This window comes from Rhodococcus sp. NPDC080181 (assembly GCF_040702225.1).
GTDB lineage: Bacteria > Actinomycetota > Actinomycetes > Mycobacteriales > Mycobacteriaceae > Rhodococcoides > Rhodococcoides fascians.
Window position 1 is genome coordinate 169,948 of sequence record NZ_JBFBKN010000008.1, and the last position, 43,980, is coordinate 213,927.

At 64.5% G+C, this 43,980-nt stretch carries 39 protein-coding genes (1 of these 39 only partly in view); 6 read left to right on the plus strand and 33 right to left on the minus strand.

The window, feature by feature from the left end; all coding sequences use genetic code 11:
- The 12 genes from AB0O58_RS12360 to mftE form a co-directional block, all read right to left on the minus strand.
- Window positions 1–1,240: the 5' portion of an AMP-binding protein gene (locus tag AB0O58_RS12360; protein WP_196251001.1), read on the minus strand. The gene continues 377 nt to the left of window position 1, outside the view; 1,240 of the gene's 1,617 nt are visible here — the first part of the coding sequence; the start codon lies at window positions 1,238–1,240; its stop codon lies off the left edge, out of view.
- A 52-nt stretch (window positions 1,241–1,292) separates the two neighbouring features.
- On the minus strand, window positions 1,293–2,069 hold the full coding sequence (gene eutC / locus AB0O58_RS12365; RefSeq protein ID WP_032400150.1) for an ethanolamine ammonia-lyase subunit EutC: 777 nt from the start codon (window positions 2,067–2,069) through the stop codon (window positions 1,293–1,295).
- Window positions 2,066–3,478: an ethanolamine ammonia-lyase subunit EutB gene (locus AB0O58_RS12370; RefSeq protein ID WP_366238233.1), complete on the minus strand. Its 1,413-nt coding sequence runs from the start codon at window positions 3,476–3,478 to the stop codon at window positions 2,066–2,068. Before AB0O58_RS12370 ends, eutC begins: the two co-directional genes overlap by 4 nt.
- Entirely contained in the window at window positions 3,475–4,929 is a 1,455-nt protein-coding gene (eat, locus tag AB0O58_RS12375) for an ethanolamine permease (RefSeq protein WP_032383547.1), read from the minus strand. Before eat ends, AB0O58_RS12370 begins: the two co-directional genes overlap by 4 nt.
- A gap of 121 nt (window positions 4,930–5,050) precedes the next feature.
- On the minus strand, window positions 5,051–6,034 hold the full coding sequence (locus AB0O58_RS12380; protein ID WP_032400152.1) for a cation diffusion facilitator family transporter: 984 nt from the start codon (window positions 6,032–6,034) through the stop codon (window positions 5,051–5,053).
- A 113-nt stretch (window positions 6,035–6,147) separates the two neighbouring features.
- Window positions 6,148–6,687 (minus strand): DUF779 domain-containing protein, encoded by a 540-nt coding sequence (locus AB0O58_RS12385; protein ID WP_052057186.1) that lies wholly within the window; start codon window positions 6,685–6,687, stop codon window positions 6,148–6,150.
- Entirely contained in the window at window positions 6,687–8,210 is a 1,524-nt protein-coding gene (locus tag AB0O58_RS12390; protein ID WP_032400153.1) for an aldehyde dehydrogenase family protein, read from the minus strand. The genes AB0O58_RS12385 and AB0O58_RS12390 overlap by 1 nt, the downstream gene beginning before the upstream one ends.
- 121 nt (window positions 8,211–8,331) lie before the next feature.
- A complete protein-coding gene (locus AB0O58_RS12395) occupies window positions 8,332–9,627 on the minus strand; it encodes a transcriptional regulator (protein WP_287452099.1) in 1,296 nt (431 codons plus the stop codon).
- A 109-nt stretch (window positions 9,628–9,736) separates the two neighbouring features.
- Entirely contained in the window at window positions 9,737–9,874 is a 138-nt protein-coding gene (locus AB0O58_RS12400; protein WP_167326762.1) for a hypothetical protein, read from the minus strand.
- Between the two features lie 57 nt (window positions 9,875–9,931).
- Window positions 9,932–11,479 carry a mycofactocin system GMC family oxidoreductase MftG gene (gene mftG / locus AB0O58_RS12405; RefSeq protein WP_287452102.1) on the minus strand — a complete coding sequence of 516 codons (1,548 nt, stop codon included), beginning with the start codon at window positions 11,477–11,479 and terminating at the stop codon, window positions 9,932–9,934.
- Between the two features lie 3 nt (window positions 11,480–11,482).
- On the minus strand, window positions 11,483–12,880 hold the full coding sequence (mftF, locus tag AB0O58_RS12410; protein WP_027496281.1) for a mycofactocin biosynthesis glycosyltransferase MftF: 1,398 nt from the start codon (window positions 12,878–12,880) through the stop codon (window positions 11,483–11,485).
- Between the two features lie 126 nt (window positions 12,881–13,006).
- Window positions 13,007–13,693 carry a mycofactocin biosynthesis peptidyl-dipeptidase MftE gene (mftE, locus tag AB0O58_RS12415; protein ID WP_204857395.1) on the minus strand — a complete coding sequence of 229 codons (687 nt, stop codon included), beginning with the start codon at window positions 13,691–13,693 and terminating at the stop codon, window positions 13,007–13,009.
- Window positions 13,694–13,763: 70 nt separating this feature from the next.
- Between mftE and AB0O58_RS12420 the strand changes: the two genes are divergently transcribed.
- From AB0O58_RS12420 to AB0O58_RS12430, 3 genes are all read left to right on the plus strand, one after another.
- The gene (locus AB0O58_RS12420) at window positions 13,764–14,489 is read left to right on the plus strand and encodes a GntR family transcriptional regulator (protein ID WP_032371147.1); all 726 of its coding nucleotides are present in this window, start codon (window positions 13,764–13,766) and stop codon (window positions 14,487–14,489) included.
- Window positions 14,490–14,583: 94 nt separating this feature from the next.
- The gene (locus AB0O58_RS12425) at window positions 14,584–16,137 is read left to right on the plus strand and encodes an NCS1 family nucleobase:cation symporter-1 (protein ID WP_094717861.1); all 1,554 of its coding nucleotides are present in this window, start codon (window positions 14,584–14,586) and stop codon (window positions 16,135–16,137) included.
- Window positions 16,138–16,147: 10 nt separating this feature from the next.
- The gene (locus tag AB0O58_RS12430) at window positions 16,148–16,879 is read left to right on the plus strand and encodes an aspartate/glutamate racemase family protein (protein ID WP_366238234.1); all 732 of its coding nucleotides are present in this window, start codon (window positions 16,148–16,150) and stop codon (window positions 16,877–16,879) included.
- Here the strand turns inward: AB0O58_RS12430 and mftD (AB0O58_RS12435) are convergent.
- The 6 genes from mftD (AB0O58_RS12435) to AB0O58_RS12460 are packed head-to-tail and all read right to left on the minus strand — an operon-like array spanning window position 16,866 to window position 21,227.
- Window positions 16,866–18,134: a pre-mycofactocin synthase MftD gene (gene mftD, locus AB0O58_RS12435; protein WP_283542249.1), complete on the minus strand. Its 1,269-nt coding sequence runs from the start codon at window positions 18,132–18,134 to the stop codon at window positions 16,866–16,868. The two genes, AB0O58_RS12430 and mftD (AB0O58_RS12435), sit on opposite strands and share 14 nt — an antisense overlap.
- A gap of 9 nt (window positions 18,135–18,143) precedes the next feature.
- Window positions 18,144–19,322 carry a pre-mycofactocin synthase MftD gene (mftD, locus tag AB0O58_RS12440; protein WP_283542250.1) on the minus strand — a complete coding sequence of 393 codons (1,179 nt, stop codon included), beginning with the start codon at window positions 19,320–19,322 and terminating at the stop codon, window positions 18,144–18,146.
- Between the two features lie 12 nt (window positions 19,323–19,334).
- The gene (mftC, locus tag AB0O58_RS12445) at window positions 19,335–20,558 is read right to left on the minus strand and encodes a mycofactocin radical SAM maturase (protein WP_283542251.1); all 1,224 of its coding nucleotides are present in this window, start codon (window positions 20,556–20,558) and stop codon (window positions 19,335–19,337) included.
- Window positions 20,559–20,591: 33 nt separating this feature from the next.
- Window positions 20,592–20,876 carry a mycofactocin biosynthesis chaperone MftB gene (gene mftB, locus AB0O58_RS12450; RefSeq protein ID WP_032400159.1) on the minus strand — a complete coding sequence of 95 codons (285 nt, stop codon included), beginning with the start codon at window positions 20,874–20,876 and terminating at the stop codon, window positions 20,592–20,594.
- Window positions 20,877–20,878: 2 nt separating this feature from the next.
- Window positions 20,879–20,992 carry a mycofactocin precursor MftA gene (mftA, locus tag AB0O58_RS12455; RefSeq protein ID WP_069973092.1) on the minus strand — a complete coding sequence of 38 codons (114 nt, stop codon included), beginning with the start codon at window positions 20,990–20,992 and terminating at the stop codon, window positions 20,879–20,881.
- A 10-nt stretch (window positions 20,993–21,002) separates the two neighbouring features.
- Entirely contained in the window at window positions 21,003–21,227 is a 225-nt protein-coding gene (locus AB0O58_RS12460) for a hypothetical protein (protein WP_032400160.1), read from the minus strand.
- A 42-nt stretch (window positions 21,228–21,269) separates the two neighbouring features.
- Between AB0O58_RS12460 and mftM the strand changes: the two genes are divergently transcribed.
- Window positions 21,270–22,097, plus strand: a complete 828-nt coding sequence (mftM, locus tag AB0O58_RS12465; RefSeq protein ID WP_032400161.1) for a mycofactocin oligosaccharide methyltransferase MftM — start codon at window positions 21,270–21,272, stop codon at window positions 22,095–22,097.
- 38 nt (window positions 22,098–22,135) lie between these two features.
- Here mftM and AB0O58_RS12470 read toward each other — a convergent pair whose 3' ends face one another.
- The 3 genes from AB0O58_RS12470 to moaA form a co-directional block, all read right to left on the minus strand.
- Window positions 22,136–24,346, minus strand: coding sequence for a DUF222 domain-containing protein (locus AB0O58_RS12470; RefSeq protein ID WP_366238235.1), 2,211 nt, complete (start codon window positions 24,344–24,346; stop codon window positions 22,136–22,138).
- 288 nt (window positions 24,347–24,634) lie between these two features.
- Window positions 24,635–25,885, minus strand: coding sequence for a gephyrin-like molybdotransferase Glp (glp, locus tag AB0O58_RS12475; protein ID WP_283542252.1), 1,251 nt, complete (start codon window positions 25,883–25,885; stop codon window positions 24,635–24,637).
- Window positions 25,882–26,940, minus strand: coding sequence for a GTP 3',8-cyclase MoaA (gene moaA, locus AB0O58_RS12480; protein ID WP_032400162.1), 1,059 nt, complete (start codon window positions 26,938–26,940; stop codon window positions 25,882–25,884). Before moaA ends, glp begins: the two co-directional genes overlap by 4 nt.
- A gap of 217 nt (window positions 26,941–27,157) precedes the next feature.
- Here moaA and AB0O58_RS12485 point away from each other — a divergent pair, with 217 nt between their 5' ends.
- Window positions 27,158–28,216 (plus strand): helix-turn-helix domain-containing protein, encoded by a 1,059-nt coding sequence (locus AB0O58_RS12485; RefSeq protein ID WP_080736458.1) that lies wholly within the window; start codon window positions 27,158–27,160, stop codon window positions 28,214–28,216.
- Window positions 28,217–28,234: 18 nt separating this feature from the next.
- Here AB0O58_RS12485 and AB0O58_RS12490 read toward each other — a convergent pair whose 3' ends face one another.
- The 12 genes from AB0O58_RS12490 to AB0O58_RS12545 form a co-directional block, all read right to left on the minus strand.
- A complete protein-coding gene (locus tag AB0O58_RS12490) occupies window positions 28,235–29,224 on the minus strand; it encodes an NAD(P)/FAD-dependent oxidoreductase (RefSeq protein WP_072692113.1) in 990 nt (329 codons plus the stop codon).
- Window positions 29,221–29,535: a ferredoxin gene (fdxA, locus tag AB0O58_RS12495; RefSeq protein WP_032400163.1), complete on the minus strand. Its 315-nt coding sequence runs from the start codon at window positions 29,533–29,535 to the stop codon at window positions 29,221–29,223. The genes AB0O58_RS12490 and fdxA overlap by 4 nt, the downstream gene beginning before the upstream one ends.
- A 37-nt stretch (window positions 29,536–29,572) precedes the next feature.
- The gene (locus AB0O58_RS12500) at window positions 29,573–31,753 is read right to left on the minus strand and encodes a molybdopterin-dependent oxidoreductase (protein ID WP_032408041.1); all 2,181 of its coding nucleotides are present in this window, start codon (window positions 31,751–31,753) and stop codon (window positions 29,573–29,575) included.
- A gap of 119 nt (window positions 31,754–31,872) precedes the next feature.
- Window positions 31,873–32,553: a response regulator transcription factor gene (locus tag AB0O58_RS12505; RefSeq protein WP_032371078.1), complete on the minus strand. Its 681-nt coding sequence runs from the start codon at window positions 32,551–32,553 to the stop codon at window positions 31,873–31,875.
- Window positions 32,550–33,902 (minus strand): histidine kinase, encoded by a 1,353-nt coding sequence (locus AB0O58_RS12510; protein WP_027496265.1) that lies wholly within the window; start codon window positions 33,900–33,902, stop codon window positions 32,550–32,552. Before AB0O58_RS12510 ends, AB0O58_RS12505 begins: the two co-directional genes overlap by 4 nt.
- A complete protein-coding gene (locus AB0O58_RS12515) occupies window positions 33,899–35,086 on the minus strand; it encodes an iron-containing alcohol dehydrogenase (RefSeq protein WP_027496264.1) in 1,188 nt (395 codons plus the stop codon). Before AB0O58_RS12515 ends, AB0O58_RS12510 begins: the two co-directional genes overlap by 4 nt.
- Before the next feature lie 186 nt (window positions 35,087–35,272).
- Window positions 35,273–36,790: a VWA domain-containing protein gene (locus AB0O58_RS12520; protein WP_048319846.1), complete on the minus strand. Its 1,518-nt coding sequence runs from the start codon at window positions 36,788–36,790 to the stop codon at window positions 35,273–35,275.
- Entirely contained in the window at window positions 36,787–37,824 is a 1,038-nt protein-coding gene (locus AB0O58_RS12525) for a MoxR family ATPase (protein ID WP_206498980.1), read from the minus strand. The genes AB0O58_RS12520 and AB0O58_RS12525 overlap by 4 nt, the downstream gene beginning before the upstream one ends.
- Before the next feature lie 83 nt (window positions 37,825–37,907).
- Complete coding sequence (mdo, locus tag AB0O58_RS12530; protein WP_027496261.1) at window positions 37,908–39,179, minus strand: NDMA-dependent methanol dehydrogenase; 1,272 nt, start codon at window positions 39,177–39,179, stop codon at window positions 37,908–37,910.
- Between the two features lie 198 nt (window positions 39,180–39,377).
- A complete protein-coding gene (locus AB0O58_RS12535; RefSeq protein ID WP_032365665.1) occupies window positions 39,378–40,610 on the minus strand; it encodes an MFS transporter in 1,233 nt (410 codons plus the stop codon).
- A gap of 84 nt (window positions 40,611–40,694) precedes the next feature.
- Complete coding sequence (locus tag AB0O58_RS12540) at window positions 40,695–41,465, minus strand: aspartate/glutamate racemase family protein (RefSeq protein WP_032400167.1); 771 nt, start codon at window positions 41,463–41,465, stop codon at window positions 40,695–40,697.
- Complete coding sequence (locus tag AB0O58_RS12545; protein ID WP_032365667.1) at window positions 41,462–42,634, minus strand: cystathionine gamma-synthase; 1,173 nt, start codon at window positions 42,632–42,634, stop codon at window positions 41,462–41,464. Before AB0O58_RS12545 ends, AB0O58_RS12540 begins: the two co-directional genes overlap by 4 nt.
- Window positions 42,635–42,715: 81 nt before the next feature.
- On the opposite strand from AB0O58_RS12545, the gene AB0O58_RS12550 reads away from it, so the two are divergent.
- Window positions 42,716–43,888 carry an acyl-CoA dehydrogenase family protein gene (locus AB0O58_RS12550; protein WP_032388183.1) on the plus strand — a complete coding sequence of 391 codons (1,173 nt, stop codon included), beginning with the start codon at window positions 42,716–42,718 and terminating at the stop codon, window positions 43,886–43,888.
- Window positions 43,889–43,980: the final 92 nt, after the last annotated feature.

Consider the following 43,980-nt stretch of genomic DNA (forward strand, 5'->3'; position numbering starts at 1 on the left):
GCATCCACCCGTCGCTGTCGATGGCCTCTGCGGTCTTGTCGGGCTGCTCCCAGTAACCGATCATCACCGAGTAGCCACGGGTGCACAGTTCACCCGCCTCGCCTCGCGGCAGTGTCTCACCGAGAACGGGGTCGACGATCTTCACTTCCAGATGCGGACCCACACGACCGACAGTGGACACTCGCTGCTCGATCGAGTCGTCGCTGCGAGTCTGCAGCGATACCGGCGACGTCTCGGTCATGCCGTAGCAGATGGACACCTCTGCCATTCCCATGCGTTCGATGACCTGCTTCATCACCTCTGTGGGACAGGGTGATCCGGCCATGATTCCGGTACGCAGGCTGCTCAGATCGAATGCGCCGATGTTCTCCAGTGCCAACTCGGCGATGAACATGGTCGGTACGCCGTAGAGCGAGGTGCACTTCTCATCGGCCACGGCCGTCAACGTCGCCACCGGGTCGAACGCGGGACCGGGGATGACCATCGTTGCTCCGTGCGACGTGCACGCGAGATTGCCCATCACCATGCCGAAGCAATGGTAGAACGGCACCGGAATGCAGACCCTGTCGTTCTCGGTGTAATGGCAGAGCTCGCCGACGAAGAAGCCGTTGTTCAGTATGTTGCGGTGACTGAGCGTCGCACCCTTCGGGAAACCCGTTGTACCCGAAGTGTATTGGATGTTGATCGCGTCGTCCGGGCGAAGTGTGCTCGACACGTCGGCGACCATCTGCGGAGTCTTCGCCAACGCTCGGTGCCCTCGATCGGTCATCGCTTCCCACTGAATGCTTCCGATGAAGAGGACCTCGCGCAGAGTTGCCACTTCCGGTCGCACGTCGTCGATCATGGCCGTGTAGTCGGACCCTTTGAACTCGGTGGCCGACAACAGCACCGACACACCCGCCTGTCTCAGCACGAACTGCAGCTCGTGCGAGCGGTACGCCGGATTGATGTTGACCAGAATTGCCCCGATCTCCGCCGTCGCATATTGCGCCAGCGTCCATTCGGGGCAGTTCGGTGCCCAGATCCCTACTCGATCGCCTACTTGTACTCCGGCCACGAGCAGCCCCGCCGCCAACAACTCGACGTCCGCCGCGAACTCCGAGTAGGTCCACCGCCTACCCGATGCGACATCGACGAGGGCATCGCGTTCGGCGTGCCGCTCGACGGTGCGATGCAGGTTTCGGCCGATCGTGTCGTCGAGTATCGCTGTGTCCGAATCTCCGCGGGCGTAACTGTCCATGAGCCTCACGGTAGTGACGCCGGTCACGGCCGGCCACCCCCGAATGGGGGTCCTACTCCAGTGTGATGACGTCCGCAGCCTCGAGCACCTCGGCGCGCGACGTGTCCTTGAGCGCGACGCCGGACCGTCCGAGCTTCCTGGCTCCGGCCAGCAGACCTGCCACGATGCGGGCCGACTGCGCGTACCCCTGCCCCTCGGGCGGGTGGATGTTGGAGATGCAGTTGCGATCGGCGTCGGTACGGCCGGGCTCGGGAAGGTGCGTCAAGTAGATGCCGAGACTGTCCGCGACGGACAGGCCGGGTCGCTCCCCGATGAGAACCAGTACCGTCCGCACGCCCATCGCCGCCGCGATGTGATCACCGAGCGCCACTCGGGCCTCGGTCGCAATGACCGGTGCAGCAATCGAATACCGTTCGGCAAGTTCGGTTTTCAGTGCTTCCACCATGGCGACACCGTGATCCGCCAGGGCCCGGGGAGACAATCCGTCGCTCAGCACGATGCCTATCTCGTCCTCCGAATGTGCAATCGCCGACAAATCCTTCGGCTGACGACCCAGGTCCGGACGACGCAGATACTCGGCCCGGCTCGTCGCCAACGACGTCACCACCGAGGGTGTACCGAGCCCCACCTGCTCAACCCGACGCACGAACTCGTCGACCTCGAGTGGCATGTGCACCGCATCCCGGGCCGCGGCGTGCGCCGAGCGAAACTCGAGCACCCGCGTCGTCGGCAACGAATCGCCGATGCGCCCCAGACCGATCCGAGCTTGGGTACTCGCCCGCAACTCACCCCAGAACTCTGCCTCGGGTCGTTCCGCAGGCGTGCTCATCGCGCACTCATCAAGGCCCGCAGCGGCGATCCCGCGGCATCGACGTCGAGGACTCGGCCGTCGGCGTCCGCCATCCCCAGCCGCGAGAGCCAGGACTCGAATTCCGGTGCGGGCCGCAGACCGAGGACCTGTCGCACGTAGAGCACATCGTGGAAGCTCAGGGACTGGTAGCCGAGCATGACGTCATCGGCCCCCGGCACTGCGATGACGAACGCGACGCCGGCCGCACCGAGCAACGTCAGCAACGTGTCCATGTCGTCCTGATCGGCCTCGGCGTGATTGGTGTAGCAGACGTCCACTCCCATCGGCAGTCCGAGGAGCTTGCCGCAGAAGTGGTCTTCGAGGCCTGCCCTGATGATCTGCTTGCCGTCGTACAGGTACTCCGGCCCGATGAATCCGACGACGGTGTTGATCAGCAGCGGCTCGAGATCGCGGGCCACGGCGTACGCACGCGTCTCGAGGGTCTGCTGATCGACGGGCCGGCCGCCGGTGCCGATGTGCGCTCCCGCCGACAGCGCCGAACCCTGCCCCGTTTCGAGATACATGACGTTGTTCCCGACGGTTCCGCGGTGCAGCGATCTACCCGCCTCGTTGGCCTCACGGAGCAACGGAATGTTCACGCCGAAGCTGGAATTGGCACCCTCGGTACCCGCGATGGACTGGAACACCAGATCGACCGGAACTCCTTTGTCGATCAATTCCATCGTCGTCGTCACGTGCGAGAGCACACAGGACTGCGTCGGGATCTCGAATCGCTGCCGAATCTCGTCGAGCAGATGCAGCAGGTCGGCGGTGGCCTGAGGTGAGTCGGTCGCGGGATTGATTCCGATGACCGCGTCACCCGACCCGAGGAGCAACCCGTCGAGTGTGGCCGCGGCGATGCCACGCGGATCGTCCGTCGGGTGGTTGGGTTGCAGACGCGTGGTGAGAGTCCCGGGTAGGCCGATCGTCGTCCGGAACGCCGACGTCACCTGCGCGGCCCGAGACACCGCGATCAGATCCTGGTTTCGCATGATCTTGCTGACCGCCGCGACCATCTCGGGTGTCAATCCGGCCGCGACCGATCGCAGTGTCGCGGCCGCATCGGGCCCCGCGGTCACCTGCAGCAGCCAATCCCGAAGACCTCCCACGGTCAGGTGTGAGATGGCCCCGAACGCGATGCGGTCGTGCGAATCGATGATGAGCCTGGTGACCTCGTCGGTTTCGTACGGAACGAGCAGATCGTGCAGGAAGACATCGAGGGAGACCTCGGACAACGTCCACTGCGCGGCAGCCCGTTCGGCATCGGATTCGGCCGCGCAGCCGGCCAATTCGTCACCCGATCGCAGCGGTGTCGCTTTGGCCATCAGGTCGACCAGACCGTCGAACGTGTAGGTGGTCCCGGATACCTGCTGGGTGTAGATCGTCATTCCAGTTCGGCCTCGGCCTCGGCCAGTGCGGCGAACTCCTCGTCGGGCGAGTTGGCGACCAGATGATGTCTGCTGTAGATGCCGAAGTAGGCCATGAACGCGACGAACACTGCCAGACACCACAGTGCCGCAGTGGAATCGACGACGAAGGTGGCGACGACGGCGAGTGCCGCGATGATCAACGCGAATCCGGTGGTCACAACGCCCCCGGGGGTTCGGTACGGCCGTTCCATGTTCGGCTCGTTGCGGCGAAGCACGATGTGGCTGACCATCATCAGAACGTAGCTCAGTGCCGCACCGAACACGGCCATGTTCAGCAACATTCCGCCCTGACCGGTCAGCGAGAGCAGGAATCCGATGACACCGGGCACGATCAGCGCGAGCGTAGGGGCTTTGCGAGAGTTGGTGATGGACAGCGTCTTCGGCAGGTAGCCGGCACGGGACAGCGCGAAGAGCTGACGCGAGTACGCGTACATGATCGAGAAGAAGGACGCGACCAGTCCGGCCAGGCCGATGTAGTTGACGATCTTGCTCGCAGTTCCGTCACCGAGCGCCTCCACCAACGGGTTTCCCGATTCCTTGACGGCGTCGGCCCCGCCCGCTCCGGTCACCAGGAACAGGACGACGGCACCGGTGACGAGCAGTACGCCCATGGCGGCGATGATGCCGCGCGGGACGTTCTTGGTCGGATCCTTGGCCTCCTCGGCGGCCAGCGGCACGCCCTCGATGGCGAGGAAGAACCAGATGGCGAACGGCACAGCCGCCCAGATGCCGAGGTAGCCGAACGGCAGGAATCCCGAGGCTCCGGCTGCGTCGGTCGGCGCGATGTCGGTCAGGTTGCTCGCATCGAATTGTCCGAGGGCAGCGATCGCGAACACGATGAGTCCGACCAAGGCGACAGCGGTGATGACGAACATGATCTTGAGGGCTTCTCCTGCGCCGGAGAGGTGGATTCCGATGAACACGGCATAGACCACCAGGTACACCCACCACCCGTCGGTGATCCCGAACAGTCCGAGCGATTCGACGTACGCGCCGATGAACGTGGCGATGGCGGCGGGAGCGATGGCGTACTCGATGAGAATGGCTGTGCCGGTGGCGAATCCGCCCCACGGTCCGAGAGCACGGCGGGCGAAGGTGTAGCCGCCGCCCGCAGCGGGCAGTGCCGAGGACATCTCGGCCATTCCGAGGACCATGGCCAGATACATGCCCGCGATGATGATCGCTGCGATGAGCAGACCGCCGAAGCCGCCTTCGGCGAGACCGAGGTTCCAGCCCGAGTAGTCACCGGAGATGACGTAGCTGACACCGAGGCCCGCGAGAAGTACCCACCCGGCGGTTCCCTTCTTCAGGGTTCTCTTGGCCAGGTAGTCACCGCCCTCGACGTGCGACTGTGTGCCCTCGTAGGAGCCGGATTTCGGGTGAGGCGACTGGGGATCTTTCACGGACATTGCAAGCCTCTCGTACCAGGTCCCTCGCGAGGGGACGCCCATTCGGGTGTGTGGGGCGCGCGAACCGGTTCACGATAGGTCCGTGATGTAAGCGGGGTGTCATCGGTGAATGACGGGCGAATTACGGCTGCTGTGCAACCGCATTCACGTCACCGATATCTCCCTCGTCCGGTTCTGCGACTGTCAGTACTGCGTCCACCACAGCTCTGTTGGTTTCCAGCTCACGCTCCAGCCGCCGGAGCGTGTGCGCGATGCGTGACTCTGCGAAGTCACCGACGAGATCGACACTCGCCACCACGTAGATCTGTTTGGGACCGACGAACTCGATGCGAACGAACCGGACCGACGCCACCTCGGGGAGTAGCTCGATTCGCTGCACTACCGCGTTCCATAATGCTCTCGATCCTGGTTCGCCGGTGAGGAATCGGCGGTTTCGATCGATCAGCACGAACGCCACGATCCCGAGTAGAACGCCCACCAGAATCGAGCCGATGGCGTCGAACGCCGCCGATCCGGTGAGCTGGTGCAAACCGATTCCCGCACCGGCGATCACGATGCCGATCAGAGCCGCGCTGTCCTCCGCGAACACTGCCCGCAGCGTCGGATCCGAGGTCTCCAACGCGTAATCGAGAAAGTCCTTGTCGTATTGCGCTGCCTCGCCGCGTATTTGCCGTACCGACTGCAGGAAGGACACGCCCTCGAGCAGAAAGGCGATGGCGAGCACGACGTAGGCGACGAGGTAGTTCTCACTGCTCGACTCGCCCGCAAGCAACGAGGTGATGCCGTGCCATACCGAGACCGCCGCACCGGCGACGAACAAGCCGATGGCCGCGAGCGTCGACCAGAAGTACGTCTCCCGGCCGTACCCGAGCGGACGCCGATCGTCGGGGCCGCGCGCCCCGCGGCGATTGGCGACGAGCAGGAAGATCTCGTTACCGGTATCGGCCCAGGAGTGAGCGGCCTCGGCGACCATCGACGCGGACCCGGTGAACACCGCCGCGAACGTCTTGGCGATGGCCACACCGAGGTTGGCGACGAACGCGATCACCACGGTGCGCAGGCTGTCGCCGCCGTCGGCCGCGCCGGTTTTCGATGAGCTCTTCATCGTTCGCACTGTATGCGCTGCGCGCAGTGGTGCGGTTATGTGCCGCCTGGGGCACACGGGAGTGGAGCCCGCGGAACGACCCGGAAGCGGAGCCGCGCCACTGCCATAGGCACTCAGCCCTGGAGCATCCCCGGCACGGGACAAGCGTCGACGGCCTCGGCGACCACGAGTGGGTCGTCGGGTACCGGCGGTCGTCGGCCCTCTTCCCAGTCGACGCCGACGAGGGGTGGATGCGCGGCGAGAAGTTCGTTCTCTTCCGCGGTGTAGGCGCGCCCACGGCTCAGGAACCGCACGCCTTCGGGCGATTCGAGCGAGAATCCGCCGCCGCGGCCCGGCACCACGTCGAGTACGAGTTGGGTGTGTTTCCACGCCTGGAACTGCGAACCCGAGATCCATACCGGTACGCCGTCGACACCCTCGGGGAGGTCCTGGGCGATCTCGCCCACTCCGAGTCTGAGGTCGATGTACCCGAGCAGAACGTCGCGATCGCCGACGATGAATTCGCCTGCGGGATAACACATCGGCGACGAGCCGTCACAGCATCCGCCGGACTGATGCATCATCAGTTCGCCGTGGATACCGCCGAGGCGACGGAGAAGATCCATCGCCTCGGCGGTTGTCTTCAGCCGCGCGGGCGGCCGAGCGTTCTCCATCAGAAGAAGCCCTGCGCCTTCTGGGCGTAGCTCACGAGCAGGTTCTTGGTCTGCTGGTAGTGATCGAGCATCATCTTGTGGTTCTCGCGGCCGATACCCGACTGCTTGTAGCCACCGAACGCGGCGTGCGCGGGGTACTGGTGGTACGTGTTGGTCCACACGCGACCGGCCTGAATATCGCGGCCGGCGCGGTAGGCGATACCGCCGTCCCGCGACCAGACGCCTGCGCCGAGCCCGTACAAGGTGTCGTTGGCGATCTCGATGGCGTTGTCGTAGTCGGTGAACGACGTGACCGAGACGACCGGCCCGAAGATCTCTTCCTGGAAGATGCGCATGTCGTTCTTGCCGGTGAAGATGGTGGGCTGCATGTAGTAGCCGCCGTTGAGGTCGCCGCCGAGCTGTGCGCGCTCGCCGCCGGTGACGATCTGTGCGCCCTCACCCTTGCCGATCTCGATGTACGAGAGGATCTTCTGGAGCTGATCGTTCGAGGCCTGCGCACCGATCATCGTCTCGGTGTCGAGCGGATCTCCCTGTCGCACAGCCTTGGTGCGGATCGCGGCGAGGGCCAGGAACTCGTCGAAGATGTCCGCCTGAATCAGCGAGCGCGACGGGCAGGTGCACACTTCACCCTGATTGAGGGCGAACATCGTGAAGCCCTCGAGTGCCTTGTCCTGGTAGTCGTCGTTGGCCTGCAGCACGTCGGAGAAGAAGACGTTGGGGCTCTTGCCACCGAGCTCCAGTGTCACCGGGATCAGATTCTGCGACGCGTACTGCATGATCAGGCGTCCGGTCGTGGTCTCGCCGGTGAACGCGATCTTGGAGATACGCGGGCTCGATGCCAGCGGCTTGCCTGCCTCGACGCCGAATCCGTTGACGATGTTGAGCACGCCTGCGGGCAGCAGATCGCCGATGATCGAGATCAGGTGCAGGATCGACGCGGGGGTCTGCTCGGCGGGCTTGAGCACCACTGCGTTACCCGCAGCGAGCGCGGGCGCGAGCTTCCACACGGCCATGAGGATCGGGAAGTTCCACGGGATGATCTGCCCGACGACGCCGAGCGGCTCGTGGAAGTGGTAAGCGACGGTGTCGCTGTCGATTTCGGAGAGCGATCCTTCCTGCGCGCGGATGCAGCCGGCGAAGTATCGGAAGTGATCGATGGCGAGCGGGATATCGGCGTTGAGGGTCTCGCGAATCGGCTTGCCGTTGTCCCAGGACTCGGCCAGAGCGATCGACTCGAGGTTCTCGGCGATCCGGTCGGCGATCTTGTTCAGGATCACGGCGCGTTCGGCCGCAGACGTCTTGCCCCAGGCGGGAGCGGCGGCGTGCGCAGCATCGAGGGCGAGTTCGATGTCCTCGGACGTGGAACGGGCAACCTCGCAGAAGTTCTCACCGGTGACCGGAGTCGGGTTCTCGAAGTACTGGCCCTTGACCGGTGGCACCCATTCGCCGCCGATCCAGTTGTCGTAGCGCGACTGGAACGACATGACGGAATCGGCGGTACCTGGACGGGCATAGACGGACATTGAAAATCCTCCTGATCGACACGTGCTGCACTGCTGATGCGGTGTGTGATTCAGGACACTAGGGGGTGCAACGTTGCAACTACGTTGCCGTCGTGCGGACGGCGCCGCAGCAACGGGTGCGTCAGATCCCCAGATCTCGGTCGAGGAGATCGATACGTGCGCTGACCTGGCCGTAGAGCGCGGAATCGCGACTCAGCGTGGCGCGATAGGCCTCCCACGCGATCACGTCGGATCGACCGTGGATGGAGGAGGTCCACTGGGCGAGCAACACCGGATCCCCCAGCCGCAACAGCGCCGCCTGCATACGAGACCGCAGTTCTTCGCGAATCTCCTCGATGCCGGGGGCGGACGAGCCGGGCAACACCGGTCCGGTGTAGATCCGTAGAGCCGCCTCGACGTCGCCGCGGTCCAGGGCTCGTCGGATGTCGCCGACATCGGAGGACAATTCGCCGACCAATCGGTACGGCCGGGATGCGAGGCCTGCGGTACCGAAAGACTTACGCAGCCGCGACATCTCTGCGCGGATGGTCACCGAGTCGAGTTCCTGCTCGTCGAGCAGGACGGCGAGATGGTCCGAACTGAGCCCCTCCGGATGATCGCCGAGCAACAGGAGGATCTCGGCATGCCGCTGGGAGAGAGGTGTTCGGCCCGAGCCGCGCACCACTCCGGGCCGGCCGGATCCGAGAACTTCGAGACGAGGAGCCGTGTCGCCCAACGATTTCGGCGAGTTCAACAGGTGCAGGCGTAACTCGGACTCGGCGGCTGCGACGGTGGCCCGCACCAGCGAGAGCACCTCGGGTACGGCCACCCGCGGCCCGCCGGTGATGTCGATGGCTCCCAGGATGTGGCCGCCGGTGGGGTGATGGACCGGTGCTGCCGAGCAACTCCATTCGTGGACCGATCGCGAGAAGTGCTCGGACGCGAAGATCTGCACGCTGTGATCGACGGCGAGTGCCGTTCCCGGAGCGTTGGTCCCCTTGCTCTCCTCGCTCCAATCGACGCCCTCGGCGAAATCCATCGTCAGCGCGCGGTCCTTGGCCGAGGAATCGCCCTCGACCCACAGCAGGCGGCCCTCCGCGTCGGAGATCGCGACGAGCAGACCGGTGTCGGAGGCGTCTTCGACGAGCAGTTTGCGGATCACCGGGCGGATGAGTGCCATCGGATGCCCGTTGCGATAGCGGTCGAGGTCCGGTCCGCTCAGGGCCGGTGCCTGACTACCGCCGTCCGGGTCGACGCCCTTGGTTCGACTTCGCATCCACGAGTCGAGTACGACGGACCGCACCGCCGAGCCGTGAGTACGGATGTCGTCGACGAAAGATTGATGGGCACTGGACATTTGGCGCGCCAGCACAGTGACATCCTCACCGGGACGCACTGCGACCCAGGGGTTGCCGCCACTGTCCGATCGGCTTGCCATTCGACGCTTCCTCCGTGACCTGTCCACATCGTTGTAACCCAGCTCACAGGCAAGGATACAGCCGCTGTCGACGGGTGCGACCGGGGCCGGTCCCGTCGACGACGACCGGCTACTTCTTCTTGACGGCGGAGGTGATGATGTCGTTGCTGGTGTCGCCACTCGACTTCGCTCGCTTGTCGGCGCGCTTGTCCTTGAGCGATTTGCCGGATTTCTTGGTCATCGTGTTGCGGGGCGATTTGTCCGACATGGCAGAAACCCATCTGTTGGGGAACCTGAACGGTCCCCAGACCACGAACGCTACGCCTCATGCGCCGCGATCGTGCCGATCGATCAGCGCCGCGGCCCGTTCGGCGAACATGACGGCCGTTGCGTGGGGCCCTCTGCTGGGTACTACCGGGAACGCCGAGGTGTCGACGACGTACACGCCGTCGATCCCACGCACCCGACAATGGTCGTCCAGAACCGACCCCGGATCAGATTCGGGCCCCATTCGAGCGCTTCCCGACAGGTGCAGCGACGTACCGAGTGGCGCGAGCGGATCTGCGATGGCGGGAACGTCCACGACCGACGCCATGGCCGGGGATCGGAGCAGGTCGACGGCGAGTTCGACCCCGTCTCGCATCGCCCGACGGTCCCGTTCCGATTCGAGGTAGTGGTAGTTCACCGCGGGAGGAGTGAACGCGTCCCCCGTGCGCAACGCGATGCGTCCTCGCGCGGTCGACCGCATCAGACCGACGCCGAACGAGTGCGGCCCCACGTCCAGACCGGGTATCAATTCGTCGAACCGCCTCGTGTACGGCCGGATTTCCACGTCGCCCGCGTGCAGCACCGCCTCGAGCGGAGACGACAACCGATCGTCCGGGGAATGTTCGGGGGAATGTTTCGGAACGAGGGGAACGGCGACCTCGGGGTGGTCGGAGAATCCGCGACCCACGCCCGGACTGTCGACCACCATCGAGATACCCAGCGGGACAAGATTTTCGGGATCACCGATGCCCGATCGCATCAGCAGCGCGGGCGTGTGCACGGACCCCGCCGACACGATCACGGTATCGGCTCGGACGATTCTGCGCACTCCGCCGACGGCGATCTCCACTCCGATCACCTTGCTGCCGTTGAACTTCAACGACACCACTGTCGTATCACCCTGGATACGAAGGTTGGTCCGGTCGGCATTCGGCAGGAGGTATGCCCTGGCCGCGCTCACCCGTGTCCCGCCCAGAACGTTCGAGGGAACAGCACCGACACCGCCCGCCCCCGCATCGGGAGCATTCAGGTCCTCGCGGTAGCCGATCCCGGCGCTCGTCGCCGAGTCCACGAACGCGGCGGTCAGCCGATGCCAGGCCCACGCGGGCGGTCGGGTGATCGGCATCGGCCCGTCCGTTCCGTGCCAGCGACCCGCGATGCCAGTACCGCCGGCGGCATCGAGGTCGTGATCGCTCTCGGAACGACGAAAGAACGGCAGCACCTGATCGAACGACCAGTTCGATTGTGGCCACGCATCGAAGTCGGCGGGGATCGCCCGGACGAAGTAGCCACCGTTGACGGCGCCCGATCCGCCGAGCACTCGGCCCCGGGTCACCGTGCGCGTGACGTCGCGGGTGAGTTCGGCGGTGTAGCGGCTCACCCACCGGCTGTCCGGACCGATGGGGAGCGTCGTCGAGTCGCCCAGGCTGCGCGGAATGTCGTCGACCCCCGCAGATGCCGGCCCGGCTTCGAGCAGCAAAACTGAGCGGTCGGGATTCTCGCTCAGTCGCGCCGCGACGACACAGCCGCACGACCCGCCTCCGACGACGATGACGTCGGCGTCGAGTGGACTTCCCTCGTCGTCGGCCCGGCCTTCCAGGCGCACGGGTCAGCCGTCCAGGCGGGGCTTCAACGCCTCGATGGAACGAGCCGACAGCGCGCCGCTCCACAGCCCGGTTCCGTACGCGATGTCGTCGGCGCGTTTGAAGAAGATGTATCGAACCGGATCGAGCCCGCCCAGTTCACGATGCTTGTACCAATCCGAACACGCTTCTGCCACAGCCATACCGAGCGCGATCTTCCGAATACGGCTGGACAACAACACCGCGAGCAACGTGATCGGCCAATAATGTCGACACAGCGCCGAGGCAAGTTGCCACAACCCCGCCACGAAACCCTCGGCAGCGAGAACGGCCGCGATGCGGGTGGGCTGATCGAGACCGACGAACATCTTGCGCAGCCGGACGACCGTGACCCCGAAACTGGCCAGAGCGCCGAGCAATCCGATACGCGTCAGGCTGGCGGCGAGAAGACACGTCACCAACGTCCACGGCGACATCGCGATCGGTGGCACCATGCCCGGATGACGCGCGGACAACGGTGTGGCACCGGTGCCGTAGAACAGTTTGCGAGCGAACCATTCGACGAAGGCGACGCGGTGCTCGTGCGCCACGTGGGCCACGGGCTCGTAGCGCAGTCGCCAGCCCGCCTCCTGCAGACGCCAGCACAGATCGACGTCCTCGGCCACGTGCATCGACTCGTCGAACCCGTGGCATTCCACCGCAGCAGACCGGCGGAGCAACATGGCGGCACTGGGTACGTACGACACCGCGCTCCCTGCGCGCACCGCCGCTTCCTTGCGTCCGAGGTCGAGCGAGGAGCGGGCGTGCTCGTAGCGGGCCAGTGCGCTGCCCTCGGGCTCCAGCGCGACGATTCGGGGTGCCACCAGGCCCACCGCCGGATCCGAGAAGTGCCCGAGCATCACCTCGAGCCAGCCCTTGCGCGGCACCACGTCCGAGTCCAGAAAAGCAACGAAATCTGTTGTAGCGCAACGTAGTCCAGTATTACGTGCGGCCGCCGGCCCGCGTGAGGTCTCGTGCCGCAGCACCGTCACGCTACCCACGCTCCACGACACGGCAGGAACCGCCACCGGGACGTCGGATCCGTCGTCGACGATGATCACGTGCATGCCGTGCATCGCCGTGATCAGCCGCGCGAGCCCGGCCTCGTTGTTCTTGAGCGGCACCACGACGGTGACATCACTGGGCGACGGGATGGACATGGGCCGCGGGTTGCCCACCCCCGAGTCGAGCAGTTTGCGCGCCACGAGGGCGGACTGCGAGTCGGTCACCTCGATGAAACCGTCACCGATCATTGCCGCGGCCGTCGGTGCCAACGTGAGCATCCGCATCGGTGAACCACCGATCAGAACGCGTCCCTCGGAGAATGTGCGTACGCGTGGATCCACTCGCACCCCGAAGCCGTCAGGCAACCGACCTTCACCCATCAGGGCATCGTAAGCGGACAAACGGTCGGTGTGTCGGCCACCCGGTAAATCGGTCGGAACATACCTGCTCCCCGTTTCTGTTCGAGGCCTCGAACAGGCTTTCCGCCGGTTCTGCACCGCGATCGCTCACACGATGACGCCGTGCGGGGACGGACTCCATCTCTGCACCGCACCCAGCACGCGTTCCCGCAGTTGCTCGAAAATGAGCCGTCCCTCCTCGGCGGTGGCCCCGAGGGGATCGCCGAGCACACCGTTGGCCGTGACGGGGGCCAGGCCACCGGCGCGCAGCTCGGGCAGTAGAGCCGCGATCTCGGTGGTGTTTCCCGGTGCCGCTTTCGTCATGTCGACCACCTCGGCCGAAAGATGCAGCAGCAGCGATGTTTCGGTGCGTCCGGCATGCGCGTCCGCTCCCGGCACCGAGCACGGGAACCATACGACGTCGCGCCCCTCGTAACGCAACAGCGTCACCGCCGAGCGCAGGGTGGGACCGTTGCCGCCGTGGCCGTTGACGAAGACGACCCTCTCTGCCCACCGACACGCGGAGCGTCCGTACTCCACCAACAGCGCCTCGAGCGCGGCGGACCCGATGGACACGGTGCCGCCGAAACCCTCGTGCTCGCCGCTGGAGCCGTACGCCACCGCGGGTGCCACGAGAGCGTTCGGAACCGTTCGCGCGACGGCGTCGGCGATGCGGGTATCGGTATCGAGAGGTAGGTGCGGCCCATGTTGCTCGAGCGAACCGACCGGAACCACGAGGAGCTTCGGTCCGACGATGTCCGGCCAGTACTGGGTACCGAGCGTGTCAGTGGCCATGAGTGCAGATGCTATCGGACGGAACCGAGCCGTCACGCGGACGAAACACACGGCCGATAATCTTCCATTCGTGCCACCCCGCCGTCGGTCGATATTGCTCTCGCAATTGTCCATATCGGCACCGGGTGGCCCGCAGCCGACAATTCTGGACGAGCTCCGACGCGTCATCCTTGCCGGTGACGCTCCTCCGAATACACCCATTCCGATAGACGAGGTCGCGGAATTGTTCGGCGTGAGCCGTATTCCGGTACGCGAATCCCTGAAGACTCTGATCGGCGAGGGATTGGTCGACCATCGACCCAATCTCGGCTACCGGGTGGCGCAGCTGACAGCGGCAGAACTGCGCGAAATGTACATCGTGCGTGAGGTTCTCGAAACTGCCGCACTCCCGATCGCGGTAGAACAGGCCACCGATGCCGATCGCGCGCACCTGATCGAGATCAACCGGCAGCTCGAGGCCTCGTTGACCGAGGACGACTCACGCGAATACCACCGCCTCTCTCGCGAATTCCACCTGTCGCTGACCCGGCCTTCGCGGATGCACCGACTCCTGCACATGCTCGAATCCGCCTGGAACATCACCGAACCCGTGCAACCGATGGTGCATGTCGCCGGATCCGATCGGGCGTCACTGCACGACGACCACGCCGACATGATCGCCGCCTTTCTCGATCGCGACTCCGACGCACTGTTGCGCGCTGCCCAGCACCATCACACGCGTCTCAATTCGGTCATTTCGACATTGTCGAACGATCACGGATTGTTTGCCGATCCACCCACGGAAACGCCGGGCTGAAGATATATCGCTCACGTCACGAGGGCGCAATACTTCGCCGCTAGCTTTTCCCCATTCACTCGTTCCATTCATTGCCCGGCCGTCAGGAGCATCGATGACAGATACAGCGCACGGTCCCGCCCAAACGGGAGATCTCGTGGAAGCCGCGGGCCACCCCGTCGGTGGAGGCCTGATCAAGGACAGCTACGACCCACGGCTGACCAACGAAGACCTCGCTCCGCTGAAGAAGCAGACCTGGACCTCCTACAACCTGTTCGCTTTCTGGATGTCCGACGTGCACTCGGTGGGTGGCTACGTCACGGCCGGCAGCCTCTTCGCACTCGGGTTGGCGAGCTGGCAGGTGCTGATCGCGCTGCTCGTCGGCATCACCATCGTGTACTTCTTCTGCAACCTCGTCGCCAAGCCGAGCCAGGTCTCCGGGGTGCCCTACCCGGTCATCTGCCGCAGCGTGTTCGGCGTCCTCGGTGCCAACATCCCCGCCATCATTCGCGGTCTCATCGCCGTGGCCTGGTACGGCATCCAGACGTTCCTGGCATCGGCAGCCCTCGACATCGTGTTGATCAAGCTGTTCCCGTCACTGGCCCCGTACGCCGTCACCGCCGACTACGGCTTCGCCGGTCTCTCCCTGCTCGGTTGGGCCAGCTTCCTGTTCCTCTGGGTCGTTCAGGCAGCGGTCTTCTGGCGCGGCATGGAATCGATCCGCAAGTTCATCGACTTCTGCGGGCCCGCCGTCTACGTCGTGATGTTCATGCTGTGTGGCTACCTGATCTGGAAAGCAGGCTGGGGCGCAATCGATCTCAACCTCGGCGAGGTCGAGCACACGGGCCTGAGCTCGATTCCGGTGATGCTCGGAGCCATCGCCCTCGTGGTCTCGTACTTCTCCGGCCCCATGCTCAACTTCGGCGACTTCTCCCGCTACGGCAAGTCCTACGCCGCGGTGAAGAAGGGCAACTTCCTCGGCCTCCCGGTCAACTTCCTGGTCTTCTCGATCCTGGTGGTCGTCACAGCGTCGTTGACGCTTCCGGTATTCGGTGAGCTGATCACCGACCCGGTCGAGACCGTCGCTCGAATCGACAGCACGTTCGCCATCGTTCTCGGTGCACTGACGTTCACGATCGCCACCATCGGTATCAACATCGTCGCGAACTTCATCTCCCCCGCGTTCGACTTCTCCAACGTCAGCCCGCAGCGCATCAGCTGGCGCGCAGGCGGAATGATCGCCGCCATCGGCTCGGTGCTGATCACCCCGTGGAACCTGTACAACAACCCCGACGTCATCCACCTGACCCTCGAAACTCTGGGCGCATTCATCGGACCACTGTTCGGCATTCTGATCGCCGACTACTACCTCGTCCGCAAGCAGAAGGTCGTCGTCGACGAGCTGTTCTCGATGTCGACGACGGGTCTGTACTGGTACTCCAAGGGATACAACCCGGCTGCGGTGTATTCCACCATCGTCGGCGCGCTGGTCGCCATGTTCACCGTGCTGTTCAACGGAGCCATCGACGGCATGCAGATCGCCGGAATGTCGACGGCGTCCAAGTACAGCTGGTTCATCGGGTGCGGCATCGGATTCGCGATGTACTTCTACCTCGCAACGCGGACCAAGCTGGCCGTCACCAACTTCGACACTCCAGTGAAAGCATAGGATCTCGCACGTGCTCATCAAGGTCATCAATCCGAACACCACGAGTTCGATGACCGCAACGATCGGTGACTGTGCCCGGGCCGTAGTCGGCCCGGGCACGGTCGTCGATGCGGTCAGCCCATCCATGGGACCGGTGTCGATCGAAAGCCACGTCGACGAAGCCCTCAGTGTCCCAGGCATTCTCGCCGAGATCGCCCGCGGCGAGGCCGCCGGGGTCGACGGCTACGTCATTGCCTGTTTCGGCGACCCCGGCATCGACGCTGCCCGCGAGCTCGCGTCCGGACCGGTCATCGGTATCGCGGAAGCGGCCATGCACGCCGCGAGTTTTCTCGGCCGCGGTTTCAGCGTCGTCACCACGCTCGCACGCACGATCGGACGGGCACAGGATTTGGCCGACCATTACGGCTTCGGACGGCAGTGCCTCGGCATCCATGCGTGCGACCTGCCGGTCCTCGATCTCGAGACCGACCCCGATGCCCGCAAGATCGTCACCGAGGCGTGTCGCGTCGCCGTCGAGACGGACGGCAGCGACGCCGTGGTCCTCGGCTGCGCGGGCATGGCCGATCTCTGCCGACACATCTCGTCCGAGATCGGAGTGCCCGTCGTCGACGGGGTCGCAGCGGGAACGTTGTTCGTGCAATCCCTCGTCACCCTGGGACTCGGGACCGGCAAGCGTGGAGAGTTCGCGGCTCCGCCGCCCAAGCTCTACACCGGCATGCTCGACGGATTCAGCAGGTCTTGATCCAGTGCCGCCAGTCAGCGGCACACATCAGCTCCTGGGTTCTGCATCCCGGACTCCGATCGGCGTCGGGTATCGCAGACCGGGGAGCTGATTGAGCGAAATCGGGTGCTACGAATACATCGGACGGTGACAGTTCGTGCACCGAGGCATGTCCGAGTCCGAGTACCGCAGAGTCCAGGCCGCCGCGCAGAATGTCGAGGACGTTCTCCACACCGGCCTGACCGTTCGCCGCCAGACCCCACAGATACGCCCGCCCGATCAGCACGGCCCGCGCACCCAACGCCAGTGCCTTCGCCACGTCACTGCCCCGCCGGATACCGCCGTCGAGGGTGACCTCCACCTGATCGCCCACCGCTCCGGCAATCGCCGGCAACATCCGAATCGACGCCGGCGAACCGTCGAGATTGTTGCCGCCGTGATTGGACACCGAGATCGCCGTGACACCGGCATCGACGGCCCGCAGCGCGTCGTCGACTCGCGAGATGCCCTTGAGCATGAACGGCCCATCCCACTGCTCGCGTAGCCACACGATGTCCTCCCAGGACGGCAGTGGGGTGGACTTCCACTCCCGGTACGCGGCGAAGAACGTCGGCGCTGATTTTCCGGGCTCGGCGAGATTGGGTGCGGTCAGATCCGGGAACCTACCCGTCCGCGCCCACCGCGCCAGCCACCGTGGACGAGCCAACACTTCCGGTGCCAGCCGCAGCATCGCCCGCGCATCGAGGCGTTCCGGTATCACCGGACTCCCCCAATCGCGGCCCTCCGAGAACGACCAATCCATCGTCAGAATCAGCCCCACCGCACCCGCAGCGCGGGCCCGATCGAGCAAGTGCGCCAGCAACTCCCGCGAACCCACCCAATGCACCTGAAAGAACGTCTGCGGATTCGCCGCCACGACCTCCTCGATCGGCTTGCTCGCGAACAACGACAACCCCATCGAAACACCGCGCTGTGCTGCCGCCCTCGCTACAGCGACCTCACCGTCGGGGTGCACAGCCTGCACACCCGTCGGAGAGATCATCACCGGAAAAGCCAGCGACTGCCCCATCAGCGTCGTCGACAGATCACGTGTGTCCGACAGCCCCGCCACGTGCGGGGCGAATCCGAGTTCACCGAACGCGGCCGTGTTGTCGGCCAACGTGATTCCGCGCTCCGAGCCCGCCCACAATGCCTTGTAGACGGACTCGGGCAGACGCTTCTGTGCTCGCCGTTGCGCCTCGGCGACAGTCTCGAACCACCCCGCCCCGGTAAGCACCGATGTCGTCTAGACGCCGAGACGCCGGTCGAACCCGAACGGCATGACCACGTCCGAGGGTGAGAGGTCGTGCACCGAGGTGTGGCCGAGCCCGAGGACAGCGGAATCGACTCCGCCGCGCAGGATGTCGAGCACGTTCTCCACACCGGCCTGCCCGTTCGCCGACAGACCCCACAGGTAGGCCCGGCCGATCAGCACCGCACGCGCGCCCAATGCCAACGCCTTCACCACGTCGCTGCCGCGCCGGATGCCACCGTCGAGGGTGATCTCGACCTGATCGCCGACCGCCTCCGCGATCGCCGGCAACGCCCGAATCGGAGCCGGCGTGCCGTCGAGATTGTTGCCACCGTGATTGGACACCGAGATCGCCGTACACCCGGCGTCGACGGCCCGCTTCGCATCATCGACCCGCATCACACCCTTGAGCATGAACGGCCCACCCCACTGCTCCCGCAACCACGCCACGTCCTCCCACGTCGGGAGTGGTGTCCCCATCCATTCCCCATACGCACCGAAGAATGTCGGAGCCGGACCACCGGTCGGTGGGGTCAGGTTCGGGGTCGTCAGATCCGGGATCTTCCCGGTCTTCGCGAACTCCCACAACCACTTCGGACGCATGATGCCCTCCGGAGCGAATTGCACCATCGCCTTGAGATCCATCTTCTCCGGAATCGACGGGCTACCCCAGTCGCGGCCGTTCGAGAACGACCAGTCCAGCGTCATGATCAACCCGACCGCACCGGCTGCGCGGGCCCGCTCCATCCGCTGCAACAACACCTCGCGCGAACCCACCCAGTACATCTGGAAGAACGTCTGCGGATTCGCCGCCGCGACCTCCTCCACGGACTTGCTCGCGAACGAGGACAATCCGATCGGAATACCCCGCGCCGCAGCAGCTCTCGCCACCGCAACCTCACCGTCCGGATGCACCGCCTGCACACCCGTCGGGGAAATCATCACCGGAAACGACAGCGGCTGTCCCATCACCGTCGTCGACAAGTCCCGCTTGTCCGACAACCCCGCCACATGCGGGGCGAACCCGAGCTCACCGAACGCCGACATGTTGTCGTCGATGGTGATACCGCGTTCGGAGCCGGCTACCAGCGCGGCATACACCGACTTCGGTAGACGCTTCTTCGCCCGCCGCTGCGCCTCGGCAACGGTCTCGAACCACGCACTCTTCGCCATAGCTTTGTGTTCCTATTCCATTCCTGCGAGCGGATTTTCGTCGCAGATCTTCGCCGGTGGACGCATCATCAACGTCAACGGCACCGACTTACGGGGAGTCTTTCGCTGACCGGTGCGCGAATGATCGACACTCGACTTCGGGATCTCCCCCGCAGCCGCCAACGCCATCTCACCGTTACCGATCACGCACTCTGGATCCGGGCCATCCATCGGCAGACCCGTGAAGAACTTCGCCGCCATGCACCCACCCCGACACGCATCGAAATGGGCACACTTGGTGCACGCACCCGAGGTCTGCGGTGAGCGCAACTCCTGGAACAACTCCGAGGTCTGCCAGACCGATTGGAAACCGCCCATACCGTCCTTGGCGTCACGGACGATATTGCCGGCGAGGAAGTTCTCGTGAATGGCGAACGGGCACGCATACACGTCGCCGATCGGGTCGATCAAACACACCACCCGCCCCGCACCACACAGGTTCAACCCCGGCAGAGCGTCACCGAACGCCGAGAGGTGGAAGAACGAATCGCCCGTCAACACACCCTCACCGTTCGCGACGAGCCAGTTGTACAACTCGCGCTGCTGGCCCGCCGTCGGATGCAGATCGTCCCATACGTCCGCACCGCGACCCGACGGCCGCAGTCGTGTAATACGCAGTGTCGCAGCGTATTTGTCGGCCAACGCCTTGAAATCGTCGAGCTGGCTCACGTTGTGCCGGGTGACGACCACCGAGATCTTCGCATCCCGAAACCCGGCCTCCTTCAGATTCTCCAACGCCCGGCACGCCATATCGAACGAACCCGGACCGCGGACCGCGTCGTTGACTTCTGCCGTCGCGCCGTCGATGGAAATCTGCACATCGACGTAATCCGACGCCGCCAGGCGCTCGGCGACCTTCTTGTCGATCTTGACCCCGTTGGTGGAGAACTTCACCCCCACCTGATGCGCTGTCGCATAGTCGACGAGCTCCCAGAAATCGCTGCGGACCGTCGGCTCACCGCCGCCGATGTTGACGTAGAACACCTGCATCTTCTGCAGCTCGTCGATGATCGACTTGCACTGATCAGTACTCAGCTCGCGCGGATCACGACGACCCGACGACGACAGACAATGCACACACGACAGATTGCACGCGTAGGTCAACTCCCACGTCAGACAAATCGGAGCATCGAGACCGAGCTCGAACTGATCGACCAATTTCCCTACCGGAGCTGGTCTTTCGAGGGTGGAAGTCATAGGGGCCGTCCTCTTCTACGAATGGGTCAGGTTCTACGGGCGAGTGATCATGTTCGAGTCCGCCAACGTCTCGAGCGCTCTCACGTAGGGAGCCGATGCCGAATCGCTGATCCCTGCGGCCGCGATCGCCGACCGCATATCCCGGTGGTCGGGAAGGGACTCGATGATCGCCACGATCGTGCGGTTCTTCAGAAACGACAGCTTGCGGGTCCCGAAGTGGTAGAGCAGCGCCCCGAACGACTCGGGACGCAACGCCACCTGCGGATGCAGAATCCACCGCACATCCAGATCGAGCGTGGCCTGCACAGCAGTAGTCATGATCAGTACACGCCGCACATGCCGTCGATCGAGACTTCCTCCACCAACGACTCCTCCACCAGATCGGACTCGACGACCGACGTACCGACCACAGCGTTCTCACTCTTCTTCGACATCTGATTCCTCCTACGAAATCTGTTCGGCCACAATCCGATCGACTGTGTTCAGGATCACCACGCTAACGGCCGTCGAGGTTTCCGACGGGCCATGGCGCAGGAACTGGTCGGCCGTCGCGATCAACCGTCCAGTCGGGTAGGTACCGGCCCGTCCGGCCTGCGGGGTGAACAGCGTCCGAGCGGACCGACCAGCGGTCGATCCGAGTTGTGCCGCGGTTCGCTGTGGAACGCTCACCTGAACAGAAGGTGCCGACAGAAACGACAGAAGAAGACTTACATGACCGAGATCGATGCATTGGCACCCGGACCCGACGGGGTCTGGGCACATGAGAACGTCGTCGTCCGGCACAATCCCGGGCTCCGATTCGACGCCGTACGTGCAGGATCGACCGTGCAGGTGAACCACTGCCTCGCTGCGGGCGAGATCGGCGAGGGCCTCGTGCCGCTCATCACCGAACAGGCGCGCCACATCGGTCTGTCTCAACGCGAGTTCGAGCACCTGCTGGTCGGAATCGTACGCACCACTATCGCCGATCCGGTCGAGGCGTGGACGACGTACTACCGAAACTCGTTGGATGACCTCCTCTCCGGTCGAGCAGTGTTCGCTCCTGTGCATCAGCGTGCCGCCGCATCGATCCGCGGTTCGGTACTCGATCTGGGTTCGTGCTTCGGCTTCTTTCCGTTGCGGCTGGCAATGCAGGGGTGTTCGGTCACCGCGACCGACCAGTCAGCGGGAACCATGGACTTGCTCGCGACTGTCGCTCCGCACCTCGGCGCGAGACTCGACACGGCAGTGTTCGATGCAGCCCGAATCCCGTTCGACGACAACAGTGTCGATACCGTGACAGCCCTGCACCTGCTCGAACACGTCGATGCCGAGACCGGCTCTGCCATCGTCGCCGAGGCTCTACGTGTGGCGCGCTGCCGCGTCGTCATCGCGGTACCGTTCGAGACAGAGACCACCGTCTGCCACGGACACATCCGCACGTTCGACGAGACGGCGCTGGCCGAGTTGGGGCGATCGACGGGAGAGTCCTTCGAGACCTCGACCTACCACGGCGGTTGGCTCGTGATCGACAAAACGACGGCACCACAACTCGTCTGAACAGTCTCGATACTTCAGGCTCGGAATCCGCGGGAGTTCTAGAACGGTGGTGCTGTGTCACCTTCCTCGTCGCTCGGTTCTGGAGTCGGGTTGTCGGGTGGGTCGGGGTAGGTGATGATGCCGGATCGTCTGGGTTTGGTGGGTATGTCTGGGCGGAGGTCGTTGCCGATGATGGGTACCGCTGTTCCGTTGGCGGGCAAAGTTATTCGGGTGGTCTTCGAGGTGGAGGTCCACAGGATGGCACCGCCGGGGAGCATGACTGCTTTCCAGTAGCCGGCGGTTTTGACGCTGTGGTGGTATTCGCAGATGCATTGGAGGTTGTCGACGGTCGTCCAGCCGCCGCCGAGTGGGTTGGCGTGATCGAACGGGATCACGTGGTCGAGTTGGCAGCGTGCCGCGGGTCGGTGGCAGCCGGGGAACCGGCAGTGGCGGTCGCGGAGTCGGACTGCGGCGGTGGTGAGGGCGTCGGGTCGGTAGATCAAAGCTCGAGCGGTCATGGGGTCGCGTCCGACGGACTTGCCGAGAGTGGGGTCGGCGGCGATGGCGGATTCGAGTGCTGCGGCGAGGGATGCATTGCCGAGGTAGATGCCGGAGGGCGTGCAGTGTGCCGGTGTGTGGACTGAGGGGGTCCGGCCTGCTGCGTGGATCGTTGGGTTAGGGCGTCGCATCGCGGACGGTAGGTCGAGGGCAGAGCTGTGCCGTGCGCCCCGGCCGACAGGGGTGTGGGTACAGAACAGGGCTGCCGCAAAGGCCAGGGCATTTCGGCGTCGTTGCCGAGTGTCGGAGTCGGCGGTCGTCGCGGGTGGCGTTGTGTCGGTCGGCGCGGGTGGCGTTGTGTCGGTCGTCGCATGCGATTCTGGTGGAACCGAACCCGAACTCCGGACCGGTCCTGAGTCGGGATGCGGTCCCGGGTCGGGTGGCGGTCCTGGGTCGGATGGTGAAGGTCCGGGCGGTGGTGTTTCGGCGCTCGCGGCGTGGCCGGTTTCGGTGCCCGAGGTATTGGGTCGGGTGACGGTGTCGGTACCGGCCTGCGGGCTGCCGACGGAATTAGGGTCAGCATTGCCTTCGCGGCGTGTATCGCCGGTTGCGTTGTCGGCATGAGTTCTCGGTGCTGCCGAGTCCGTTCTCGATGCCGCATCCGTCGGCGCTGCTGTGTTCGTTGCGGTGCCCGCTACACTTCCTGTGCCTCTATCCGTTTGCGTTTCAGACGTATTCGTTTCCGCTGTATTCGATTCTGCCGAGTTCAGCTGTGCAGGCTCGGGGTCTGCCGTGTTCGACTCGACTGTGGTGTCTGTGGTGTCTGTCGATTCAGTGGAGCGTCGTTCCCATTCCCCGGTTTCCGGGTTCTGCACCGCCAGCCCGAGCGTCTCCGCCAGCGTCACCGCCTCGGTGAGCAGAATCTGCCACTGACTGTTGCGAGCTAGTTCCCGGGCCAGATCAGGATCGATGGAACCGTGCCCAGCCAGATACGCAGGATTCGCCAACAACCCGATGAGGGTGGCGATATCGACGGTGACCATCGTCAACGGCACCCGACGATCCGGCAGTCTCGCATCCTTCTTCGGGCAGTCCGGGCGTGCACACAGGCATACCAACCGGGGTTCTCCGTGCATCCGCGCCATGAACGCATCACACAGTCGTTCCTGCTTACCGCGCGGATCCTTCACACACACCGTGTCGGCCATCTCCTCCAGGAGCTGCCATGCGGCGGCGGCTTCGGGGGCGGTCAATTCTGCTCGGATCCGGGCCAATTCACCGGCCGGGCTGTAGGTAACGGTACGGAACCTCTTGGCGAACTCGCGTAGTGCAGCTGCTTCCTCGGGCGCGACCCGCAGCAGGATGTCCCAGATCTCTTTCTCCAGCGGACCCGGTGACGACCGGCGGGCCGCCTCGACGATGTCGCCCTCGACCGACTTCACGATGTCGTCGGAGAGGTTGTCGAGGATCCGGCACACCGTACGTACGCGGGGGAGGTCGATGTCGCCGGCCTCGAATGCGGTTTTCACCAGAGGAAGCCGGGTGTGCAGTGCCACGCCGACGGACACGTACGCTTCGGCGACGGTGGCAGAGCAGCTCAACGCGAGTGCCATCTCGGTCCGTCCGTACCGGCTGTAGTGTCGATGCTTCGCATCCTGGGCGATACAGGTGAGGTGGAAGTCGTAGCAGGCAGCGATCTTTCGGGCCGCACACCGATTCTCTTCCCGCGCGGCAGTAGTCAACGCATCCAACGACACCACTGGTGCAGCCATTCTTCTCACCCCCCGGTGACCCGCAATCGAAGAACATGCGTTCGAACTGAAGAAAGAGTATCTCGACCCACCGACAGGTTTCCGAATCGCAGTTGTGGGAGCTGGATGACCTAGTACTCGGTACCCGTTGCCGCGCGCACCTCGTTCAGTGTCTGCTCGGCACTCTCGCTTGCGCGCTGGTGCCGTCGCGACGACTTCCCGCCGTCACCCCGTCTCTCCATCCTGCTTGGCCTCCACCCCGCACCATCTGATCTCACCGCCTGCGGTCTGCGCAGTTGTTCGCTCAACTCATACGTACCGGCCCGGTCTCGATGCCGCCCGTGAATCGAAGGTCCACGCGGGGTACTGCCCCGTTGCGTGCGGGAGTGAGTCGCCCGGGGGAACGACGACCAATCCGTTCGCGGCTGCCAATGCTCCCATCGAATGCGACTGCGTGACCGAGGCGTCCGCGCCGTCGATGAATCCCAACAGAACCCGAGGTGTGGTCGACGGCGAGGTCCCGTCGCCGCGAACCCGCACTGTTCTCACCGTTCGCTCCGCCGCCGGATCCCGCAGAGCGGATGCCAGGACCGGCCGGACGAACAACTCGTAGGAGATCAGCGCACTCACCGAAATTCCGGGTAAGCAGATGATCGGTACTCCATCGAATCGTCCGCAGCCCTGCGGTTTTCCCGGCCTGACCGCAACCGAGGCGAAGTCGACGTCGTGATCCGCCAGCGCAAGCCGGACCACTTCCTCGGTTCCTGCGCTGATTCCACCGGTCGTCACGATGACGTCGGCTACCGCAGCGCAGCGAGCAAGGGCCTCTCTACATGCTTGCACGTCGTCGGATACCGCCGATTCGAGGTGCACATCGGCACCGCACCGCAGCAGATCCGCTGCGATCATCGGAGAGTTGGCGTCGAAACACTCACCGAGCATCGGAGTGCCTCCCGAACAGCGGATTTCGGATCCGGTGGACAACACAGCCACGGTCAATGTCGAACCGATCCTGACATGCGTTCGTCCGAGTGCCGCAAGCAGTCCGACCTGAGCGGGAGTCAGCACCGTACCGGCCCTGATGGCCACGTCACCGGCATCGAAATCCGACGCACGACCGCGAATATTGCTCTTCGAGCCAGTCGAACAGATGGTCACCGTATCGAACCCGAAGGACGTCACGAATCCGCTGGTGTATTCCACCGGTACCACCAGATCGGCCCCTCGTGGAAGTACGGCACCGGTCATGATCTGTACACATTCACCCGGTGCCACGCTCAGCTCGGCACTCGCTGGCCCGGCCACGCTACGAGCCGACACGGTCAGCGTGGTCGGCAGTCGTTGAGACCAGGCCACATCGGTGTGGCGCACGGCGAACCCGTCGACAGCAGAATTGTCGAACGGCGGCAGCGCGCGTTCGGCAACGACATCCTCGGCGAGGACTGCGCCGACCGCCGATCCGACGGGAACCGACCGCACTCGGGCTGCCAAACCGAGCTCGGCTATGGCACAACGGTGTTCGTCGACCGAACGTGTGATCCGGTTTACGGTCCGCCTCATCCGCCGATATAGGACATCTCGATCCGCTCGCCGGCCGGGGTGTCCCCCGGTCCCGCTCGCAGTTCGGAGTATCGATCGTCACGGCTGTTCCAGAGCGCCGACAACCGCGCCACGAGAGCATCCTGCGATGCCCCCGAACGCAGCAGCGCGCGCAGATCGGTTCCCGCAGAAGCGAACAGGCAGGTGTACACCTGCCCGTCCGCCGACAGCCTGGCCCGAGTACAGCTGCCGCAGAACGGTTTCGACACCGAGCCGATCACCCCGACTTCTCCGCTCCCGTCGCGATACCGATAGCGCGTCGCGACCTCGCCTTCGTACATCGACTCGATCCGCTCGAGCGGATGGGCTGCCCCGATGATGTCGACAATGGAGTCGACGTCCGTCACCTGCGCCATTTCCCACCGGTTCGTCGCCCCGACATCCATGTACTCGATGAACCGCACGACGATGCCGGTCCCTCGGAACCGTTCGGCCAGGTCGAGAATCGAATCACCGTTCACGCCCCGTCGCACCACCACATTCACCTTGACGGGTGACATCCCGGCGCGAACTGCCGCGTCGATACCGTCGAGCACGGTCCGGACGGGTACGCGCGTGTCGCTCATCCGCGCGAACGTCGTCGGGTCGATCGAATCCAAGCTGACGGTAACGCGTTTCAGACCGGCCGCGTACAACGATGCGGCCTGGGCTGCGAGCAACGACCCGTTCGTGGTCATCGCGAGATCGACGCCGTCGATGGCGCTCAATCGTTCGATCAGCGTGGCGATTCCGGCCCGCAGCAACGGTTCACCACCCGTCAGACGGATCTTTCGGATCCCGATCGTCGCCGCGGCCCGCGCCACTCTGTCGATCTCGTCGAAGGACAGCAGCCTGCCGGTGTCGAGGAATCGGTGATCGGGACCGAACTCGGCTCGAGGCATGCAGTAGACACAGCGGAAGTTGCACCGGTCGGTGACCGAGATACGGAGATCCCGAAGTGCCCGTCCCCGAGCGTCCACCGTCCCCGAATCGAGGTCGGTCGGATGGCTGCGCACTGCTCGAACGGGGTCACCCACGGAGTAGTCCTTTCACTCGGTCGAACACCAGAATCGCGGACGGCAGTGCCTCACACTTGACCGCGCGCGCCCGGTAGTTGACGTGCAGCGACCAGCGCACGACCCTGCCTCACGACTTTCCGGCAAAGTTACGAACAGTGAATCAACCGGAAACATTGCGGGTTAATCTCGAAGAAAGCTCCTGCATCGCCGTGAGCGTCTACGACAAGGGGTCCCCATGCTGTCTCGATCCGGATTCTCCATTCCGACTCGAACGACCAGCCGCGGCGACTGGTCCGACATGTTGAACGAACACTTCGTCGCCCTGGACGTAGCCGACGTGGCGGACAGCCGATTCACCGGAGCCGTCCGATCGATGTCTCTCGCGCACCTGCAGGTGTCGACTGTCCGATCGACGACTCAACGCATCGCGCGAACCGACTCGCTCATCGAGAAGGACCGAATCGAATACGTTCAGATCGGTATGATCCGTCGAGGCCGCGCGATCGTGGTGCAGGACGGACGCGAATGCGTGCTCTCCCGCGGCGACTTCGCCATCTACGACACGTCTCGTCCCTTCGACTGGATCATCGACGGTCACCCCGACGATGATCAATGGGAGCTCGAAGTATTCACCTGGCCCCGTCACATGCTGCGACTCGACGAGCGTGAATCCAGCGACCTGACGGCCATGGCATTCGACGGCTCGGCCGGCTTCAGCGGCCTCCTCAGCCGATTTCTGCACGACCTGGGGTCGACCCGGTCGACGCTGGGTACCGCGGGCGCACAGGCCATCGCAGACGAGGTCGGAGATCTGGTCAGCGTCATCGCGAGGAACACCACCACCAGCCCGGCGCTGGACTCCCCCGGTACCGCCCTCGTTCGGACGGCGCAACGGTATATCGAGGAACACCTCGCAGACCCAGATCTGTCGCCCAGCACGGTCGCGTCGGCCATGCTCGTCTCCACCCGCCAACTGCACCGTCTGTTCGCGGCCAGTGGCACTACGGTGGCGCGCAGCATTCGGGTCAAACGGCTCGAGCGCTGCCGACGCGAGATCATCGCTAGCGTCGCGGTGAACCGCTCGCTCGGCCAGATCAGTCGGCGATGGGGTTTCGCGGACTCCGCAGTGTTCAGTCGCGCCTTTCGCGAGCAGTACGGGATGAGCCCGCGTCAGTACCGCGCGGCCGCGTGCGCGCAATCCGACGACCCACGAGCGGTCACTCGCCCGATGTGGCCGACCGACCGTGAGCAGCCCGAGGTCGGCACTGCTCACGGTCCTCGTCGGTCGAACTGAGCTCCTACGGGTTTCTCCTCAGTGGAGCGAGTCGCTCGAGTGGCCGGGCACGATCGCTGCCGAGCCGTCGACGAGCGGGGCGATGTGGTTGACCGCTGTCGCGGCCTCGGCGAACCCGACTGCGATCAACTTGACCTTGTCTTCGTGTCCGGCGACGTCGCCCGCCGCGAAGACTCGCCTTCGGCTGGTGCGCATCGTCCGTCCGACGGCGATATCGCGCTGGTACTTGTCCAGTCCCCACGTGGCGATGGGGCCGAGTGCGGCCTTGAACCCCAGTGCGGCAACAACACTCGATACCTCCAGCTGTCGGCGGTCGACTCCGGTGCCGTCGACGATCGTCACCGATTCGACGGAGTCCACGCCCAGGATTTCCTCCACCTCGAACGGCGTGAGGACATCGACACCGGACCGCTCCAGCAAACCGAGGCTGTGAGCGTGGGCCCGAAAGTCGTTGCGCCGGTGCACCAGCACCACCGATTTCGCAATCGGCTCCAGGCTCAACGCCCAGTCGACTGCCGAGTCTCCGCCGCCGACGATCATCACCCGTTCGCCGGCGAGATCATCGAGTTTCGGCACGAAATACCGTAGGCCTCGGTCGTGGAACTCGGCTCCGGCCGGCAATGGCCTCGGCGTGAACTTACCGATACCTGCGGCCACGAGAACGGCCTTGCCGACGACGGTCTCGCCCTTGTCCGTCGTGACCCGCACGAAGTTCTCGGATTCCTCGAGTTCGGTCGCCACGTGTCCCATGAGATACGTCGGCTTCGCCTGATCCGCCTGTTCGACCAATGCGTCGACCAGATGTTGCGCCTTGATCGCCGGAAAACCGGCGACGTCGAATATCTTCTTCTCGGGGTAGAGGGCCGCCAATTGCCCGCCCGGATGGGGCAGAGCGTCGATCACGGTGACCGTCATGCCCCGGAAACCCGCGTAGTACGCACCGTACAGCCCGGCCGGTCCGGCACCGACGATGATCAGATCACTCTCGGAAACCGTTGCGGCACTCACTTCTTCGCCACTTCGTCGATCGAGGGATGGTCGTGCCCGACCGGGCCGAGATCTTCCGCGCCACCGGAAGCATCTGCGTCCTCACAGAATTCGACGGCGATGTCGACGAAATGCTTCTGTTCCTCCGGGATCTTGTGCTCCCAGAAGATGGCGTCGTTGGGACAGGCGGGCATGCACTTGCCGCAGTCGACGCACTCGTCGGGATTGATGTACATCATCCGAGCGCCCTCGTAGATGCAGTCGACGGGGCACTCCTCGGTGCATGCCTTGTCGAGCAGGTCGATGCACGCTTCGGTCACGACGTAGGCCATATCGGAATCCTCTTGTTCGTAGTAGGAGAAAGAGTTGTCAGGCGTCGAGCGCCGCGACCTCGACGAGGGTGTCGGAGAACGTCGGAGCGTTCCCGAGGTCGGCGAACACCGTCGGATTGAGCGAGGCCGGAGTCGACAGCGACAGCATGTTTTTGCGCCATGCGCCCATCGCACAGACGGTGACACCCTGCATGACCGACTTGTCGAGTTTGGCAACGACGGTGAATTCGCCGCGATCGTTGAAGACTCGCACCACGTCACCCGAAGCGATTCCCCGCCGTTCGCCGTCGACAGGGTTGATCAGCAACGTCGGCTCCTTCTGCACTTTGCGGTGCATGTCGAGATTCCCGAAGCTCGAATTCAGGTATGCGTGTGACTTGGGCGTGAGCAGATTGAGTGGATACTTTTCTGCCAGTCCAGGATTGGTCCTCGACGACTCGCGCGGCGCAATGTAGTGCGGGAGCGGATCCACCGGTTGTCCCGGCTGGTGATCGTTCGATCCCTGCCGGAAGAGCGGCAGCACGAAGTTGCCGCCCGCCGCGGCCGAGGACAGAAACTCCGTTTTGCCGGACGGCGTCCGGAAATTCCCCTCTGCGTGCGGTGCGTACTCGTCGGGACCGGGAAGGTTGAGTCGCTGCCACCCGAGCTTCTTGAGCGAGTCGATCGTGATGCCCTCCATTGCCGGGGCATTCCAGTCGTAGGAGAGGGCGAGGAGCTCCTCATCGGTTCGTGAGAACACCGGTTCGGTGAAGCCCATCGCGGCGGCCAATCGGCGAAACAGCTCGGTATTGGGGACGGCCTCCCCGAGGGGCTCGATCGACCGGTTGTTGTACGTGACGAACAGGTGTCCCCAGGAGAAGTTGATGTCGTCCTGTTCCAGCTGTGTCGTGGCGGGCAGAATGATATCGGCGTAATCGGCAGTGTCGGTGATGAAATGGTCGCTGACGACCGTGAACAGATCCTCCCGGCTGAGCCCGTCGATCATGCGCTTCTGATCGGGACACACCACCACCGGGTTCGAGTTGTACACCATCAGACCTTTGAGGGGCGTGTCCAGATTCAACCCGCCGGTCAGCGCCTCACCCAGCTGATACAGATTGATCACGCGTGTACCCGGAGTCTGCAGATCCGTCTGCAGAAACTCGGGCCAGTTCACCGGAAACGCCCACAGCGGCAGCTGCAGGATGCCGCCGCCGGGCTTACGCCAGGCCCCCACCAACGACGGTAGACAGGAGATGGCTCGGACGCTCTGCCCGCCACCGGCACTGCGCTCGATGGCGACGCCGATCCGAATGACGGAGGGCTGACTCTGTGCGTATTCCCTTGCCAGCGTGTAGATGTCCTCGACGGGAATACCCGTCTCCTCGGACGCCCATTGCGGGGTGTACTGCTGCACCCGATCGGCCAATTCGTCGAAACCGATGGTGAAGCGTTCGATGTAATCCGCGTCGGTCAATCCCTCGTCGATGATCACGTGCATCATCGCCAGGGCGAGAGCGCCGTCGGTGCCCGGACGAATGGGGATGTACCAGCTCGCGGCCTTGGCGGTTCTGGTCTTGACCGGATCGATCACCACCACCTTGGCCCCGCGTTTCTTCGCCTCGGCCACGTACGGCCACAGGTGCAGGTTGGTGCTCATGGTGTTCGCCGCCCAGATCAGAATGAACTTGGAGTGGACGAAACTCTCGGGGTCGACGCCTGCCGTGTCGCCCACCGTCATCGCGTAGGCCGTGCACGAGCCCGCATCGCAGTAGGTGCGCTCGGCAACCGTCGCCCCGAGTCGGTTGAAGAATGCATCCCCGACATTGAGACCCTGCGTAATGCCCTGGGTGCCGAGGTAATTGCACGGCATGATCGCCTCGGGGCCGAATTCCTCGGCGATGGAGGTGAATTTCTCGGCAATGGTGGCCACGGCCTCGTCCCACGAGATCCGCTCGAACTCTCCTGAGCCCTTGGGCCCGGACCGCTTGAGCGGGTACAGCACTCGGTCCGGGCTGTAGACCTTGTCGAGATAGTTGTCCACCTTCACGCAGAGGCCACCGTTGGTGTACGGGTTGGTCTTGCTCCCGCTGACGCTCGTCGCCACCCCGTCCTCGACGGTCACCACCATCGAGCACGAATCCGGACAGTCCTGCGCACACGCTCCGAGAACGGTGAGTTCCGTAGGGCGGTCGGCCGGGGCGTCGTGTGAGCGCGTATCTTCCTGAACAGTCGTCATGGGTGCTCCTCGGCGTGGATATCACTGGTATGTGTTATCCGTAGCCTGCACCGCGAGGACGCTCCCGACAGGACGCCGAGCGCCGTCTACTTTGCACTCTGCGCCCGAAGGCTCATCGCTCAGATCAATCCCTGTTTGCTCGCGGCATAGACGGCCTCGGCACGGCGGGACACCGCAAGTTTGCGCATGATGTTGCTGACGTGAAACTTCACCGTCGTCGCCGAGATGAACAACCGCGTTCCGATCATGTTGTTGGACAGACCCGTTGCCAGTAGCCGGAGCACTTCGAGCTCCCGCTCGGTCAGCCGCTCGATGCTGCTCGGTGTGCCGTTGAGAGAACGAACGACGGCCGACGCGCTCCGGGAATCGAACGCACTCTCACCGCGCGACACCGCGCGGATCGCGCGAACCAACTCGGTGGTGTCGACGTCCTTGACCACATATCCCCGGGCACCGGCATGCACGGCCTCCACCACCAGACGATCGTCGAGGAACGTCGTCAAGACGAGTAGACCGATTCCGTTGTGTGCCTTGGACAACTGCGCACACAGGGCGAGACCCTCGTAATCGGAGCTGGCAGAGAGCTTGAGGTCCATCAGCACGATGTCGGGTGTGACCCGAGCGACGACGGCCAACCCCTCCTCTCGGGTCGACGCCTCCCCCACGATCGTCAGATCCGATTCACGCTCGAGTACCGAACGCAGCCCGTCGCGCAAGATCGCGTGGTCGTCGACCAGGACGATCCGAACCCTGGGCGGCGCCGCCTGAGGCGAACCGTCTCGTACCGCTGTGACGCTCATGCTGTGCCCTTCGTGGAATTCGGGTCGAGCGGTATACGCACTGCCACTCGCACGCCCCCGGTGCGGGCACGGCGGATCTCGAAGACCCCGCCGTGTTCGCGGGCGCGCGCCGCCATGTTCGCCAACCCGCGGTGGCGGCCGTCGACGTCGGTGGACTCGGCCATGTGCAGCATCATGCGCAAGTGCGCCGGATCGCCGTCACCGTCATCGGCAATCGACAGCTGTACCTGATCGAGCGAATAGCTCAAGCGAAGAATGGCCCGGGATGCATGTCCGTGCACTGCAGTGTTGAACAACGCCTCTCCGGCGATGCGGAGCAAAGCATGCTCGCATTCGCTGCTCAACTCGACGGGAGTTCCCTCCACCCGCAGCGAGACCTGCAACTCGTCGGGCATGTGGACCACCGAAAGCTGTTCGAGCATTTCGGGAAGCGACGTGCGGTCGGCGTCCTGAGGGTGATTGAGCGCGTAGATCGCCGACCGCAGCTGATCCACTGCCCGACGCGTCAGATCCTTGGCCAGATCCAGCCTGTCACTGCGCTCTTCCGCCGAGATGTCACTGCGACAGACCTCGATCTGCATACCGGCCGACAACACGGCCTGGGTCACGCTGTCGTGCAGTTCGCGTGCGATGCGATGCCGTTCGTCGTCGAGCACCTGATGCCGATGTGCGGCACCCAATTGTCTTTGTGTCAGCAGGAGTTCGGCATTGCGGGCGGCGAGGTCGGCCGCTGTTCGATTCGCCTCGGCGTAGGCATTCTCGGTGCGCTCGAGGAGTTGTCTTCGGCTCTGGAACAGAGCCGAATTCTGCAGGGCCACCGCGGTTTGGCTGGCCAGGATGCTGAGCACCGCGGCGTCGGTGGCGTCCAGCACACGTTGCTCACCGGTCCACGCTGCAAAAGCGCCCACGACACCCCCGTCGTACGCGATCGGCACGAAGGCGTGATGGGCGGAGATCACCGGGGTCAGCCCGTCGCCGCACGTCGACTGTCGGATCGACTCGAGGCAGTCGACGACGTCGTCCGGCAACGGTGGCCCTTCGACGTTGTCGACCAGAAACGGTGTGGCGTCGGGTCCGAGTACCAATCTGCGAGGACCGGCGTCGGGGAACGCCCCGTCGGCGAGAGCGAACACGACCCAGCGCGCACTCAGATGGGCTCGTGCGGCCTCGGCCACAGCGCACACCAGCGTTTCCGGACCGTCGACCGTGCGCACCAGTGCTCGCGAAATCAGTTCCAGCGCATAGACAACGCGTTCCAAACGTTCTGCCGCGCCGCGATACTGGGGGTAGAACGTGTTCTTGCCCGAACGCAGTCCCGTCAGCAACGAGAGGTCGGGTCCGGTTGTCACAGTGCGGTCCTGAACAGATCGACCATCTCGCGGTGCGTGGCCGAGCGCGGGTTGGTGGACATGCACGCATCGCGTAATGCGTTGGTGGCCAACACATCGAGATCGGACTCGCTGACGCCGATCTCGGCCAGGCCGGCGGGAACACCGACCTGACGAGCGAGGCGGTCCACTCGATCGGCCACGGCCATGGCGGCCTCCTCCGGCCTGGCCCTGCCCTCGGGTAGCCCGAGACTCGTCGCGATGGCCACGTACGGCAACGGATCCTCGGCAGCGTTGAAACGAATGACGTGCGGCAGCAGCACACCGTTGATCACCCCGTGCGGGAGATCGAGCAGCCCGCCCACCTGGTGGCTCATCGCGTGCGTCGCACCGAGTATCGCGTTCGTGAATGCCAGGCCGGCCTCCAGACTCGCCTGCGCCATCGACCCTCGTGCAACCATGTCGGTCGGCTCGTCGATGGTGCGAGCCAACTGTGACATCACCATGGTGATGGCTCGGAGCGCATGATGGTCGGTGAGCTGGTTGTGGCCCAACGACACGAACGCCTCTATCCCGTGCGTCAGAGCATCCAAACCGGTTGCGGCGTTGAGCCATTCGGGCATCGTGGTGAGCAACATCGGATCGATCACCGTGATGTCCGGTACCAGGGCTCGGCCGAGAATGGTGATCTTCGTCGAGCGCGCGGTATCGGTGACGATGCAGAACTGCGAGACGTCGGCTCCGGTGCCGGATGTCGTGGGCACCATCACCAGAGGCGGGATCGGCCGGGTGGCCCGATCCACCCCCTCGTAGTCGAGGATTCGACCGCCGTTGCCGGCGAGGACGGCAATCCCCTTCGCCGCATCCATCACCGACCCTCCCCCGATCGCCACCAACACGTCGCAGCCGAAGTCCGCGTAGTAACCGTGGCCGGCCTCGATCTCGACGTCCTTGGGATTGGGCGTCAGTGCGCTCCAGACCTGGGGCTCGAGCCCCTGCGCAAGAAGGAGGTCGACGAGCTGCCCGGCCCAGCCACTCTCGATCAAGCCGGCGTCCGTGACGAGCATCGGCCGTACCCCACCGAGACGACGCGTCGCATGCGCGACCTCTCCGAGCGAATCCGGACCGAACACGATCTCGGGCGCATGGAACTTGAGGACACGTGGCGTCTCGGCTCGGCTGCGCCGAGTATCGAGATCGTGCAGCGCCTTGCCGACGTTCGCAGTAGCTGCCTGGTCCACCGTTCACACCCTCGCTGTCCTTCGATCCGAACACGATCCGGACCTGTGATTCAGGTTACAACCTTACGAGCACAGTCGGTCCGTTCCCACCAGCACCGGGCCAGGTTCCTACCTACCCGATCGGGCAGGTACGTGGTGTGATGGGTCGGGTCAGGACAGCGCATGCCCCAAATCGGCGGCGTGCGCCGTCAACTGTTCCCCGTCTCGCGCCACGACCACCTGGTCGCAGAATTGTTCGTACTCCTCCATCGAGCACGCGGCCTGCGCCCAGTAGCGACGAGCTTCGGGAGTGATCCAGGCGATGCGGTGCACCTTGGAGCGAATCTTCTCCAACGCATCGAGTCCGGGCGGCCGTCCGTTGCACCGACCGTCCCCCACGATGATCACCGCGGTGCGCTTGTTCAACACCTCCCCGTGCGAGTCCAGCAGGTCCGCGAAGGTCTTGCCGTAATCGCTGCTCGCTTCGAGGTCCAGTCGCGCATCCGCGAGTACGGCAGCCAGAGCTCCGTCGCCCGTGCTCCCGAGCAAGGTGGTCGTCACGTCCACCGGAGAATCGACGAAGCCCATCACAGTGCAGCGGTGCGCACGCGAGTGCATCGCCTGGGCAAGTCTAAGCGTGAATGCGGTGATCGGGCGAACGGACAACGAGACGTCCGCCAGCACCAACAATCGAACCTTGTCCGGAACCGGTGTCCTGGTGACCAACCGAAACGGAATGCCGTCCGTGCGCAGGCTCGACCGAACCGTGCGACGCATGTCCAGCGGGCCCCGAGAGTGTTCGCGAGGCCGCGGCCGAGGAGTCCCGCGCATGTGCCGCAACACTTCGTGACTTGCGCGCTCGATCTCGGCATGGCTGTCGATCCCCCGCCCTGCGCCGTCGACCGGCACCGGTGACGACATCGTCCCGGTCAACTCACCCAGAGCTGCGACGAAGGCTTCGACGGCATCGGTGATCCTGTCCAACATCGCCGCGCTCAGCGGCCCGGAATCTCCGCCATCGCCGTACACGCTACTGGGATCGTAGGCATCGAACCATGCCAGGATACTTGCCGGATCCTCCCAGTTCAGTTGCCCTGCAACCGCTCCGCTCGTGCTCGACGCCAACTCCCCTGCAGCCGTCGAACCGGAACGCTCCAGATCGACGGTGTAGGTCACGCCCCGTCGACCCATGTCGCCATCGGTATCGATGGACAGATCGTGATCCTCCGACGACAGACTGATGTCGTCGTCGTCCTTGTGTGGGTTGAAGCCCTTGTCGGCCTCGGGGGCGTCGAGCAGATCTCCGATCTCGACGGCACGCTCGTTGTATTCGGCGTACTTCGCCGCCTCCTGGTCGGCTCCCACGTCGAGATCGGTCGGGAGGCCACCCGCCACCTGCGCGCCTACCGGCGAAGTGTGTTCGTGGACAACAGTGTTCGAGCCGACTGCGAACAGCGAGTCGAACGCGAGATCGAATCCCTGCTGTTCGTGATCGTACTTCGCGCACGTGGCGCGTAACGCCGCGCGGAGAACCGTCAGGTCACGTGCCCCCAGGAGCCCGAGCACGCGTCGGACTTCGATGACCTCGGCCGGCGACGCCGCCACTCCGAACCGCCGCAGCGTCCGGCCGAACACTGCCGACAGCACGTCGAGTACCACCGACGGAGCGAACGGCTCGACCGCAGTCATCGTCGAATCCCGATGCCGCCCTTGTCCCGTCCACCATGACCCCGGAACGCCGTCGCGGTCGTGTTGACGACGGCTCCGAGAGATGTTGCTGCAGAGGCTGTCTCCGTCGCCGGGCCTGCCATCGCGATCTTCATGTCCGAGGAGTATTTGACCAGCGCGGCGAGCAGATACTTGCGGGTGTCCTCCGTATGGCCGAGGACCGACGCGATACGAGCCGCGTCGATGACCTCCGAGATCGATGGGCTCTTGCGCAGCGGCAGCGCCCGCAGTTCGGTTGCCAGCGCCACGATGTCGGCTGCGACCCGATCGGGTACCTCCGGAGCGCGGGCGGTGACGATCTCACGTTCCCGTTCGGCGGAGGGGTAGTCGAGATGAAAGTGGAGGCAGCGGCGTTTGAGGGCGGAGGACAGCTCACGAGTGTCGTTGGAGGTCAGAATGACCCACGGATCACTTCGTGCGGTGAAGGTGCCCACCTCGGGAATGGTCACCTGCTTCTCGGCGAGCACCTCGAGCAGCAGCGCCTCCATGGATTCCTCGGTGCGGTCGACCTCGTCGACCAGAAGAACCACCGGCTCCTCGGACAGGATCGATTCCAGCAGCGGACGCACCGAGAGGAACGGCTCGGAATACAGGCCGAAGTCCTTGGCGGCAAGCATTTTCGAGGCGTCGTCGATGTCGGTGACATGCTGCGTCAGCGCACCGATGTGTTCACGCAGCATCTGCACGTGCAGAAGTTGTTTGGCGTAATCCCACTCGTACAGGGCTCGGTTGTCGTCGAGGCCCTCGTAGCACTGCAAGCGCACCAGCTTGCGGCCGCTCGCCGCAGCAAGCGATTTGGCGAGCTCGGTCTTTCCGACACCCGCGGGTCCCTCGAGCAGAAGGGGGCGATCGAGCGCTGTCGCGAGATGCACCACGGTGGCGAGATCGTCGTCGGCGATGTAGTCCTGCTCGGCGAGCGCCCTCCGCAGATCGGCAGCGTCGGTGAATCGAACGGTGTCGGTGTCGTCGCTACGCACTGTCGACAGCGTGGTCATGTGTTTCCCTTCGGACGGCGGCTGCGCCGCATGTGAGCGGAACTTCGTACCCTGCTACGAAGTTCCACTCACATGGGTGGCGGTTAGTACGACTCGTTGATCGCGTGCGAGACGACCGGAATCATCGACTCGACGGTGACCTCGCGGGGGTTACCCGGGGTGCACCAGTCTTCCTGGATGTGCTCGGAGATCTTGAGTACCGACTTCTCGTCACCCTTGATCACGTCGCCCTTACCGGCGTACTTGCCGGTGTTCATCCGGTTCTTGTCGTACGTCGCGGAACGGATCGACCCGAAGTTGTCGGGAATGCCGACGTCCTTCGCGAGCCGGATGGCGGCTTCGACTGCCGCGTCGGCCGCCTGGACGGTGGTCATGTTCTTCGTGTCGACGCCCATGGCCACGGCGATCTCCGCATAGCGCTCGTAGCGCGAAGGCAGGTTGTACTCCCACACGCGCGGCAGAGCGATGGCGTTGTTGAGGCCGTGAGCACTGTCGTAGAACGCACTGATCGCGTGGGAAATCGAGTGGATGACACCGAGTCCGCCGGAGTTGAACGCCTGCGTGGCAATGTACTGGGCGTTCATCATGCCCTCGCGAGCCTTCAGGTTGCCCGGGTCGTAGACGGCCTCGCGAAGGTGCTTGGACACCAGGCCGATCGAGTAGATCGCGTTGCCCAGCGACGGCGCGAAATCGAGACGCGACACGTACGGCTCGGCACCGTGTGCCAGAACGTCGAAGCCACAGAACGCGGTCCATTGCTGGGGGCAGGTGTAGTAGAGCAGCGGATCGTCCAGTGCCAGAGTCGGTGTCGACGCCTCGTCGAAGGCGAGCCACTTGTGCGGCTTCTCCATGTCCGAGGTGTCGGTGATGACGTACGCCCAGGACGTCTCGGAACCCGTTCCGGCGGTGGTCGATACGGCGATATGCGGTGGGTTCTGCTTGTTCGTGGACTTGGAGAATCCCTCGAACTCGTTGATGTTGCGGCCGTCGTGGGCAACGACGACGCGGATGCCCTTGGCCGCGTCGTGGCTGGAGCCGCCACCGACGGAGATGACGCTGTCGCACTTCTCCTTCTGGTAGAGCGCGGCACCGTCCATGACGTTGTAGTCCTTGGGGTTCGACTCGACCTTGTCGTAGAGAACCACCTCGACGCCCTGGTATTCGATCTTGCCGATCAGTTCCTCGATGATCCCGGATCCGCGCAGTCCGGTGGTGACGAGCAGGGCACGCTTGAATCCGAGTTCCTTCGCCTCGACGCCGATCATGTCGTGAGCGCCGACCCCCAGCTTGGCGCGGGGCAGCGGGTGAAACTCCTTGATGGGGAATTCCCAGATCTGATTGAGCTCGATTGCCATCGGTGTCTCCTCGGTGAGTGTGGTCAGGAAACGCCTGGGGTGTGTGATCGGCGTCTCACTGATGACCACCATGGCCGCACCGAGAGGAGATCGGAACACCTGCAGGGCAGAACCGTTCCAACACCGCTGCCGGACTATCCGATTGGGCAGTACATGGTGCCCGTCCTCGGGAGGGGAGATCGAGGAGTGATTGCTGCGCTATCGATTTCGTCGCTGCACAACCGAGAACCCGACGACCGAGATCAGTGCAAGAGCTATGACGAACGCCCCGTACACCTCGACCGTGGTGCTCAATCCGAGCCGATGCACGGCGAGACCGGCGATCACCGCAGGCAGGCTGAAGGCGAGGTAGCTGATGACGAATGTCGTGGCGAACACGCCACCTCGCTCCGCAGCGGGGACCAACGAACCGAGCGTGCGCATCGCACCGAGAAACGTTGCTCCCCAGCCCGATCCTGCGACGACAGCGCCGACGAAATACAGCGCGACCGAGCCGATTTCGACCGACACCAAGGTCAGCGCGACGCCGCTTGCGAGCACCGACGCGCCGATCATCATCACCGTGCGAGGAAGCCCGTTGCGCACGACGACAGCTGCTACCGAGCCCGAGGCGAACAGCGAGAAGATCTCCAGGCCGCCCACGATGTGGTTGTCGATACCGAAGACGGTGCCGATGATCGACGGGCCCAGCGAGAGGTGGAACCCGCCGAGCGACCAGGTCGCGAACAGGGCAGGAGCAATGACCACGAACGGTGCCCGCACCGACTTCGGCAGCGAGGCTCGCGGCAGCAGGGTCGACGCCAGGTGACGCCGGGAATCGAAGCCGCGCATCGCCGACGTCTCCGGCACGAACAGCAGGGCCACGGCCAGTACTGCCGCGGCGGCGATCAACAGGGCGAACACGAGAATTTCGGGTGCCGGCGCCAACTGCACCAACAACCCGGCCCCGATTGCGCCTGCCGCCAGACCGAAGGAGGGGGCGACGCTGTTGAGCAGCGGGCCGGTCGACACGGTGGGCTGCAGATCGATGATGGCCGCACTCATGGCACCCGTCGCCGCGCCTGCGGCGATCCCCTGAACGACGCGAGCAGCGATCAATACCGGAACACTGTCGGCCACGATGAACAACACCAGACTGACGATCAGCAGCAGCAGTGACGCGACCAGGATCGGTTTGCGTCCGATGTGGTCCGACAGACTTCCCACCGTGAGCAGAGTCAGCAGCAGCGCCAGCGCATAGACGGCGAAAACGACCGTGAGGGTGATCGCGCTGAACCCCCACGACTGCTGGTACACCGGGTACAGCGGCGACGGTGCAGCCGAGGACGCCATGAGCACGATGAAGGCGACGCCGACCACCCAGAAGGCATACCGATGCGGAATCCGCGCCGCTGCTCTGCCCTGTACGTCCCGCGTGTCGACACCGACCATGTGCTCATTCCCTCCACCGCAACGACCGTTACCTCAGTGAAAGACAACGCACGAACCCACCGGGCATTCCCCGGCGGCGCGGAACTACCGGGCCCGCGCACCGTCGAGTAGCACCGTCGCCTCGCGGTAACGATGTGCACTCTCCGGCAGTACGCCTTCGATGCCGCTCAGCCACACCGAGACCGATCCGGTGCCGGCCCGCGCCGAACCGACCTCGTCCGCGCGCCGCACCGTCTGATTGGCCACGGCCGCCGCGCTGTCGAACATCGTCACGCCGTTCGGCAGACGCGCGACGATCTCGTTCAGCACCAACGGGTAGTGGGTGCACCCCAACACGATGGACTCGACGTCGTCGGGAGTGGCGGCCACCGCAGCGTCGATGGCCGCACGTATTCCGGTCGAGTCTCCGCGATCGATCGAATCGGCCAGGCCGTGGCAGGCCACGCTGGTCACCGTCCGACGAGAGGCGAATTCGTCGATCAACCGGGCCTGGTACGCACTTGCCGTCGTGGCCGCCGTCGCCCAGATCGCGATCCGATCACTGACAGCCGCTGCGGGTTTGATCGCCGGGACCGTCCCCACCACGGGGATGGAATCACCGAGCGCAGCCCGCACCTGGCTCAACGCCGTCACACTGGCCGTGTTGCACGGCAACACCACGACCTCGGCACCGAGTTCGACGGCATGCCGAGCGGTACCGACCACCCGCTCGACCACCCACGCATCCGGCTTCGGACCCCACGGCGCGTTGTCGGGATCCATCATCAGCACCAGATCGAGCTCGGGACGCGACTCACGCAGGCGAGCAGCCGTCGGGAGCATTCCCAACCCCGAGTCGATCAGTGCAACGATCATGCCAGTGCTTGCTCGACGTCGCCCACCAGATCGGCACCGTCCTCGATACCGACGGACAGACGCACCAGGTCGTCCGGGACCTCGAGCAGCGAACCGGCAGTCGACGCGTGCGTCATCGCGCCGGGGTGCTCGATGAGCGACTCGACGCCGCCCAAAGACTCTGCAAGAGTGAAGATCTCGGTCTTCGCGCAGAAATCGAGAGCGGCCTGCTTGCCGCCGGCCAGCCGCACGGAGACCATGCCGCCGAACCGTCGCATCTGCTTCGCGGCCACCGCGTGAGACGGGTGCGACTCGAGGCCGGGGTAGATGACCTGCGAGATGGCCGGGTGCCCGTCGAGGAATTCGACGATCTTCTCCGCGTTGTCGCTGTGCCGTTCCATCCGCAACGCGAGGGTCTTGATGCCGCGCAAGGTCAGGAATGCGTCGAACGGTCCGGGAACGCCCCCGGCACCGTTCTGCAGGAACGCGAACGCGGTATCGAGCTCTTCGCTGTCGGTCACCAGAGCGCCGCCGACGACGTCGGAGTGACCACCGATGTACTTGGTCGTCGAGTGCAGCACCACGTCGGCACCGAGGGACAACGGCTGCTGCAGGTAGGGAGACGCGAACGTGTTGTCGACGACCAGCTTGGCCCCGCCCTCGTGCGCGACGCCCGCGAGCGCCTCGATGTCACCGACGTTGAGCAACGGGTTGGTGGGCGTCTCGACCCACACCAGCTTGGTGTTCGGACGCATCGCGGCGCGGACCTCGTCGACGTTCGAGACCGCGGCCACGGAGTACTCGATGCCCCACTGGGTGAAGACCTTGTCGATCAATCGGTACGTGCCGCCGTAGGCGTCGTTGGGAATGACGAGGTGGTCACCGGGACGCAGCGCCGACCGCAGCATGCAGTCGGTAGCGGCCATGCCCGACGAGAAAGCGCGACCGTAGGTACCGGATTCGATGGCTGCGAGGTTGGCCTCGAGCGGCCGACGCGTCGGGTTGCCGGTGCGCGCGTACTCGAATCCGCTACGCATTCCGCCGACCCCGTCTTGCGCGAAGGTGGAGCTGGCGTAGATCGGCACGTTGACCGCGCCGGTCAGTGGATCGGGCTCGTAACCCGCGTGGACCGCCTTCGTGGAAAAGCCCTGCCAGGAGGTGTTGTCTGCCTTGCTGCGCTGCTCACTCATGGCCTCCACACTAATCGGCCTGCGTCGCCCGGCAGGGGCGTGGGTAACCTGCGAAGACAACCCCCAGCGGAAAGAGGCACCGTGGCCAACTCCCAGAGCGTCGACGAACTGTTCGCGATCGATTCCCTCCTCGACGACGAAGAACGTCAGATCCGGGACACCGTCCGCAAGTTCGGCAACGAACGCATCCGACCACACATCGCCGACTGGTTCGACGAGGGCACCGTTCCCGCGCGTGAACTCGCCAAGGAGCTGGGCTCGCTCGGCCTGCTCGGCATGCACCTCGAGGGCTACGGCTGCGCCGGAACATCGGCGACGGCGTACGGGTTGGCCTGCCTCGAACTCGAAGCCATCGATTCCGGCATCCGCTCACTGGTCTCGGTGCAGGGCTCGCTGGCGATGTTCGCGATCTGGAAGTACGGGTCCGAGGAACAGAAGCAGCAGTGGCTTCCGGGGATGGCCGAGGGTTCGCTCATCGGCTGCTTCGGTCTCACCGAGGCCGACTTCGGGTCCAACCCCGGCGGCATGCTCACCCGCGCCAAGCGCGACGGTGACGACTGGATTCTCAACGGCAGCAAGATGTGGATCACCAACGGTCCGGTCGCCGACGTCGCCGTCGTGTGGGCTCAAACCGACGACAAGGTCAGGGGTTTCGTCGTCCCCACGGACACCCCCGGATTCACCGCGAACACGGTGAAGAAGAAGCTGTCTCTGCGCGCGTCGATCACGGGCGAGTTGGTGTTCGACGACGTCCGGCTTCCTGCCGACGCGATGCTGCCCGAGGCCCGCGGCCTGAGCGGACCGTTGAGCTGCCTCAACGAGGCCCGTTTCGGCATCGTGTTCGGCGCGATGGGGGCGGCTCGGGACTGCATCGAGTCGGCCGTCGAGTACTCCAAGACCCGCGCGGTGTTCGACAAGCCGCTGGCCGGATACCAGCTCACCCAGGCCAAGCTCGCGAACATGGCGCTCGAACTCGGCAAGGGTCAACTGCTCGCGCTGCATCTGGGCCGGCTGAAGGACAAGGGAGAGCTACCGGGCGAGCGAGTGTCGCTCGGCAAGCTCAACAACGTGCGCGAGGCCATCAAGATCGCTCGTGAATGCCGAACGATCTTGGCCGCCAACGGAATCACGCTGGAATACCCCGTACTCCGGCATGCCAACAACCTCGAATCCGTCCTCACCTACGAGGGCACATCCGAGGTCCATCAACTCGTGATCGGGCAGGCGCTGACGGGCTCCAGCGCTTTCCGATAGACGGTATGGAGGTCTTGGCTGGGGCCCCTCCGCATGTAAGCGTGGGTTGCCGACAGGAGTGGGTCCTGGCCGGTAGAGCCACAGATGTGGGA

Excerpts from the sequence above, each read along its gene's own strand:
- eutC (WP_032400150.1), bottom strand. The coding sequence starts at position 2,069 with ATGAGCACGCCTGCGGAACGACCCGAGGCAGAGTTCTGGGGTGAGTTG.
- AB0O58_RS12370 (WP_366238233.1), bottom strand. The coding sequence starts at position 3,478 with ATGACGATCTACACCCAGCAGGTATCCGGGACCACCTACACGTTCGAC.
- eat (WP_032383547.1), bottom strand. The coding sequence starts at position 4,929 with ATGTCCGTGAAAGATCCCCAGTCGCCTCACCCGAAATCCGGCTCCTAC.
- AB0O58_RS12380 (WP_032400152.1), bottom strand. The coding sequence starts at position 6,034 with ATGAAGAGCTCATCGAAAACCGGCGCGGCCGACGGCGGCGACAGCCTG.
- AB0O58_RS12385 (WP_052057186.1), bottom strand. The coding sequence starts at position 6,687 with ATGGAGAACGCTCGGCCGCCCGCGCGGCTGAAGACAACCGCCGAGGCG.
- AB0O58_RS12390 (WP_032400153.1), bottom strand. The coding sequence starts at position 8,210 with ATGTCCGTCTATGCCCGTCCAGGTACCGCCGATTCCGTCATGTCGTTC.
- AB0O58_RS12395 (WP_287452099.1), bottom strand. The coding sequence starts at position 9,627 with ATGGCAAGCCGATCGGACAGTGGCGGCAACCCCTGGGTCGCAGTGCGT.
- AB0O58_RS12400 (WP_167326762.1), bottom strand. The coding sequence starts at position 9,874 with ATGTCGGACAAATCGCCCCGCAACACGATGACCAAGAAATCCGGCAAA.
- mftF (WP_027496281.1), bottom strand. The coding sequence starts at position 12,880 with ATGGGTGAAGGTCGGTTGCCTGACGGCTTCGGGGTGCGAGTGGATCCA.
- mftE (WP_204857395.1), bottom strand. The coding sequence starts at position 13,693 with ATGGCCACTGACACGCTCGGTACCCAGTACTGGCCGGACATCGTCGGA.
- AB0O58_RS12425 (WP_094717861.1), top strand. The coding sequence starts at position 14,584 with ATGACAGATACAGCGCACGGTCCCGCCCAAACGGGAGATCTCGTGGAA.
- mftD (WP_283542250.1), bottom strand. The coding sequence starts at position 19,322 with ATGGCGAAGAGTGCGTGGTTCGAGACCGTTGCCGAGGCGCAGCGGCGG.
- mftC (WP_283542251.1), bottom strand. The coding sequence starts at position 20,558 with ATGACTTCCACCCTCGAAAGACCAGCTCCGGTAGGGAAATTGGTCGAT.
- mftB (WP_032400159.1), bottom strand. The coding sequence starts at position 20,876 with ATGACTACTGCTGTGCAGGCCACGCTCGATCTGGATGTGCGGTGGATT.
- mftA (WP_069973092.1), bottom strand. The coding sequence starts at position 20,992 with ATGTCGAAGAAGAGTGAGAACGCTGTGGTCGGTACGTCGGTCGTCGAG.
- mftM (WP_032400161.1), top strand. The coding sequence starts at position 21,270 with ATGACCGAGATCGATGCATTGGCACCCGGACCCGACGGGGTCTGGGCA.
- AB0O58_RS12470 (WP_366238235.1), bottom strand. The coding sequence starts at position 24,346 with ATGGCTGCACCAGTGGTGTCGTTGGATGCGTTGACTACTGCCGCGCGG.
- glp (WP_283542252.1), bottom strand. The coding sequence starts at position 25,885 with ATGAGGCGGACCGTAAACCGGATCACACGTTCGGTCGACGAACACCGT.
- AB0O58_RS12485 (WP_080736458.1), top strand. The coding sequence starts at position 27,158 with ATGCTGTCTCGATCCGGATTCTCCATTCCGACTCGAACGACCAGCCGC.
- fdxA (WP_032400163.1), bottom strand. The coding sequence starts at position 29,535 with ATGGCCTACGTCGTGACCGAAGCGTGCATCGACCTGCTCGACAAGGCA.
- AB0O58_RS12500 (WP_032408041.1), bottom strand. The coding sequence starts at position 31,753 with ATGACGACTGTTCAGGAAGATACGCGCTCACACGACGCCCCGGCCGAC.
- AB0O58_RS12505 (WP_032371078.1), bottom strand. The coding sequence starts at position 32,553 with ATGAGCGTCACAGCGGTACGAGACGGTTCGCCTCAGGCGGCGCCGCCC.
- AB0O58_RS12520 (WP_048319846.1), bottom strand. The coding sequence starts at position 36,790 with ATGACTGCGGTCGAGCCGTTCGCTCCGTCGGTGGTACTCGACGTGCTG.
- AB0O58_RS12525 (WP_206498980.1), bottom strand. The coding sequence starts at position 37,824 with ATGACCACGCTGTCGACAGTGCGTAGCGACGACACCGACACCGTTCGA.
- mdo (WP_027496261.1), bottom strand. The coding sequence starts at position 39,179 with ATGGCAATCGAGCTCAATCAGATCTGGGAATTCCCCATCAAGGAGTTT.
- AB0O58_RS12535 (WP_032365665.1), bottom strand. The coding sequence starts at position 40,610 with ATGGTCGGTGTCGACACGCGGGACGTACAGGGCAGAGCAGCGGCGCGG.
- AB0O58_RS12540 (WP_032400167.1), bottom strand. The coding sequence starts at position 41,465 with ATGATCGTTGCACTGATCGACTCGGGGTTGGGAATGCTCCCGACGGCT.
- AB0O58_RS12545 (WP_032365667.1), bottom strand. The coding sequence starts at position 42,634 with ATGAGTGAGCAGCGCAGCAAGGCAGACAACACCTCCTGGCAGGGCTTT.